Origin of the sequence: Bartonella sp. AP40SXNS (assembly GCF_042195825.1) — a bacterium.
Taxonomy (GTDB): Bacteria; Pseudomonadota; Alphaproteobacteria; order Rhizobiales; family Rhizobiaceae; genus Bartonella.
This window is the reverse complement of record NZ_JBHIPB010000004.1, coordinates 115,344-162,030: the sequence shown is the minus strand read 5'-3', so window position 1 is coordinate 162,030 and position 46,687 is coordinate 115,344. Positions and strand designations below refer to the sequence as shown.

The following is a 46,687-nucleotide window of genomic DNA, read 5'->3' as shown; positions in this document are numbered from 1 at the left end:
ACAGCAGGTTATGCTAACCATGATGCGGAGCAAGCGCGTAGTGAGGTGGAAAAGGTAAAAAGCACAGCGAATGAAGCAGCCAATAACGCTAAGACTATAGCAAGATTAGCAGAAATGGCGGGTGAAGAAGCCAAGAAAATAGCAGAGAAAGCCGATGACCGAGCGTATGAAGCCAAGAATGAAGTAGAAAAAGCCAAAGAAGTAGCCGATAGAGCGAAAAGGACAGCAGAAGAAGCCAAAACAACCGCCGATACAATGAAGAAAGAGCTTGGAGGTATCAAGAGTTCCCTAGCAACGGCAACAACAGCCCATACAGTAGCTTCACAGGCAAAAGCGCTAGCGGAAGAGGTAAACAATTTACTAAAACAGTCCAATTTAACGGTTCTTTCAATTTCCACACCGTTTCTTATTGCAACAGGGAAAAAACAGCTCACATTGAAGAAAGGAACGCGTATAACCTTGGCAAGAAAAACAAACGGCAAAAGCAAACAGAGCATGCTTTAAAGACAGCAACAACCCGTTTTGAGGTAGAAAATGAAGTTAATCGAAAAAGTGATGTTGATGTGCGCTCTGAACTTTCTCCTTGGGGGGCGCAACAAATAGGTCTATTTTTTGTGGTGGCTGGTTGCCCATTTATTTGGATAATAAGGATGTTGAGGTCATCAGTTCCAACCTTGCAAGAGATATTTTGAAGCATAACAAGCAGAGGCACATTTATGTGGTTGGAAAGATGGTCAAGAAACGAAGCAGCAAAGATAAAGATCTTATCCTTCACGAGATGATAGAGACCTATCAAGGCTTAAAGATGATGTCACGCATCATGAAGTGGTTATTACTGATTATATTTGTGTTTATTCTCGATATTGCACGCCTTATAGATGCGCTAGATAATATCTTCTCACATTTAAAACAGTGTTTTTTAAAGAATTGAAGAACAGAATACTTGACTGTCTTGCTTTGATCGATGATGTAACAAATCTTTTTTAATAATATCCATAAAAGTTCTATTTCTTGCTTTTATATTCCCAATAACAGCACTTGGAGATATAACTTGTACAAATGCATTCCCCCTAGAAAGACTTTCCTAATAACATTTTCCTTCTTGAGAAAAAACTTCTATGAAATGATTTGTATCAAGCAATGTATATGCAAAATCATCATCTATTTCAGCTATTAAATATAAATATATCTCATTAACACCATATGCTTTAAGGAATCTGGCATAATTACTTAATTCTGCAACGCCTGAATTTTTGTAATCTGCCGTGGGCTTTTTTAATTCTATTAAGACAACACGTTTTTTTCTTCAGAGTCGAAATAGATAGCTATATCAGATCGGCTACATAATTCTGTTTTTTTCTTTCAGAATTAATAGATAACGAATCAACATTTGAAAGAAGTTCTTGTATTGTTTTCTCACTTTGTAAATGGTTATAACTCATAAATTTATCAGCTGTTTTTCCTTGGTGAATAAATAAATTATGAATGTCTTTTTCTAAAGTTTTTGGTGTTAATAATTTAGAGAATTGATTCAAAATATCATCTCGGAACTGAATGTATTGTGTTAATTCTAAACTAGCAATTTTTTTGAGAAGAGTGCTCTTTTTTTTCTTTAATTTCCGGAAATTGGCTGTTAATATTTTATTTAAAGTGTTTTTTAACGTTTGATTAATATCATCCCAAGTTAGTTGGGTTTCTAAGTCAGGATCTATTTTATTAATTTCAAACTCATTCCTTTCGTCGTTAACATACTTATCCAAAATAGGCGATTCTAATAAAAATATCATCATCACATTGTTTATTGGATTGATATTTATAAACTTTGAAAAAGGCATAACAGTACGATTATTAGCACAATAATAAGCCTCTACTTTAGTTTTAGAATTTGTGTTCTCTTCAAAATAATAAGAAAGGCTGAAGGGAATATTTGAAAGACCGATTTTGAGAGTTTTATTTTCTAAGTAAGGTAAATCTTGCGTATTGATTGTTCTTTTCTCTAAGCTTTCTACATTATGTACATAAAAGTTAATTTGGATATTTTCATCTTTCTTTTAAAAAAGTAAAGGAAGAAGATGATAGTAAATTTCATTATGAACTAGGTTTATATCTAACACATTTTGTTTATAAGATCCTTCAAAAGATAAATGTGTATTCCACCATTTATCTTTTTCGCCATTTTCTTTTTTAAAAAAATCTTGTGTAAACTGTGGAGTGAAATTCAGTGAAATTTGAGCGTGATGTTCATCTTTGCTAAAAATAATGATTTTAACTTCTTCAAATATTTTCAAGTAAGTAATACGTCTAACCCCTTTACATCCTTCTTGAATTTTATAATCACTTTTATAAGTAGAGAAAGATTTGATATTCTCTTTTGTAAATCCATCTCCATTATCAAAAACACTTATAGAAAAAATTGGTTGATTCTCCCACAAATCTGCATTGCCATAAAGTTGGAATAAAATATCAATTTTTGTTGCATGAGCTTGTATAGAGTTAACGATAGATTCCTTAAGAACTGTAACGATATTCGTTTATGAAGAAAGATCGCGGATTATAGCATTAAGATTGACAAGCATAAGTACACCAATATATTTTATTTATATATCTCGTTGTAATATTTAAATTTTATAATGATATTAAACACACTATTCCTGATGAAAAGTTAATAATTTCTCGCCATAAGAGATATTGTATATGCTTGATAACGGTTTTTGTATAGAGATATTGGACAAGATCTCCACACACTAAAAATAAAGACTAACCAAAATTTGAAAAACTTTATTAGAATCAGAATAAAATACTTATTCTTTCTAAAGGATTTTTTAAATGTTACCCCCTTTGGTAAAACTTTATGCAAACTTCGTATTGATCACTCAGAACGCCTCTTAGATATGGCTAAGAAATTAGATATATCTGTATCATTTTTATCCTCTGTAGAAATTGGCAAAAAATCTGTTCCTGTAGGACTGGAGGAAAAGATAATTGAACTCTATGCTTTAGATCAAGAGAAGACTTTACTCTTAAGAAAAGAAGCTTATGTTTGACGCAAAAGTTTTACAATCAAGACTTCTGATCCGTTGAGGCGTGAAGCTGTTGGTGAGTTTGTTAGAAATTTAGAGAATTTTTCACAACAAAACTTAGCAGAATTAAAAGATGTTCTTGAGAAAGTTTGCAAAAAAAGAGGCGTTCTATAGAGATAGGTTGAAAAATCCTATTCCCCTAACTTTATTTAGGCATCCCTTATCTTTAAAAAAATATATGAAGAATCAAAAACTTAATAGGAATATAAAACAGAATGGTGGGCGATGAGAGACTCGAACTCCCGACATCCTCGGTGTAAACGAGGCGCTCTACCAGCTGAGCTAATCGCCCAATGCAATGATCAGCAATTGAATGGAGACTATTTAAGGAAGAATTTTTCTAAACGCAAGAATAAAGATGAGATTTGATAATTTTTTTTAAAAATGCATAATCCTTCTTGACATAAACGCATGAACCCCTTACACGACCGCTTGTACCAAATTAATATTGGTTCGAAAAAAATGCGCGGGTGTAGCTCAGTTGGTTAGAGTGCTGGCCTGTCACGCCGGAGGTCGCGGGTTCGAGCCCCGTCACTCGCGCCATTTCATGATTCCTTATGAAGTTTCCTTTATTAAAATATCCATATGCTATGAGTAATGTGGTGGAGTATTTGATTGGGGAATAAATATATTTTTTCTTTCTTTTTATATGGTTTATAAGATATAGGGCTTGCGTCTTTCTTTGCTCTGCGTTACCTATGCCGATAAGAAAAGTATCGCTCTGTATGCCTTTGAAGCAGTATGAATAGAGTTAATAGAGCGATTGTTAAATTTGTCTGTTTGGTCTCGCAATATTGAATCATTGTGTTAAACTCAGGCATTTCGTTATGATGGAAGAGGGTTATGGCTTATTTATTGAGCTCTTATTTACCGGTCTTGATCTTTATTATTGTTTCGGCAGTTATTGCTGGAGCTTTATTGATTATGCCTTACATTGTAGCATATCGTTCCCCCGATCCTGAAAAGTTATCGGCTTATGAATGTGGGTTTAATTCATTTAGTGATGCTCGCATGAAGTTTGATATTCGTTTCTATTTGGTATCAATTTTATTTATTATTTTTGATCTTGAAGTTGCTTTTCTTTTTCCTTGGGCTGTTTCATTCGAATCAATAGGTATGTTTGGCTTTTGGTCGATGATTGTGTTTTTAGCGATTTTGACTATTGGATTTATATATGAATGGAAAAAAGGAGCTCTTGAATGGAATTAAGATCTAATAATTCAACGATTGAGGCTCCAAAACCAAAAGGAATCATTGATCCAAATACTGGTGGGCTAATAGGATCTGACGATAAGTTTTTTCGTGATATCAATGCTGAATTATCAGATAAGGGGTTTTTAGTTACCTCGGCAGATGCTTTGATTACTTGGGCACGTACCGGTTCTTTAATGTGGATGAGTTTTGGTTTGGCTTGTTGTGCTATCGAAATGATGCAATGCTCAATGCCTCATTATGATAATGAGCGTTTTGGATATGCACCACGAGCTTCACCCCGCCAGTCAGATGTGATGGTGGTGGCAGGTACTCTAACAAATAAGATGGCTCCTGCTTTAAGAAAAGTGTATGATCAGATGCCAGAGCCGCGTTATGTGATTTCTATGGGATCATGTGCAAATGGTGGGGGATATTATCATTATTCCTATTCAGTGGTGCGTGGCTGTGATCGTATTGTGCCTGTCGATATTTATGTTCCAGGGTGTCCACCGACAGCAGAGGCATTATTATACGGCATATTATTGTTACAGAAAAAAATCCGTCGTACCGGATCCATAGAGCGATAGAGAGTTTTCTTGTCATGATGAATGAATCATTGGTTGAACTTGCGGCTTATTTGGAAAATAAGCTAGGAAATAAGCTTGAAGAGACTGTTCTTGCTTTTGGTGAATTGACTATTGTGGCACGTCTTGATGCAATTATCGATGTCTTAATGTTTGTTCGTGATGATTCTCGCTGTCAATTTATTAATCTCACAGACATTAGTGGTGTGGATTATCCTTCTCGCGATAAGCGCTTTGATGTTTCTTACCAATTATTATCCCCTCGTGAGAATTTACGCTTACGTGTAAAAGTTCGTACGGATGAAAATACTCCCGTTGCTTCAGCTTGTATGGTTTATCCTGGTGCAGAGTGGTATGAACGTGAAACGTATGATATGTATGGGATTTTATTTTCAGGACATCCGGATTTAAGACGGATTTTAACAGATTATGGTTTTGAAGGATATCCTTTACGTAAAGACTTTCCTGTGACAGGATTTGTTGAATGCCGTTATGATAATGAAGCAAAGAGGGTGATTTATGAGCCTGTTGTTTTGCGCCAAGAGATGCGTAATTTTGATTTTCTTTCTCCTTGGGAAGGAGGACAATATATTTTACCATGTGATGAAAAAGCAGACGGTAAAAAATGATATTGGTTTTGATAAGGCGTTCTATTAGAATAGCATATTTTTAAAATAATTAATGTTTTTAATATGATAGATTTTTTTAATATTTGATATGAAGTTTTTAAAAAAAGCAAGGGGTTGATTGTGGCTGAGGTCAATGTTCGAAACTTTAATATCAATTTTGGTCCGCAGCATCCTGCCGCGCATGGGGTTTTGCGCATGGTTCTGGAGCTGGACGGTGAAGTTGTTGAGCGTGTAGATCCACATATTGGGTTGTTGCATCGCGGTACTGAAAAATTAATGGAAACAAAGACTTATCTCCAAGCGGGTCCTTATCTAGATCGTTTGGATTATGTTGCTCCTATGAATCAGGAACATGCTTTTGTTCTTGCTATTGAAAAGTTATTAGATATAAAAGTTCCTAAAAGAGGGCAATTAATACGTGTTTTGTTTTCTGAAATTGGGCGTATTCTTAATCATTTGCTTAATGTAACGACACAGGCAATGGATGTTGGTGCTTTAACACCACCACTTTGGGGATTTGAGCAACGTGAAAGATTGATGATTTTTTATGAGCGTGCCTGTGGTGCTCGTCTTCATGCAAATTATTTTCGCCCCGGTGGCGTGCATCAAGATTTACCAGAATCTTTAGTTGAGGATATTGGTGATTTTATTGATCCATTTCTTGTTTCTCTCGGAAAACTTGATGCGCTTGTGACCCCAAATCGAATTTTTAAGCAGCGTAATGTGGATATTGGCATTGTAAGTATTGATGAAGCTTGGGCACGCGGTTTTTCTGGGGTTATGATTCGTGGAGCTGGTGTTCCATGGGATTTGCGTAAAAGTCAGCCTTATGAATGTTACGATGAAATGGAATTCGATATTCCTATAGGTAAAAATAGTGATTGTTATGATCGCTATCTTATTCGTATGGAAGAAATGCGTCAATCAGCGAAAATTATGCGTCAATGCGTAGAACGGTTACTGGGGACTGAAAAGAATGGACCAGTTTCGAGTTTGGATCGCAAAATTGTACCACCAAAGCGGAGCGAAATGAAAAGCTCAATGGAGGCACTGATTCATCACTTTAAACTTTATACGGAAGGGTTTCACACGCCCCCTGGAGAAGTGTATGTTGCTGTAGAGGCTCCAAAGGGTGAGTTTGGTGTTTATCTTGTTTCTGATGGAACCAATAAGCCTTATCGTGTCAAGTTGCGTGCTCCTGGATTTGCTCATCTCCAAGCTATGGATTTTTTAACTCGAGGCCATATGTTGGCGGATGCTACAGCTATTTTGGGTTCGATTGATATTGTTTTTGGGGAGGTTGATCGCTAATGTCCGTACGCCGTCTTGCAGATGATATCTATCAGCCCGCAGAGTTTTCTTTTACAAAAGAAAATCAAATATGGGTAAAAAATACTATAGAAAAGTATCCTGTCGGGCGTGAGCAATCAGCTGTCATTCCATTATTAATGCGTGCACAAGAGCAAGATGGTTGGGTGACACGTGCTGCAATTGAACATATCGCTCAAATTCTTTCTATGGCATATATCCGTGTCTTAGAAGTTGCTACTTTTTATACTCAGTTTCAGCTTAAGCCTGTTGGAACAAAAGCGCATATTCAAGTTTGTGGAACAACGCCTTGTATGTTACGTGGTTCTGATGAATTGATTAAAGTTTGTCAGAAAAAAATTCATCACGAACCTTTTACAACCAATCAGGATGGAACATTGTCATGGGAAGAGGTGGAGTGTCTTGGTGCTTGTGTTAATGCTCCCATGGTTATGATTTTTAAAGATACTTACGAAGATCTTACAGCGGAACGCCTTGAAGAGATTATCGATGCATTTGAGGCGGGAAAGGGTCCTGAGATAGCTGTTGGTCCGCAAAATAGTCGTAAATCATCGGAGCCAATTAGTGGTTTAACATCTCTTCTTGATGATGAAGAAAAAAGTAAATCTCTCAAGGGATCAAAGAAAAAGGATAATAAGGGAATGGAATCTTAGTAAAAATTTTTTTGAAAAGATATTCCATTATGTCACTCATTTATAACAACATTTGATTAAAAGTAGAAAGTTTCAAGATTTTTTTTAAATTGCATTTGAGGAAAAGCTAAAAATGCTACGGGCAATAGAAAAAAAGGTGGGGTATGCTAGCTGATAAAGATCGTATCTTCACCAATATTTATGGTTTAAAAGACAAATCATTAAAGGCTGCGATGTCGCGTGGACATTGGAATGGTCTGAAAGGGATTATTGACAAAGGTCGTGACTGGATTATTGATGAGGTGAAGGCGTCGGGTTTACGCGGTCGTGGTGGTGCTGGTTTTCCTACCGGAATGAAATGGTCTTTTATGCCAAAGCAGAGTGATGGGCGTCCTCATTATTTGGTTGTCAATGCTGATGAATCAGAGCCTGGGACATGTAAAGACCGGGATATTTTACGGCATGATCCCCATACTTTGATTGAAGGATGTGCAATCGCTACTTTTGCTATGGGAGCCAATGTTGCTTTTATTTATATTCGTGGTGAATATATTCGTGAGCGTGAAGCGCTACAGGCTGCCGTTGATGAATGTTATGATGCAGGTTTGCTTGGCAAAAAAACAAAATATGGGCATGCTTGCGATATTATCATTCATCATGGAGCCGGTGCTTATATTTGTGGTGAAGAAACGGCCCTTCTTGAAAGTCTTGAGGGAAAAAAGGGACAACCTCGGCTTAAACCACCATTTCCTGCTAATATGGGGATTTATGGCTGTCCAACAACAGTCAACAATGTAGAGTCCATTGCCGTTGTTCCAACAATTTTGCGGCGAGGAGCTTCCTGGTTTTCATCAATTGGGCGGGCGAATAATGTTGGCACGAAATTATTTATGGTTTCAGGGCATGTTAACGCCCCTTGTACATTTGAAGACGCTCTTGGTGTTTCATTCCGTGAATTAATTGAAAAACATACGGGTGGTATTCGTGGTGGATGGAATAATCTTTTAGCAGTTATTCCAGGGGGGGCTTCTTGTCCAGTCGTCCGTGGTGAGGATATGATCGATGCGATCATGGATTTTGATGGGATGCGAGATGTCGGGTCTTCTTTTGGCACAGGGGGAATGATTGTTATGGATAAATCAACCGATATTATCAAAGCAATTTGGCGTATAGCTGTTTTTTTTAAGCACGAGAGTTGTGGTCAGTGTACACCGTGTCGTGAGGGGACGGGTTGGATGATGCGTCTTTTAGGACGTATGGTTGAGGGAAGAGCGCAAAAACGCGAGATTGATCTTTTATTTGAGGTTTCTCAACAAGTTGAAGGGCATACTATCTGTGCTCTTGGCGATGCTGCAGCGTGGCCTGTACAAGGGCTGATTCGTAATTTCCGTCCAGAAATTGAACGTAGAATTGATGAATATACGCGAAATGTCGTCCAAAGAAAAAATATTGCTTTGGAAGTCGTGGGATAGAAAATTTTTTAAAGAGCAACCGAATGCAAATTTTAAGTGGATTATCCGCAGGTTGGATGGGTGATGATAAATATCAAAGTTGATGGCAAAGAGATTGAAGTTCCTGATTACTACACGCTGCTTCAGGCTGCCGAGGCAGCTGGGGCAGAAATACCACGTTTTTGTTTTCATGAATCTTTGTCAATTGCTGGAAATTGTCGCATGTGTTTGGTTGAGGTTAAGGGTGGTCCTCCAAAACCTCAGGCTTCTTGTGCTATGGGGGTTCGTGATTTACGGTTAGGACCTAACGGTGAAGCGCCTGAGATTTTTACCAATACGGAGATGGTAAAAAAAGCACGTGAAGGTGTTATGGAATTCCTTCTCATTAATCATCCTTTGGATTGTCCAGTGTGTGATCAAGGGGGAGAGTGTGATCTTCAAGATCAAGCAATGCTTTATGGACGAGATTGTTCTCGTTATACAGAAAATAAACGTGCTGTAGAAGATAAATATATTGGACCTCTTGTCAAAACTGTTATGACACGGTGTATTCATTGTACACGATGTGTTCGTTTTACAACGGAAGTTGCAGGTATTTCTGAGCTTGGTTTGATCGGTCGTGGTGAAGATGCTGAAATTACGACGTATCTTGAAAAAGCTATGACATCTGAATTACAGGGAAATGTTATTGATCTTTGTCCAGTGGGGGCTTTAACCTCAAAACCTTATGCATTTCATGCCCGTCCGTGGGAATTGGTCAAAACGGAATCGATTGATGTGATGGATGCGCTTGGTAGTGCTATCCGTATTGATAGCCGCGGTCGTGAAGTTATGCGGATTATGCCGCGCACGAATGAAGATGTAAATGAGGAATGGATCTCTGATAAAACGCGTTTTATTTGGGATGGATTACGGACTCAGCGGCTTGATAGGCCATATGTACGCAAAGATGGAAAGCTTCAACCTGTCAGTTGGACAGAAGCTTTTGCAAAAATTAAAATGGTGATCTCTAAAATTTTTCCAGAAAAAATTGGAGCCATTGCTGGAGATCTTGCTTCTGTTGAAGAAATGTACGCCCTTAAGGCATTATTGAGTTCGTTGGGCTCAACGCTCTTTGATTGTCGCCAAAGAGGGGTTGCTTTATCGCCTGAGTTTGGGCGTTCGAGTTATATTTTTAATCCTACAATTGCAGGTATTGAACAGGCTGATGCTCTGCTTATTGTGGGATCTAATCCACGTCATGAAGCGGCTGTTTTAAATGCACGCATTTTAAAGCGCCAACGAATAGGAAATTTTCCTATTGCATTAATTGGAGAGAAAGTTGATTTACGTTATCCTTATTCTTACCTTGGATCTGGAAGTGATACATTAACGACACTTATTCGGGGAGAGGATGCTTTTTTAAATGTCTTAAGAGAAGCAAAGAGGCCCCTTATTCTTATTGGAGAGGGAGCAATTTCAGGAAATGAAGGTTTACCTGTTTTAAAAAATCTTGCTAAATTAGCGGATGATATAGGTGCTCTTAGTGAGACATGGAATGGATTTGGAGTTCTTCATAATGCAGCATCAACTGTTGGAGGGTTGGATATAGGCTTTACTTCTAAGCTTGGGGTTGCCAATATTCTAAAAACCTGTGAAATTTTATTTCTACTTGGTGCTGATGAAGTAGAATTAGCTGATACAAAAGCTTTTATAGTTTATATTGGTAGCCATGGTGACAATGGTGCGCATGCTGCTGATGTTATTTTGCCTGCATCTGCTTATACTGAAAAATCAGGGCTTTATGTAAATACAGAAGGGCGTGTTCAAATGACAAATCGGGCTGGTTTTGCTCCAGGTGAAGCAAAAGAAGATTGGGCTATTTTACGTGCTTTATCGGATGTTTTAGGACAAAGGCTTCCTTTTGATTCTCTTTCTCAATTAAGACAATGTTTGTTTAATGATTATCCACATCTTTGTGCCGTTGATGATATAGTGCCTTCTGATATAAGTAATCTTAAGGTGCTTGGTTCAAAAATGGTTTCTCTAGAGAGTCAAACATTTACTTCTATGATTAAAGACTTTTATTTGACAAATCCGATAGCACGTGCTTCTGCCGTTATGGCTGAATGTTCATCTCTTGCAAAAAACCGTGTTACGCAAACTGTAGAGTAAAGGCAAAGGAAAAGGAATAATGATGTATGATTTCTTTATGACTTGGCTGTTGCCATTACTTATTATCGTTGGAAAAACACTGCTTCTTTTAGTCGTTCTTTTGATCTTAGTTGCTTATCTTCTTTACGCAGATAGAAAAATTTGGGCAGCGGTACAATTGCGTCGTGGACCAAACGTTGTTGGCCCATGGGGTTTGTTACAGTCTTTTGCAGATTTAATTAAATTTGTTGTTAAGGAGCCTATTATCCCTGCAGGTGCAAATAAGGGTGTTTTTCTTTTAGCTCCTTTTGTTTCAGCGACACTTGCTTTATCAACTTGGGCTGTTATTCCTGTCAATGAGGGCTGGGAGGTTGCAAAGATTAATGTTGGCTTGCTTTATATTTTAGCCATTTCATCTCTTGAAGTTTATGGTGTTATTATGGGGGGATGGGCATCAAATTCAAAATATCCTTTCTTAGGAGCTCTTCGTTCGGCGGCACAAATGGTTTCTTATGAAGTTTCCATTGGTTTTGTGCTTGTGAGTGTCATTTTAATAAGTGGTTCGTTAGATCTCACAACAATTGTTTTTAAACAAACGCACGGGCTTGGTACAACTCTTGGTCTTCCTTTTAACAGTTTTCTCGATTGGAATTGGTTGGTCCTTTTTCCAATGTTTATTATATTTTTTATTTCTGCGCTTGCAGAGACAAACCGTCCTCCGTTCGATTTGGTGGAAGCAGAATCTGAACTTGTTGCTGGTCATATGGTTGAATATTCTTCAACGCCTTACATGCTCTTCTTTCTAGGTGAATATGTTGCGATTGTTTTAATGTGCGCATTAACAACCATTCTATTTCTGGGCGGTTGGCTGCCTCCTTTAGATGTTTGGTGGCTTAATTGGGTTCCTGGTATCATTTGGTTTGTTTTAAAAGTCTGTTTTGTATTTTTTTGGTTTGCTATGGTTAAAGCTTTTGTTCCACGTTATCGCTATGATCAGCTCATGCGGCTTGGTTGGAAGGTTTTTCTTCCTCTCTCACTAGCAATGGTTGTGATAACTGCTTCTTTTTTAAAATTTACGGATTTCGTTTAAGAGGAGATTTTACGATGTCAGGTTTCATTCAGGCGGCAAAGTCACTTCTTCTATTGGAATTCGTGAGTGCTTTTTTCTTAGCTATGCGTCAATTTTTTTCACCAAAGCCCACAATTAATTATCCTTATGAAAAAGGTTTTGTATCTGGCCGTTTCCGTGGTGAGCATGCATTGCGTCGCTATCCAAATGGTGAAGAACGGTGTATTGCTTGTAAATTATGTGAAGCAATTTGCCCTGCACAAGCGATTACAATTGAAGCAGGTCCGCGACGTAATGATGGTACACGGAGAACTGTCCGTTATGATATCGATATGGTTAAGTGTATCTACTGCGGTTTTTGTCAAGAAGCGTGTCCGGTAGAAGCTATTGTTGAGGGACCAAATTTTGAATTTGCAACAGAAACACGTGAAGAACTCTATTATGATAAAGAAAAACTTTTAATGAATGGAGATCGTTGGGAGCGAGAAATTGCTCGAAATATATTGATGGATGCACCTTATCGTTAAGTGTATCATTAAATGAGGTGTCGGATAGTTTTCCGATAAATTGTAATCTGGTATGAAGTTTATACCAATTGTTTGAATAATTAAGGAGAAGCCTATGCTAACAGATCTAGCGGCGGCATTTTTCTATTTGTTTGCTTTTATTATGCTAACAAGTGCAGTTATTGTTATTACAGCACGCAATCCAGTGCATTCTGTTTTGTTTTTAATCCTCGCATTTTTTAATGCTGCGGCTTTATTTTTACTTGCAGGAGCAGAGTTTTTAGGACTTATTCTGCTTGTTGTTTATGTTGGAGCTGTCGCTGTTTTATTTTTATTTGTCGTTATGATGCTTGATGTCGATTTTGCTGAGTTAAAGAGTGGAACTCTTCGGTATGCTCCTATTGGAGCTCTTATTGGCGTTATTATCGCTGTAGAATTGATTGTTGTTTTTGTAAGTAGCTATTTTTCTCCAGTCTTGAGAGCGCATGTTACGCAACCAATGCCTGATTTAGCGCAGCGAACAAATACACAGGCATTAGGAGATATTCTCTATACGGATTATGTTTTCTATTTTCAAATTGCTGGAATAATTTTATTGGTTGCAATGATTGGTGCTATTGTTTTAACACTTCGTCATAAATTAGGAGTAAAGAGGCAATCTATTGCAGAGCAAGTTTCTAGAACGGTAGAAAGTGCCATTGAAATCAAGCAAGTTGAATCAGGAAAAGGTATTTAAGGGGGGCTATATAGATGTATATTGATATTACGCATTATCTCACAGTTTCTGCTTTGATGTTTACAATTGGTATTGCTGGAATTTTTCTCAACAGAAAAAATGTGATTATTATCTTGATGTCTATTGAGCTTATATTACTCTCAGTTAATCTTAATTTTGTTGCATTTTCAGCGTTTCTTCATGATCTCGTTGGGCAGATATTTGCTCTATTTGTCTTAACCGTAGCAGCTGCTGAAGCTGCCATTGGTTTAGCAATTCTTGTCGTTTTTTTCCGTAATCGTGGTTCCATTGCGGTTGAAGATGTTAATGTAATGAAAGGCTAACCAGTGATGTATTATACGATTGTCTTTCTTCCGCTTTTGGGTTTTCTCATTGCTGCACTAGGTGGGAAAACGATAGGAGATCGTGCGAGTGAATTAATAACATGTAGCTTTATGGTGATTGTTGCCATATTGTCGTGGGTGGCTTTTTTTAGTATTGCACTTGGTCATACTCCAGTGATTGATGTATTGGTACTACATTGGATGACTGTTGGTGACTTAAGCTTTAACTGGGCTTTACATATTGATACATTAACAGCGGTCATGCTTATTGTTGTAAACAGTGTTTCGGCATTAGTGCATATTTATTCAATTGGTTATATGCATCATGACCCCTCAAGGTCACGTTTTTTTTCTTATCTTTCTTTGTTTACATTTATGATGCTTATGTTAGTGACCTCCAATAATTTGATCCAAATGTTTTTTGGATGGGAAGGTGTAGGACTTGCTTCTTATCTGTTAATTGGTTTTTGGTTTCAACGCGATTCTGCTAATAAGGCTGCAATGAAAGCTTTTGTCGTCAATCGTGTTGGAGACTTTGGTTTTCTTTTAGGAATATTTAGTATTTTTGTTTTATTTCAATCGGTTGATTTTAGCTCTATTTTTGCAAAAGCTGCAAACAATAGCTTTATACAAAATATGACATTTTTAGGTTGGCAGTTTGATGGACAGATGGCAATTACCATTACATGTCTTTTATTATTTATTGGTGCGATGGGAAAATCCGCACAATTTCTTTTACATACTTGGCTTCCTGATGCAATGGAAGGGCCAACCCCTGTATCAGCACTTATTCATGCAGCGACAATGGTAACGGCTGGTGTTTTTATGGTTGCGCGTATGTCGCCAATTTTTGAACTTTCTTCAACTGCTTTGACAGTGATTATTATTATTGGAGCAACAACGGCATTTTTTGCAGCAACTGTGGGGTTAGTGCAGAATGATATTAAGCGTGTTATTGCTTATTCTACATGTTCTCAACTTGGTTATATGTTTGTTGCATTAGGTGTTGGAGCTTATGGAGCTGCTGTCTTTCATCTTTTTACGCATGCTTTTTTTAAAGCCTTATTGTTTCTTGGGGCGGGCTCTGTCATTCATGCTGTATCTGATGAACAAGATATGCGAAAAATGGGCGGGTTACGCAAACATATAAAGGTCACCTATTGGATGATGATGGTCGGGACCATTGCATTGACCGGTGTTGGCGTTCCTGGAACACTTTTCGGGACTGCGGGTTTTTTCTCAAAAGATGCGATTATAGAGTCTGCTTTTGCATCCCATAATATTGCTTCAGAGTATGCTTTTTATCTTCTTGTTTTTGCAGCCTTATTAACAAGCTTTTATTCATGGCGGCTTATCTTTATGACGTTCCATGGAAAACCACGAGCAACTGTTGATGTTATGCATCATGTACATGAATCGCCCCCAGTGATGTTGATCCCTCTCTTTATTTTATCTATTGGAGCAATATTTGCTGGTGTTATTTTCCAACCTTATTTTTTTGGTGATTTATACGATACTTTTTGGAAGGGAGCATTGTTTACAAGCAGCCACAATCATATCCTTCATGATGCCCACCATGTTTTTAATTGGGTAAAATGGTCGCCTTTTATAGCAATGATTCTTGGGTTTATGTTGGCTTATTTATTTTATATTGCGGCTCCCTCTCTTCCCAAGAAAATGGCGCGTATTATGCCAGGAGTGTATCACTTTCTTTACCAAAAGTGGTATTTCGATCAATTATATAACTTTTTATTTGTTCGTCCTACCTTTAGAATTGGTTCTTTTCTTTGGAAAGTGGGAGACGGTAAGATTATTGATGGTCTAGGTCCCAATGGTATTGCAGCGCGTGTTGTTGATATTACAAATAGAGTTGTTCGAATGCAAACAGGCTATCTTTACCACTATGCATTTGCAATGCTTATCGGCGTTGCATTGCTCATTACATGGATGATGATCGGGGGCGTAAACTAATGACCGATTGGCCTATTCTTTCTACGGTTACATTTTTGCCGCTTGTTGGTGTTCTTCTGATTTTGTTTATCAAAGATGATAGTGAAGTAGCACGCCATAATATACGTAATGTTGCATTTTTTACGACTCTATTTGTTTTTATTATTTCTTTAATTATTTGGATAGGATTTGATTCTAGCAACCAAAATTTTCAAATGGTTGAAAAATCCAGTTGGTTAGGGGGTGGTATTAGCTATCATATGGGGGTCGATGGTATTTCTATTCTTTTTGTTGTTCTCTCGGCTTTTCTTTTGCCTTTCTGTATTTTAGCAAGTTGGGAGAATGTTAAAGAGAGATTAAAAGCCTATATGATTGCGTTTCTTCTTCTAGAAGTTGCGATTATTGGTGTTTTTTGTGCTCTTGATGCAATGCTATTCTATGTTTTTTTTGAAGGCAGCCTCATTCCAATGTTTATCATTATAGGTGTATGGGGAGGAGCACGTCGTGTTTATGCAAGTATAAAGTTTTTCTTATATACTTTACTTGGTTCAGTGCTTATGTTGGTTGCTCTTATGGTTATGTATTGGGAGGCTGGGACACTTGATATACCAACTTTACTCAATTATCAGTTTCCTGTTCATATGCAAATATGGTTGTGGCTTGCATTTTTTGCTTCTTTCGCAGTTAAAATGCCAATGTGGCCAGTTCATACATGGCTCCCTGATGCTCACGTAGAAGCACCGACGGCAGGTTCTGTTATTTTAGCTGGTGTCTTACTTAAATTAGGTGGGTATGGTTTTCTTCGTTTTTCTTTACCAATGTTTCCTATCGCTTCAGCAGATTTTGCGCCTTTTGTTTTCACATTATCGCTTATCGCTATTATTTATACATCACTGGTTGCACTTGTTCAAAGTGACATCAAAAAACTTATTGCATATTCCTCAATAGCGCATATGGGATATGTAACGATGGGTATTTTTGCTGCGAATGAACAGGGGATACAAGGGGCTATTTATCAGATGCTATCCCATGGAATTGTTTCAGCAGCATTGTTTCTTTGTGTTGGTGTTATCTATGATCGCTTGCATACACGTGAAATTTCAGCGTTTGGTGGTTTAGTGAATAATATGCCTAAATATGCTGTTGTTTTCTTAATTTTCACCATGGCAAATGTTGGTTTGCCTGGAAGCTCAGGGTTTTTGGGTGAATTTTTAACCTTAATAGGTGTTTTTCAAGTAAATAAATTGGTTGTTGTTTTAGCAACAACAGGTGTTATCTTATCGGCAGCCTATGCTCTTTATCTTTATCGGCGTGTGATTTTTGGTTCCTTGGATAAAGAGAATTTAAAAGTATTAATAGATCTTTCTTTAAGAGAAAAATTCCTCCTTTATCCAATGGTTATTCTTACAATATTCTTTGGTATCTATCCAACGCCTATTCTTAAGGCAACGGCGTTTTCCGTAGAAACCCTCATCAATAAACTGCACTAGATAAGGGAAGAATGCACATGCAAACTGAAATAATAGCGCAATTAGTCTTAATTCTTCCAGAGCTTTTAATTGCATTAGGAGCTGTCGTGCTGCTTATGATTGGTGTTTATTCCAATACACGTGCTTCTTTAACAGTGACAGGTTTAGCCATAGCACTTCTTGTGGCAACCATTGTTATTCTTATAGTTTTTCCGGAAAATGGCTCATTTCAAACCAATGCGCTCGTTATCGATTCCTTTAGTCGTTATATGAAAATTTTAATGCTTATTGGTGCACTCTTTTCTCTTATCATGTCTGTTGGTTTTGCCAATGCACAAAAGTTTAATATATTTGAGTTTCCAGTGCTTGTTCTTTTAGCAACCCTTGGAATGATGTTTATGATTTCAGCGGGTAATATGCTGTCGCTTTATATGGGGTTAGAATTGCAATCTTTAGCTTTATATGTTTTAGCAGCGATTAATCGTAATAATGTGAAATCTTCTGAAGCCGGTATAAAATACTTTGTTTTAGGAGCATTATCTTCAGGGTTGCTTCTTTATGGTATTTCTTTGCTTTATGGTTTTACCGGTCAAATTGGTTTTCACGAAATTGCTCTTGCTTTAAAAGGCAAGAATGTACAATTAGGGGTTATTTTTGGAATTGTCTTTATTTTAGCTGGTTTGGCTTTCAAAATTTCTGCTGTTCCGTTTCATATGTGGACACCTGATGTTTATGAAGGAGCGCCCACACCGATTACAGCATTTTTTGCTGGTGCCCCTAAAGTCGCTGCAATGGCTTTAATCATCCGTATTATTGTGGTGACCTTTATTCCCCTAGGACGTGTTGATAACGTGATGCCTGCATGGCAACAAATTTTGGTGTTCATGGCAATTGCATCAATGATACTGGGTGCTTTTGCTGCAATCGGTCAGAATAATATTAAGCGCTTAATGGCTTATTCGTCGATCAGTCATATGGGTTATGCACTTGTTGGTTTATCTGCTGGAGATATGCTTGGGATAAAAAGCGTTATCCTTTATATGACTATTTATCTTGGAATGACGCTTGGTTCATTTGCCTTTATTCTTGGAATGCGCTCTCAGAATGGAAATGTTGAAAATATTTATGATCTTTCAGGGTTAGCAAAGACGAATCCGTTTATGGCTGTTGTGATGACAATACAGCTTTTTTCTTTAGCAAGCATACCTCCTATGGCTGGTTTTTTTGGAAAGTGGTATACATTTTCTGCTGCTGTCCACGCTGGACTTACGCCACTTGCTGTCGTTGGGATGATAGCGTCTGTAGTTGGGGCTTTTTACTATTTGCGAGTCATTAAAATTATGTGGTTTGATGATGCAAAAGCGCATTTTGTTGCTTTATCGAAAGAGCTTCAATTTTGTCTTGGTCTTTCTGTATTCTTTATTTTATTTTACGCGCTTTTTGGAGTTTGGTTCGCTGAGCTAGCAGAAAAAGCAGCAACAGCATTGTTTTAACGAATATGGTTTATACTTTATCAGATTTTGCACAAAAACAGGGATACACTGTTGAAGCGTACGATAGTATTGATTCAACAAATCTCATTGCGCAACGAAAAGCGCAAACTGGTCATCAAGGTAATCTTTGGATTGTTGCACAAGAACAATTACAGGGAAGAGCGAGAAGAGGGAGAACTTGGTCTAGTCCTAAAGGGAACCTTTATTCTAGTCTTTTGTTAATTGAGGATATTGTGCATCAAACTGCTGCTCAACTTGGTTTTGTTGCTGGAGTAAGTGTAGCAGAGGCAATAAAACAATTTATAAAAGATGAAAAGCAAACAAACAATATTGTGAGCTTAAAATGGCCAAACGATATTTTGCTCAGAGGAGAAAAAAGCTCTGGAGTTTTGCTTGAGATTTTAAAATTGTCATCACAACAATATGCCTTGGTTATTGGTATTGGAATAAATGTGAAATATAATTATGAAAACGCACTCTATCCCACTTCAAGTTTAAAGAATATTGGTTTGCATATTGAAGCAGAACAATTATTTACGGTTTTGACGGAGTATTTTTCTAAAAACTATCTCCTTTGGAAACAATCAGGAGGACGCAATATAATTCGCGAAAAGTGGCTTTTATACTCTGCTCATCTTGGGCAGCATGTCAAAATAATCAATGATGAAAAAGTCATCGAGGGTATTTTTGATGGTCTTGATAGTGATTTTAACTGCATCATAAAACAAAATAATGGTCAAACAGCCATTATAACAGCTGGGGATGTTCATTTTGGTTCAGCTGCTTCTGCTCATGCAAATCGTATTAATTGATAAAGTTTTATTTCATCATCAGATTATCTTAATGATTTAGGAGATGTTTATGGTTGCGGCCAACGAGAATGAATTTGTTTTTTTACCTTTAGGAGGAGTAGGTGAAATAGGGATGAATCTCGCTGCTTATGGATTTGGTCCTGAAAATTTTCGTGAATGGTTGCTTGTTGATATGGGAGTTAGTTTTGCTGGACCTGAATTACCGGGAGCAGATCTTGTTTTGCCTGATATTCGTTTTCTAGAAAGTGAAAAACACAATATTCATGGTCTTGTTTTAACACATGCTCATGAAGATCATTATGGGGCCGTTCTTGATTTATGGCCAAAGTTACAGGTTCCAATTTACTGTACGCCTTTTACGGCAGGATTATTGGAAAGTAAAAGGCAAGCAGATTTTGAATCTCAAAAAAATTCACTCAATATTTTTCAAGCTGGTGATTGTTTTCAGGTAGGTTCCTTTGCTGTAGAGGCTATAGCCGTTAACCATTCAATACCAGAAGCTGTCTCTTTAGCAATTACAACCTCTTTGGGGACTGTGATTCATACTGGTGATTGGAAAATCGATCATACCCCTTCACTCGGGGCTGTAACCGATGAAAAAAGATTTCGTGCTTTAGGCAAAAAAGGTGTTTTAGCATTACTTTGTGATTCCACAAATGCGTGTCGGGATGGTATATCTCCATCAGAGCAGCAGGTTCAAACCAGTCTTTCTGAAATTATTTTGAAAGCTAAAGGGCGCGTTGCGATAGCAACTTTTGCTTCTAATATTGGTCGGATACGTTCTATTGCTCTTGCCGCTGAAGCTTCTGGGCGTAAGGTACTTGTCATTGGGCGTTCCCTTAAGCGAAGTATTATGGTTGCACAAGAGCTTGGTTATATGAATGGTTTAGCGCCATTTGTAACAGAAGATGATTATGGTTACATCCCGCGAAAAGATCTTGTTTTAATCGTCACAGGAAGCCAAGGTGAGCCGTGTGCTGCTTTGGCTAAACTTTCACGTGATGGAATGAGGAATATTGCACTCTCCGCTGGTGATACCGTTATTTATTCATCACGAAGTATTCCAGGAAACGAAAAATCTATTCTTGAGGTACAAAATCGTTTCATTGATTTGGGTATTGAAATTATTACGAATGAAGATGCTCTTGTTCATGTTTCAGGTCATCCCCGTCGTTCAGAACTTTTACAGATGTATGATTGGATAAAGCCACAGATACTTGTTCCTGTACATGGGGAAGCAATGCATCTTAAGACTCACGCAACTTTAGCCCGTCAAGCAGGTATTCAAACTGTTATGGATATCAGAAATGGCTATATGTTACGTCTCGCACCAAAGCCTGTAAAAGTTGTTGATCAAGTTCCTGTTGGACGTATCTATAAGGATGGTTGCCTAATTGGGGATGAAGATGAATTAGGGATTCGTGAACGCCGCAAACTCAGTTATGCTGGTCATGTTACTATTTCTCTCCATATAAATAATAAGTATGAATTATTGGGGGATATCGGTCTATCAACATTCGGGTTACCTGAAAATAATGGAAAAGGGGAGAGTTTGAAAGATATTCTTTTAGATATTGTAGAAAATACAGTTTATAACATCCCACGGCTAAAACGGAACAATAATGAACTTATTCGAGAGGCAACACGACGTGCAGTAAGAGCAGCTGTTCATGAGATTTGGCAAAAAAAACCTATCTGTACAGTTTTTTTACATCGGTCAAAATAAAGAATTTTCCTATTACGTTATTTAAAGAGAAAAGCATTTTTATTTTATTGCTAAATAAGAAAAATAGAGAATAGAGCACAATAAATTTTGAAACAATAAGATCGTTATATTTGCAAGTATTCAGAATGCGGCTATAGATGAATGGAGGGTGTGTTAAATTGTTTCAATATGGTAGATCTGATTAGGAGTTAATTATTTCAATGCGTCTTTCTCAATATTTCCTTCCCCTGTTAAAAGAGAATCCTAAAGAAGCAGAAATTGTTTCTCATCGTTTTATGTTGCGTGCTGGGATGATTCGACAGCAAACATCAGGAATTTATTCTTGGCTTCCTTTGGGAAAAAAAGTGCTTGATAAAGTTTGTAAAATTATTCGTGAGGAGCAAGAACGCGCTGGTGCAATAGAAGTATTGATGCCTACAATTCAATCTGCTGATCTTTGGCGTGAAAGCGGTCGCTATGATGATTATGGTTTGGAAATGCTCCGCATTAAAGATCGTCAAAAACGTGATTTACTTTATGGTCCAACCAATGAAGAGATGGTAACAGATATTTTTCGCTCTTATGTTCGTTCTTATAAAGATCTTCCGCTTAATTTGTATCATATTCAATGGAAATTTCGTGATGAAATTCGTCCACGTTTTGGTGTGATGCGGGCACGAGAATTTTTAATGAAAGATGCTTATTCTTTTGATCTTGATTATGAAGGTTCTAAAACATCTTATAACCGTATGTTTGTTGCTTATTTACGCACTTTTTTTCGTCTTGGTTTAAAAGCAATTCCCATGCGTGCTGACACAGGTCCCATTGGGGGGGAGCTCAGTCATGAATTTATCATTTTGGCTGAAACGGGAGAGAGCGCTATCTTCTGTGATAGACAATTTCTTGAACTTACCGTTCCCCATAGTTCAATCGATTTCAGTGATAAAGCTGTTTTAGATGATATCGTTAAACAGTGGACATCTTTTTATGCAGCGACAGAAGAAATGCATGAAGAAGAGGAATGGGCTAAAATTTCTGAGAATAATCGTCTTTCAGCGCGTGGTATTGAGGTTGGGCATATTTTCCACTTTGGTACTAAATATTCCGCTCCAATGGGAGCAAAAGTTATGGGACAAGATGGAAAAGAGCATGTGGTCTCTATGGGATCTTATGGTATTGGGCCTTCGCGTCTTGTTGCGGCCGCTATTGAGGCTTCTCATGATGAAAATGGTATTATTTGGCCAAAGTCGATGGCACCGTTCGATTTTGGGATTATCAATATGAAGCCTGATGATGAAAAATGCACACAGGCATGTGAGTTTCTCTATCAGGGATTAAAGAAGGTTGGTTTTGATCCGTTATTAGATGATAGAAATGAACGTCCTGGATCAAAATTTGCAACAATGGATTTGATTGGTTTGCCAACGCAAATCATTGTTGGTCCTAACAGCATTGCACAAAATGAAGTTGAAATTAAAGATCGCAAAACAGGTGTAAAAAAATCTCTAAAGGTTGAAGATGTACTCAGCCAACTTTCTATAATTTAATAGGAAATATTATGAAGAGGCTGAAAAACAAATGCTTTTCATCTTATGAGTGGATGATCGCTTTTCGTTATATGATTCCGAATAAAAAACATGTCGTTGCCTCTGTTATTTCAATTATTTCTCTTATTGGGATTATGTTGGGCGTATTTGCTCTGGTTGTTGTTATGGCGGTGATGAATGGCTTTCGTACAGAACTTCTCAATCGTATTCTTGGTATGAATGGACATCTTATTGTTCAAACAGTTGATTCTGGTTTTTCTGATTATAAGACTCTTATTTCTTCTTTAGAAACTACAAACGGTGTGAAGTTTGCTTTACCTGTTATTGAAGGTCAAGCGCTTGTTCAAGGTGAAGTTCAAGGTGGCTCTGGCGCGTTAGTTCGTGGTATGCGCAAACAAGATCTAGAAAAGCTTAAAACAGTCTCTCAAAACATTAAATTAGGATCGATTTCTCGGTTTGATCAACAAGAAGGTGTTGCAATTGGAAGTGGCTTAGCAGAAAAATTAGGACTGACAGTTGGAAGAGATATTCGTATTATTACTCCAGATGGTGATGAGACTCCTTTTGGCGTTACTCCGCGCGTGAAAGCTTATAAAGTCGTTGCTATTTTTGAAGTTGGTATGTCTGAATATGATTCAATATTTATCTTTATGCCTCTTCATGAAGCACAAATGTTTTTTAATTTAGGAGATAAGGTTCAGTCTTTAGAGTTATTTCTAAATAATCCTGATGCAGTTGATCAAATAAAACCCGTTGTAGAAAAAGCAGTTGATCAACAGGTTTATTTAATTGATTGGCGTACACGCAATCAGGCTTTTTTTTCAGCTTTACAAATTGAACGAAATGTTATGTTTTTTATTCTTTCTCTGATCGTTCTTGTTGCTGCTTTAAATATTATTTCAGGGCTGATTATGCTTGTAAAAGATAAAAGTCATGATATTGCAATTTTACGCACGATGGGGGCGCAACAGAGTGCGATTTTGCGTATATTTATCATTACAGGAATGATGATTGGTTTTATTGGAACGATATTGGGGTTAGTTTTAGGTGTTATCGCGACCGCGAATATTAATCATATCCAAGACTTTATCTCTTGGTTATTTAATGTCGACGTTTTTAATCCTCAACTTTATTTTTTAACAAAATTGCCGGCACAAATTGAGTGGAAACAGACCGTCTTGGTTGCTGTGATGGCTTTATTCTTGTCATTTCTTGCTGCTCTCATTCCGGCATGGCGTGCTGCTAAGCTAGATCCCGTACAAGCTTTGAGGTATGAATAATGACAGCTATTTTAGAGCTTGTAGAGATTGAAAGACGCTTTTTCGAGGGGCATAAGCCGCTCATTGTTTTAGATAAAGCGAATTTTATTCTTAATCGTGGAGAGCTTGTCGCACTTGTTGCACCATCTGGTGCTGGAAAATCAACACTTCTTCATATTGCTGGATTATTAGAAAAACCAACCGCTGGTGATGTGATGTTACGGGGTGTTTCTTGTGCAAAGCGTTCTGATAGTGAGCGAACAGCTATAAGACGAAATGATATTGGTTTTGTTTATCAATTTCATCATTTACTTCCAGAGTTTACGGCGTTAGAAAATGTCATGATACCGCAAATGATAGCAGGATTAAAAAAATCCATAGCAGAAGATCGTGCGCGTAAATTATTAACGTATCTGCGTATTTCTCATCGTGCTAACCATCGTCCCTCAGAGTTATCGGGAGGAGAACAACAACGTGTTGCTATTGCACGTGCAGTAGCAAATGGCCCTTCGGTTCTTTTGGCTGATGAACCTACAGGAAATCTTGATCCAGTAACTTCAGCTTATGTTTTTCAAGCTTTATCTATCCTTGTTCGTCAGTCTGGTCTTTCTGCTCTTATTGCAACACATAATTACGCTTTGGCTAAGCAAATGCATCGTCGAATTACACTTAAAGAACAAAAAATTATAGAACTTCCTTAAAGCAATGTATAAAATTTATACGAATAATTGAATAGTTTATATTACTTTATTCAAGGAGATTTTTTATGACAGTTTTTGCCGTTGACAAAAATCAATTAGATGCTCGTCGTCGTCGATTGATTTTTCGTGCATGGCATCGCGGTATTCGTGAAATGGATCTCATTTTTGGACATTATGTTGATGCTCATATCATTGAGATGAATGATAAAACGCTCTCTGAGCTTGAGTATATTATGTCTTTTGATGATCGTGATTTACTCACATGGATTACTGGAGAAATTTTGCCCCCCTCTGAAGTTGATAGTCCACTTTTCCGTGATATTGCCAATTATCGTACTTGCTTAAGTTATTAATCCCGATGCCTATATTTAAAAAAATTGTTATTCCCAAAAATAATTCTGTTCGTATGATTTTAGATGGCGTTACTGATGGATTTGAAGCCTTTGCGCTTGCTAAATTAAGTTCAGAAATTGCACAAGGTAAACCGCTCATCTATGTTATCCGTGACGGAACAAAAATTGCGCATTTACAACAAGTTTTAAATTTTATTGAACCCAATTTACCCGTACTTCAATTTCCTGCATGGGATTGTTTGCCTTATGATCGTGTGTCACCAGGAATTGCTGTTATGGCACGTCGACTATCAACATTGGCACACATAGCAAATTTACGGAAAGATCCACATCCTGCAATTATATTAACAACAGCAAATGCAATTATGCAAAAGTTGCCTCCTCGTGAAATGATAAAAGCTCAGCTTATTCACGCATGTGTTGGCCAACGCAATAACATGGGAAATCTTATTCAATTCCTAGAAACCAATGGTTTTGAACGCGTTACAGTTGTCCGTGATGTTGGTGAGTTTGCTGTAAGAGGAGGAATACTTGATATCTTTTCTCCGATGGATGTTGAACCTTTACGCCTTGATTTTTTTGGAGATACCCTAGAAAGTATCCGCGTATTTGATCCAGAAAGTCAAAGGACAACAGGCCAAAAAACTGAACTTTTATTACAGGCAATGAGTGAGGTTGTTCTTACACCAGAACGTATCAGTCGTTTTAAAAGCAATTATACCCGTACATTTGGTGTATCACAAAAAAATAACATGCTTTATGAAGCAATTTCTCAAGGACGGCGTTTTGCCGGTATGGAACATTGGCTTCCATTTTTTTATGAAAACCTTGATAGCTTTTTTGATCATTGTGGCAACTTACCGATAGTTTTTGAGCATCTTATAGAAGAAGTCTTCATTGAGCGCTATCGCCTTATTGAAGACTATTATAATGCGCGTAAAGAGCGCGAAAATGATAAAGAAATTTCTACTTCTTATCATCCAATAGACCCTAGTCTTCTTTATTTAACGCTAGAGCGTGTTTTGGAATGTGTGCAACAATCTTCACAGCGTATTGATTTTTCACCTTTTAATATTCCACAAAGTTTGGAACAAACAGTTATTCACACCAATGTTAAACAGGGATATGATTTTGTAAAAGAGCGTAATGCGCAAGAAAAAAATGTTTTTTCAAATGTTATTGATCATATCGCCTCTTTACGCACTGCTGGCAAAAAAGTACTTTTAGCGTGTTGGAGTGAAGGGTCTCTCAATCGTTTGATACAAGTTCTTGATGAGCATGGATTGAAAAAAATAGATGTTGTAAAATCCTTGCAAACTGTCAAAGCAACACCACGAGATCATATATTAGCAGCTGTTATCATGATAGAACATGGTTTTGAGGCTGAAGATTTAGCTATTATAGCAGAGCAGGATATCCTAGGTGATCGCTTCATCAGATCACCAAAGCGGCGTAAGAATAATACAAATTTTATTTCTGAAATTTCTGCTTTAAATTCTGGTGATATTGTTGTGCATATCGACCATGGTATTGGCCAATTTGTTGGTCTTAAAACCATCACAACCACTGGAATTTTACGAGATTGCCTTGAAATTAAATATGCTGGAGGTGATTTACTTTTTTTACCTGTTGAAAATATTGAGCTTCTCTCACGTTATGGCTCAGAAGGAACAGAGGTAACTTTAGATAAATTAGGGGGTGTTGCTTGGCAAGCACGTAAAGCGCGGCTTAAAAAACATTTATTGGAAATGGCAGGGCAATTAATCCGTATAGCTGCAGAGCGTATGACTCGTGCTGCGCCTGCTTTACTTCCACCAATTGGACCATTTGATGAGTTTGTTGCTTGCTTTCCCTATGAAGAAACGGAAGATCAAATGAATGCAATTGATGCTGTTCTGGATGATCTAGCCTCAGGCAAGCCGATGGATCGCTTGATATGCGGTGATGTTGGTTTTGGAAAAACTGAAGTAGCCATTCGAAGTGCTTTTGTTGCAGCATTAAATGGATATCAGGTTGCGGTTGTTGTACCAACAACTTTGCTTTCACGTCAACATTACAAAACATTTATTTCGCGTTTTCAAGGATTACCAGTTAAAATTGGACATGCTTCGAGGCTTGTAAAAGCGAAAGAACTTGCACGAGTAAAAAAAGGTGTTTCAGATGGTACAATCGATATTGTCATTGGAACCCATGCATTATTAAGTGGTGCAGTTAATTTTTTACGGTTAGGCCTTCTTATCATTGATGAAGAACAGCATTTTGGTGTCAAACACAAAGAGCGTTTAAAAGAGCTTAAAAGTGATATTCATGTTCTCACACTTTCAGCAACTCCCATACCACGCACTTTAGGGTTAGCTTTATCGGGTGTACGTGAACTTTCATTGATAACAACCCCCCCCATTGATAGAATGGCGGTTCGTACTTTTATTTCACCATTTGATGCACTTGTTATACGAGAGACCCTGCTTCGAGAATATTATCGTGGTGGACAAAGTTTCTATGTTTGTCCTCGTATTTCTGATCTGGCTTTTGTAGAAGAATATCTCAAAACACATGTGCCAGAACTGAAATTCGTTGTGGCTCATGGACAAATGCCGGCTGGACAACTTGATGATATCATGAATGCATTTTATGATGGGCAATATGATGTGCTACTCTCAACAACCATTATTGAATCGGGGCTTGATATTCCAACAGCCAATACTCTAATTGTGCATCGTGCTGAGATGTTTGGCCTTTCTGCCCTTTATCAGTTACGTGGTAGGGTAGGGCGTTCAAAACAACGTGCTTATGCTCTCTTTACATTTCCTGCTGGTAAAGTCTTAACAGCTGCTGCCGATCGCCGTCTTAAAGTTTTACAATCTCTTGACACCTTAGGGGCCGGTTTTCAATTGGCAAGCCATGACATGGATATCCGCGGTTCAGGCAATTTTTTAGGTGAAGAGCAATCGGGGCATATCAAAGAAGTTGGATTTGAACTCTATCAAAAAATGCTTGAAGAAGCTATTGCTGAATTAAAAGATGGAGAGCTAAATGAAGATAAGCAATGGTCTCCTCAAATTTCTCTTGGTACAACAGTGATGATACCAGAAAGTTTCGTGCCTGACTTATCATTACGTATGGGACTTTATCGTCGTTTAACAGAACTTGATGATTTAGAACAAATTGATGAATTTGCAGCGGAGTTAATTGATCGCTTTGGTCCTTTACCCATTGAGGTTCAACACCTTCTTAAAGTCTTTTATATCAAAACATTGTGTCGAAAAGCGCATGTAGAGAAATTAGATACAGGACCAAAGGGGATTGTTATACAGTTTCGTAATAACTATTTCGCAAATAGTGTTGCTCTTGTTCAGTGGGTTGGAAAACAAGGTTCGATGGCAAAAATTCGTCCAGATCAAAGTATCGCTCTTATTCGTGATTGGTCCACAGCGGATGAAAGGCTTGTTGGAGCAGCGAATATTATGACACAGCTTGTCGAAATGGCAGAACAACATTCTGTTTAAAAAATATCTTTATTATTTCAGAGCTATTACTTATTTTTATAAAATTCTTATATAAAAACAATTATTTATTGATTTTATATAAGAATAAAATTTATTGATTTTATATAAGAATAAAATTTAAGTTTATAATAAAGAACCATTTATATATTTATTTGGTTTTTATTATACACGTATTGATATAATTAAGAAAATAGATTAGATTGTTTAACTCCAATAAATAGCACTTATCATATAATAAGCTAATAAGCTTCTGTAAATTTTTTAGAAAGAAAAAATTTGGTAAAGATAACATGCTTTCTTCATTACAAAAGTGTCTAACTATCGTTTTTTTATTACTCACTTTGATATATGGCGTAAAAAACGCTCACGCTGAGTTATCTTCTGATGAACAATACCAACATTTAAAAAACAAAAGAAAGAATATTAAAGAGAGCATACAATTTATTGAAGAAAGTATGTCTCATTTGAACATTTGGGAAAAAAATATTTCTAAAGCAGAGTACTATGAGCGTTTGCAGGAACGGAATAAGCTATACAAAAAACTGAAAACTCTGAAGAATGAATATTATAATCTTGGTTCGAAATTACAGGATCTAGCTGAAAAAAAACAAAAAATTATCTTTAGAATACATATAGCGAGAGAGTACGAAGTAGGGGAGTATGAAGAAAAGTTGATTAAAACAAAAGATTATTTAAAAAAAACTCAAATATTTAATGAATGGGGAATGAATGAGAAAAGTGGAGGTGATGATGAGATAATGAAAAATTATCTCATGTTTATTATTGCTTGCAACACGTTAGCGGATATATTGCAGAGTGATATAGGTGCTATTTTGCGCAAAGATTTTGATTGGAAAGATAAAGATTTTAGTTGGGCTAAAGGCGCAAATAATTCAATAAGTCCTAGTTTAGTCAGGGATATTAAAGAATTACTAACAGATGGCTCTTATAGTTATGAAAAACAAATATTTGACGATATAAAAAATAGTCTTACAAAAGATAATTTGTTTGTTAAAAATGCACCTGAGCTTTGTAGAACCATTAAAGAAGTACATAATATAATGCTGCCAAACAAGAAAAAGAATATTATAGATCGTATGCGTTCTCATGTTAAAGAATTATTCAATTAAAAAGTATTGTTTGATTTATGTTGAATTATATTCAAAATAGAAAAATACTTAATTTTTCTTAACAGTATAATTTAGAAAATTCATAAAAAATAATGCCATAAGAATATCCAATTAAAAATTTTCTCATATAAATACAGATAAATTAAGATTATATAATAAATAATATTTAAAATATGTTAGTAAAATATATTTTATTTTTTTGTTTTTAATATTAATTTATAATAAAGTAATTTTATGTATATAAGATATTATATATTGTTATTATCATATAATATTTATTATATATATTAAATAATAAACTCATATATCTTTTTTATGTTTTCTTTTTATGCATAATTTTTTGTGTTTGTAGTTTTTTATTTTTATCTGATTAATTATTTTAATGACGATACATCTCATATCATAAATCTTGTTTCATTGATACGATAAGAGAAATATTTATAGCTCTAAGTTGTGTTATATACAGAAACAAAATGATATTTTGAATTCATTTTTTTAAAAACTTAAATCATTAACGATTTATATCTTTGATGTTGTGAAAGATGAAAAGAATTTACAATTTAGCAGCTTCTTTTATTTGAGAAATAACTTAAAATAAATTGATAAAAGCTATATTTTTATTCACGTTGTAAAGCTGAGAGATGATATTTGTACAGAGGTACAATAATGGGTGTTTAATATATGAGCATAAATTTATTATGGCTTTGGGCACGTAAAATAATTCATAGGGGGTATTTTTATTCTTTTGTTTAGTAGTTTTATCTATAAAACTAATTCCGCTTATGATGTACAAGTGGAGAAATTTTATTGATTCAATAATAAGAGAGATTCGCGCTATTAGGATCTTTCGCACAATATAGAAAAAAGATAAATTATTATTATAAATTAATATGTTATTATATTTTAAGGAAGTTTATTATAAATAAAATATTTTCAGCAGTCATAGATTTTTTCTCTAAGAAAATGTGTTGTTTAATTAAGAAAAAGCGCTTCTTTAGTAGCGTATTTTTAAACTAAACTGTTTAGTTAAACGCTATAGAATATAAAATTTTTTATTACAAAAACGTATCACCATTGTTTTGTAAACAAGGGCAGAAATTTTAGACAATCAGTGGTTTAATTCATCAAATGTTTCAATAATATCATAGATGATTTTGTTTTTGTGTATCATACAAGGCACATAAGGAAAACAGTAAAATTTATCTGATATTTTGGAGCTTCATGCATTGCAACACCTGTTTCTAAGGTTCTATGAGCTTAACACGAAGAGTAATAAATGTAAAAAGTTTAATTAGTAAGTTTTTTAGAGTAGTATTAGAGTTTATTTTAATTAATATTGCAATATTGATTCGTTTGTGTAATCTTAGTTTAAATGCACAGAGGTGTTTTATGGATAGATTGCATCAAATACCAATGTGATGAAGAGGGGAAATGATATGAGTGTATAAAATTAGAATGGCTCGTCGTATTTTTTCTCTAAATTTGACTTTTTTTTTTATATTGAAGTAAAAATAGTAAAATTAATTGTTATTTCATTATAAGTTAATAAATTAAGTTGGAATTATATTTAATATTTTTTTGAAGTTACTTAAAAGCGCGTTGAAAGGATTAACTTAATCATGTCGCATAAAAATGTTTATTCTGCTGTTTCAGTATTAGTTGGAGCCGCTGCCCTTTTTCTTATAGCTGGTATTTCTGCAAATGCGCAAACTTTATCACAAGGTTGGTACAAAGTTTGCAGTAAGCAGCATGATGTTGATATTTGTAATACAATGAATACTGTATTATCGAATACGGGACAACCTTTAACGGCTTTTAATCTTGTTGAAATAAAAGGGAAGCAAAATGAAAAACGTATAGGCATTCAAGTGCCGACAGGTCGTTTTTTGCCAGAAGGTGTTCATATTAAAATTGGTGATGATTTCTCTAAAAAAATCCCTTATGTGATTTGTAATGGACCAAGTTGTATTGCCAATGATGTTTTAGATGATAAGCTTATAGCAGCTATGAAAAGTGGTACAAAAATGGTTGTAACCACAGTTAATTTCCGTGGTTCAGCTAATCCTATTGAATTTTCTCTGAATGGATTTACAGCAGCCTATACCGGTCCTGGTATGGAAGAAAAAGATTTTCAACAAGAACAAATAAAGCTGCAGCAAGCTATTCAATCAAAACAAAAAGAAATTGAAGAGCGTATGCGTGCTGAGCAAGAAAAAGCAAAACAAAAGTAATAAAACCACACCATAAAATTTGGTCAAAACGTTTTCTATAATTGTTTATTTGAACCGCCACAGTTTTCTGTGGCGGTTTTTTAAAATCCTTAATTTTTCGAAAGAATTCTGCGTTTCCACCAACCAATACGTTCAGTTTTGGAAGAATCATTAGGCGTTGATGAAATAACAACGGGTTGATTAATTGTTTCTTCAATTTGGGAAGGAGAGGTTTCGATAATTTCCTCCATCTCGATTACAGTTTCTTGCTCTAATATTTTTTGTACTTGCGTTGTCTCTTTAGAAGATGATTTTTTACGTGTTCCACGTGTTGATTTTTTACTCTTTTCAAGAGCTTTATCTTCTACCTCATGAATAGATTTGTCTGCTTTTTTTGTTTTAGTTTTACGCACCGAACTGGTTGTAGGTTTTTCTTCAAGAGATTTTTGTTCTGCAATATTTTGATCATTCTCTAAAGAAAGTTGATTTTCTATTACTTTTGAAGAACGTGTTTTACGTTTTTTAGGTTTAATACTTGTATCATTTTTTTCAGATTCACTCTGTTGTTGTATACCTAGAGCTTGTGTATTATTTTTTGTTTCTTCAAGTTCAAAAGATTTAGCAGATGAAACACGACGTTTGCGATGCGCTGCTTTAATTTCTGCTAAAGCTTGCTTAGCAAAATCTCCCACTGGTTCTGCATAAGGAACGCGAATCTGATGAAAACTATTATCTTGATTGCGTCGACCACCACGACGTCCTCGACGACGTCCTCGATGATAAGAATCATCATTCAAGGTATCTTCTTTTTTATGAACGTTGGAGAGAGAATGATCAGTAATTTCACCGTGACGATTTTTGCGCCGACGCTTTTGGTTTGTTTCAATGGGAGATGGATTTTCAATAGATTCACTCTTTATGAAAACAGAATCTTCAATTTCTTGCTTATTATCACCTTCCAATGAAGATTGAGAAATTCTCTCTGCTATTGAGCCTTTAGAAATAACAAGATGTTGTGTTCCAATACTATCATCTGCTTCAATACTAATATTAAGTTTAAAGCGAGCTTCTAAATTAACAAGAATATTGCGTTTATGATTTAATACATAAAGCGCAGTTGCTACGGGAGTGCGCACGATAATATTATGTTGCGAATTATGAAGAAGATATTCTTCAATTGAGCGCATGACATGTAACGCAATTGATGATTCAGAACGTATAGTTCCTGTTCCTGCGCAATGTGGGCATGGCTGTGTCGTACTTTCTAAAACCGATATGCGAATACGTTGACGACTCATTTCTAAAAGGCCGAAGTGTGAAATATGACCAACTTGAATACGAGCACGATCGTTTTTTAAACAATCTTTTAATTTTTTTTCGACAAGCTTCACATTACGTTCTTCAAGCATATCGATAAAATCAATCACAATTAAACCAGCAAGGTCACGCAAGCGTAATTGACGCGCGACTTCTTCAGCAGCTTCAAGGTTAGTTTGTAAGGCTGTCTTTTCGACAGAGAATTCTTTTGTAGAGCGGCCAGAATTTACGTCAATAGCAACAAGTGCTTCTGTTTGATTAATAACAAGATAACCACCAGATTTTAAAGAAACTTGTGGTTGCAACATTTTATCAAGTTGAATTTCAATATTATTTCTTGCAAAAATGGGCGTAGGATCACGGTAAGGTTGCACAACTTTTGCATGACTTGGCATGAGCATACGCATAAAGTCTTTCGCTTCACGATATCCTTGGTCTCCAGATACAAGAATTTCACTAATGTTCTTATTGTAAAGATCTCGTATAGAACGCTTGATGAGATTGCTTTCTTCATGGACAAGGCATGGCGCCGTTGACTCGAGTGTCAAAGTGCGAATAGTATCCCATAACCGCATAAGATATTCATAATCACGTTTAATTTCAGCTTTTGTTCTATTGGCACCAGCGGTTCGTAAGATAACTCCCATACCTTTTGGAACGGCTAATTCTTTTACGATTTCTTTAAGACGCTTACGGTCTTGTACGTTCGTAATTTTTCGTGAAATACCACCACCACGTGCTGTGTTGGGCATTAGAACAGAGTAACGACCAGCTAGAGATAGATATGTTGTAAGGGCAGCACCTTTATTACCACGCTCTTCTTTGATAACTTGTACCAACAAAATTTGACGTCGTTTAATGACTTCTTGAATTTTATACTGGCGTCCTTGTTTTCTTTGATAAATCGGGAGCTCTTCACGGATGTCCTCAGCACCGACCATTTCAATCTCATCATAAGAGATATTGGCATTTAATGCTTCTTCTGTATTATCAATTATTGTCGCTTCAGATGTGATATCATTTTCAATATCGGCTGCTATAACATTGTTTTTTTCACTTTTTTTTGTTCTTCTGGAGCGTTTTTTATTTTTAGTTGCTTCTTCCGTAAAGGTATCTATAGAATTTTCTCCTACAGCTTCTTTTTCTTCTTCTTCAAGAAGAGCAAGGCGATCAGCAATAGGAATTTGATAATAATCAGGATGAATTTCAGAAAATGTTAAAAAACCATGTCGGTTTCCACCATATTCAACAAAAGCTGCTTGGAGAGACGGTTCTACACGCGTAATACGTGCGAGATAAATATTCCCCTTGAGCTGTTTTCTATGTTCTGATTCAAAATCAAGTTCTTCAATTTTGTTGCCGTGAACAACAACAACACGTGTTTCCTCCGGATGGGAGGCATCTATAAGCATTTTGTTTGACATAAGTTAATATCCTGAAGGCGACATGCACAATTTTATTCAAACGAATGCTATAACTATTCGTAAACATAAAAGGCTGTCTGCCATAAAAGGGAGGTACCAGAAAAACAGGACGGAACACCACGTGCAAAGGCATGACTGCATTTACACCATTTCTCATCATTATTTCCATCTGTTTTTTATGACTCATATTTCTTAAAAGTCTCCGGTAAAATAATCTTTAAAACAGTTCGGATATCCGAACCAACGAATCTTAAGTAATGCAATCCTAATGTTACAACATAGAAATTTTTCATCCATAAAAAAGTCTCAACGCATAATAGACAAAAAACCCCTAAAGACAACTTAATATGAGTTGTAGATAATTTAGATGACTATTATCAGCTAGGAAGCATAAATATTCTTTTATGTTGATATCATGCGTTTGGCAAGTAACAATGTAAATTTGGCAAGTAACAATGTAAATCATGTATAATTATAATATCTTTATGACCTTAATTCCATTTTGAGGTGTTTATTTAGCTTTTATTGAAAAATGGAGATAAATTGGTGTATCGTTTTATGTAACCAAGATAAATTATTACAAAGGTAATGTAGAGTATTTTGCTTATGATAAAAGTTTTTTTTACCAAAAAGCTGAAAACAGCTTATGGGGATGTTATTGTGCTCGTCACATACTTTTTATTATCTTTTTTGCTACTCCAAACTAGTGTTCAAGCCGCAGATCCTCTGAGACTTATTAATTTTCGAACCATTGGTGATAGTGTTCATACGCGTATTATTGCGGTTTTTAATTCAAAACCAAATGTTCGTTTACAGATTTTGGACAGGCCCGCACGTTTGGTTATCAATTTACCTACAATTGACTTTTCGATGCAAAATACGCCTTTAAAGAAACGGAATACATTATCCGTTATGCTTTCAGATGTGCGTTATGCTTTCTCTGACATACAGACTTCACGCATTATTTTGACAAGTAAAACGGCTTTTGTGGTTGAAAAAAATGTCGTAAAAAAATTAAATAATGGTTTATGGCAGTTGCTGATTGATATTCGTAAAAGTACACAAGAAAAATTTGATGAGATATTAAAAAAACAGCAAAGAAGCAATTTTGATACAAAAACACAGTTAATGCCAGCATATAATTTCCGTGTTGTTCTTGATCCTGGTCATGGTGGTATTGATGGTGGTGCACGGGGTGTTACTGGAATTTTAGAAAAAGATGTGACTTTAGACTTTGCGCGTGCATTGCGAGACGAATTACAAAAGGATTCTCATATTACCGTTGCTTTAACACGAGATTCCAATATTTTTTTAAGACTAAGTGAAAGAGTTAAAAAAGCGCAAGAGTTTGATGCTGATCTTTTTATATCTATTCACGCGGATACGATTGATCTACATTCTCTTCGCGGTGCCACAGTGTATACCATATCAGACAAAGCCTCTGATGCCATTGCAAAATCTTTAGCTGAAAATGAAAATAAAGTTGATTTGCTTGATGGTTTGCCTGCAGATGAAACGCTCGAAGTTACAGATATTTTGATGGATCTTACACGACGTGAAACACATACATTTTCGGTTAATTTTGCAAATAGTGTTATTTCAAGTTTATCAAAGAATCATATTAACTTGATTAATAACCCACATCGGTACGCTAATTTTCAAGTTTTAAGAGCTTCAGATATACCCTCAGTCTTGATAGAGATAGGTTATTTATCCAATAAAGAGGACGAAAAGTTATTAAATGATCCTCATTGGAGAAAACAAATGGCAGCCTCTATTGCTCATTCTATTCGTCAATTTGCTGATTATAGGCAGAAAATGATACAGCCTCTTTAAATTTGTGAGAAAATAGAGTATCAATAGGGGCTTCTAGTGTACCCTAGTATAAATAAAAGATAGAAAACAATTTCTCTTGATCTCAATCTTGTGGTGTTATCCACTTGGTGTGTTTGAAGTATAACGTATTTTTTCTTTGATTAATTCTTAAGAAAGCGATAGCCGTTTTTATGATGATTTTTTTAAGATATCTTCTTCGTTTTTTTGTTGCTATTGGACTTTGTGGTGCAATAATGTGGGGTGTTATGACCAGTGGTCAAGCAAATGCGCTTCCTGATTATGAAGTTCTTTCACTTTATGAGCCGCCAGTAATGACCCGCGTCCATGCTTCTGATGGTCGTCTTATGGCAGAGTTTGCAACAAAACACCGTCTTTATTTGCCGATTCAATCAATACCAAAGCTTGTTATAGATGCTTTTGTTTCGGCTGAAGACAAGAATTTTTATCATCATTTTGGTTTAGATCCCGAAGGGCTTTCTCGCGCTTTGATCAATAATATTCGTAATATTGGTTCTGGAAGACGTCCAGAGGGTGCATCAACTATAACGCAACAAGTCGCTAAAAACTTCCTTTTAAGTTCAGAAACAACGTTAGAACGTAAATTTAAGGAAGCTATTTTAGCAATGCGTATTGAGAAAACTTATTCAAAAGATCATATTCTCGAGCTTTACCTCAATGAAATTTATCTGGGTCGTGGCACTTATGGTATAGCAGCAGCTTCTTTGACTTATTTTAATAAATCCGTTAATGATCTGACGTTAGAACAATGTGCTTATTTGGCTGCTCTTCCAAAAGGACCAGCAAATTATGATCCATTTAAGAATACACAACGTGCTATTGAACGGCGTAATTGGGTTATAGACCGTATGATTGCAAATGGATATGTAACGCGTGAACAAGGTGAAAAAGCGAAAGCTAAACCTTTAGGAGCGACAATACGTGGGAGTGATAGCTATGTTTTTGCGGCTGATTATTTTACTGAAGAAGTGCGGCGTCGTTTAATACATCGCTATGGGGCTAAAACACTTTATGAAGGTGGGCTTTCCATTCGTACAACGCTTGATCCGCATTTACAACTTATTGCACGACGTGCTTTGCACAATGGATTAATTAGATTTGATCATGCGCAAGGATGGCGTGGAGCTTATGCGCATATTGATGAGAAAGGTGATTGGGGGACAGAACTTGCAAATATCACAGGGCTAAGTGATGTTCCTGAATGGCGTTTAGCTGTTGTTCTTTCTACTAATCCCAACAAAGTAGAGATTGGTTTACAGCCACAGCACGAAGCTTCAGGTATATTATCCCCAAAACGGGAAATTGCTGTTTTATCTGAAGCTGATTCAAAATGGGCTCTCCATGTTGTAAAAGAAAATGGTTATCGAAAAACTGTTCAGAACTTATCTCATGTTCTGCAAGTTGGGGATGTCATTTTTGTTGAAAAACTATCCAATACAAACAACACTTATCGTTTACAACAAATTCCAAAGGTTGAAGGTGCAATTGTTGCTATGGAACCTCATACAGGGCGTGTTCTTGCTATGGTGGGAGGATTTTCTTTTGCCGAATCTGAATTCAATCGTGCAACCCAAGCTTACCGCCAACCGGGGTCTGCTTTTAAGCCTTTTGTTTATGCAGCAGCTCTTGATAACGGATATACACCAGCATCCGTTGTTTTAGATGGCCCCATAGAAGTTCGTCAATATAATGGTGAAGTTTGGCAACCCAAAAATTATGGTGGTACCTTTGCAGGACCTTCAACGTTGCGTTACGGTATTGAGCATTCTCGTAATCTTATGACAATACGGCTTGCCAATGATATGGGAATGCCTCTTGTCGCTGAATATGCAGAACGTTTTGGGGTTGTAGATAAATTGCAGCCTTATCTTCCCATGGCTTTAGGGGCTGGTGAAACAACAGTATTACGGATGGTTACAGCTTATTCCGTTATTGCCAATGGCGGACGCTCTATTAAACCTTCTCTGATAGACAGAATTCAAGATCGTTATGGGAAGACAATTTATCGTCATGATGATCGTATTTGCGAAAATTGTAATACGAATTCATGGAATAATCAAAGTGAGCCCACATTGATTGATGAGCGAGATCAAGTTCTTGACCCTATGACGGCTTATCAAATTACATCGATGATGGAAGGGGTTGTTCAGCGTGGTACTGCGGCACGTTTACGTTATCTTAATCGACATATTGCCGCTAAAACAGGAACAACCAATGACTCTAAGGATGTCTGGTTTATGGGATTTACTCCTGACATTGTCGTTGGTATTTTTGTCGGTTATGATCAACCAGCTCCGTTAGGATATAATGGAACAGGAAGTTCATTAGCTGCACCTATTTTTGGTGATTTTATGGTAGATGCTCTTAAAGGGAAGCCAGATGTTCCCTTTAAGATGCCCAAGGGTATGATTTTAATGCCAATTAATCGAAAAACAGGAATGCTTGCCGAAAGAGGAGATCAAGATGTCATTATAGAAGCATTTAAACCAGGGACAGGTCCTGCTGATATCTATCAAGTCATTGGGAGTACGAATTCTTTTCAAGAAGGTGTTCCTGCAGTAACCACTTCTCCACAAGTCAATAAAGCTCTTGAAAGTGGGACGGGTGGGCTGTATTAATCGATAAATTTTTTTGCCATGAGTTATGGTTTTTATCTATTTTTTACAATGTCGGTTCCGTAAATAGAATGATAAAACCCTACCATTTTCTGATAGCTGCTTTTAAATTTGTATAAAATGCTAAGAGACATAACCAGAAAGAGTATTAAAAAATACGGTGTTAAATTATGCGAGCAGAAATAGAAACATTAGTTGATGAAATCCAGAAAGCAATTCAATTGCTAAGGGGGCATCTTTGACTGGGATCAATCACTAAAACGTCTCGAATATCTTAATCAAAAAGCGGAAGATCCATCCTTATGGGATGATGCGCAACGAGCACAGGATATGATGCGTGAGCGTCAACGTCTTGATGATTCAATTAATGGCCTTTTATCATTTACAAAAACTCTTGAAGAATGCATTGAGCTTATCGCGATGGGCGAAGAAGAAAGTGATGTTGAAATTATCGCTGAAGCAGAAAATTCAATACGTAATCTTAAAAGTGAGATAGATAAAAAGCAAATTGATGTGCTTCTTTCAGGAGAGGCGGATCCAAATGATACCTATTTAGAAGTTCATGCTGGGGCAGGGGGAACTGAGAGCCAAGATTGGGCTTCTATGCTCTTACGCATGTATATGCGCTGGGCTGAACAGCATGCAATGAAGGTTGAAGTTTTAGAAATTCATGATGGAGAAGAAGCAGGAATAAAGTCAGCGACTATTCTTGTAAAAGGGCATAATGCTTATGGAATGTTAAAAACAGAATCAGGCGTTCATCGCTTAGTGCGGATTTCCCCGTTTGATTCGAATGCAAAGCGCCATACCTCTTTTGCAAGCATTTGGGTTTATCCGGTTATTGATGATAATATTGAGGTTGATGTTTCAGAGGCAGATGTGCGGATTGATACATATCGTGCATCAGGAGCAGGAGGGCAACATGTTAATACGACAGATTCTGCCGTTCGCATCACACATATAAAAACGGGTATTGTTGTTCAATGTCAAACAGAGCGTTCTCAACATAAAAATCGCGCTACGGCTTGGTCGATGTTGCGTGCACGGCTTTATGAAGAAGAGCTTAAAAAAAGAGAAGAAGAAACCAATGCTGCTGAATCTTCTAAAACAGAAATCGGATGGGGACATCAAATTAGATCTTATGTTCTTCAACCCTATCAGCTTGTCAAAGATTTGCGTACAGGAATTGAAAATACTGATCCACAATCTGTACTTAATGGTAACTTAGATGTATTTATAGAAGCAGCGCTTGCTCGACGCATTTATGGACAAGATAAAGAAATTGAAGATATTAATTAATTATATATCATCCTTCAAGGATGCAAATTTGTTTCTTAAGTTATTCATTTTACTGAGGTTGTGATTTACGGTAGCTCTTGATACTTGAGAGGTTCAAAGAGGTATTCTCTTTTTTCCTTTCTTCAAGTTTTTTCTCACACGCCAATCCTGCTATATAAACGCATGGATTTATAATGATAATTCACTGTTTTGCATATTGAATGAGAATCCCGCATATCGTAAGATTCTTTCATTTCAAACTTGTTTATGTTGAATCAATCAAAATCACTACTTGCACATAACAAACGGGGTGAGTGTATGGATAAAAATTATAGAAGAAAGGATTAAAAATGGCTCTTATGAACTATCTTAAGTACTAGGGGCTATCCTCAAACACCTACGAGCTGGCAAGTGTGTGATGGTGCCGGCTTGTTTCTTCACAAGCGTAAAGATGGGGGTGCTCAATGGACTTTTTATTATTTCATGGGAGACTTATCGTTATATCATTCACGAGGTGTCGACGTGAAATGGACTTGGGAGACAGATGTCTCTTTAAAACAAGCTTGTGAATGTGCACCCTAATGGCGCTTCTGTTTTACGTGAGGGGCGTGATCCTATTAAAGAACGCAATAAACAAAAGCGTGAGACAATAAGCAATCTCCATTATTTAAAAGATATTGCTCTAGAGACTTTTGAAAGTCGTAAAACCGAATTAAAGAATGATGGCAAAGATGGCAAATGGTTTTTATCTTTACGGCTTTAATTCTCCCACAATTAGGCTGTATTTCCGTTTCAGAGATTACACAAACAGAGATACACAATATCTTGCTCTTATTTGGCATACAAAAGCTGGCGCTGCTTACAAAGCTCTCATTCCGTTTCAATCGTTGTCCCAAACATGCTGCTGCACTATGACGGATGCAAGTGAATTGATTTTGATTCATTCAAAATAAGAAGAATCCGAAATGAGAAAAATTTACGATATTCAGGAGGATAATTTAAATGTAGAATAATCAGTTGTTCTTATAAAGCAATATATTATAAAAATTGAAACCATTGGAAAAATTAATACCAATTGGGAAGGAAAACTTTTGCTTTTTAAGATAAATCAAGCATTCTCTTTACAAGTCACCATTACGATGTAAAAGTGTTGCAGCAGCTAAAACATTCTCAGCATGTCCAGATACACTTACTTTGCGCCATTCTTCTGTTATTATTCCATGTGCATCAATTAAAAAAGTGCTCCGTTCAACACCCATATATTTGCGTCCATACATACTTTTCTCCACCCAAACACCATAAGCTTCAAGGGTTCTTTTTTCTTCATCAGAAACCAAGATAACATCAAGTTCATGTTTTACTTTAAATTTATCATGTTTTTTTACATTATCTGGAGAGATTCCAATAACAACAACACCAATTTCATCAAATTTCGTCTTTAATTGTGTAAAGTCAAGCGCTTCGCTTGTGCACCCACTGGTATCATCTTTGGGATAGAAATATAAAACAACAGTTTTTCCTTTAAAGTCAGAAAGACGCACTGTCTCTCCTCCATCGCGTGGTAAATTAAAATCAGGAGCAAGAGTACCTTTCATTGAGTTTATCATTTTTTTATCTTTCTTTTTAAGCGCAAAGATCAATCACTAGCATACAGAGAAGGAATAAAGTTTCAACTCTCTAAAATAGAATTATTTTAAAGACTTTTTCGCCATCATATAAAATTATTCTGTCATAAGAATTAAATTAAAAAATGAGGGAAGAAAGCGTAAGAAAGATCAATATCATGGATATAAATATAGAATGAATGAGACATCAATAGATTATAGCGGTTTGATCAAAATATGTTTTTTCTTTCCGAAAGAAAGTTTAATGATTCCTTCTGCTGTCACATCTTTTTCAATAATAAGGTGTGTTTCATCCTTTATTATTTGATCATTAACACGTACGCCCCCACCTTGAACGTGTCGGCGTGCCTCACTATTAGATTTAGCAAGTCCTGCTTGTACTAAAAGAGTGAGCAATCCAACACCTTTTTTTAATTTTGAGGAATTAATTTCAACAGTTGGAAGATTTTCTCCCAGAGTTTTTTCTTCAAACGTTTTGCGAGCCGTTTCTGCAGCTTCATCGGCAAGAGCGCGTCCATGCAACATTGCTGTAACTTCTGTTGCAAGAATTTTTTTTGCTTCGTTAATTTCAGTTCCTTGTAATAGAGAAAGTTTAAGAATCTCATCCATCGGTAATGGAGTATAGAGCTTTAGAAATCGTGTTACATCAGCATCTTCTGTATTGCGCCAGTATTGCCAAAATTGATAAGGTGAAAGCTTATCCGCATTCAGCCATACAGCCCCATTCAATGATTTACCCATTTTGGCACCGGAAGAGGTTGTCAGCAATGGTGATGTTAACGCATATAATTGCGGTGTTCCTAAACGATGCCCTAATTCAATTCCGTTAATAATGTTGCCCCACTGATCAGAGCCGCCCATTTGCATACGCAACCCATAACGTTTATAAAGTTCAACAAAGTCATAAGCTTGCAGAATCATATAATTAAACTCTAAGAATGACAAAGAGTGCTCACGCTCAAGTCTGAGTCTGACAGAATCAAATGACAACATACGGTTGACAGAAAAATGCTTTCCTACATCACGCAAAAATTCTAAGTAGTTTAAATTGCATAACCATTCAGCATTATTCACAATACAAGCATCGGTTTCTCGGTCACCGAATGTCAAATAGTTAGCAAATACCTTTTTAATACCATCAATATTTGCAGCAATATCATCTTGTGTCAGAAGGCGTCGTGCTTCGTCTTTGAAGGAAGGATCACCAATCAATCCGGTCCCTCCACCCATTAAAGCAATGGGGCGATGACCCGTTTTTTGTAACCAATAAAGCATCATAATCTGAAGAAGACTTCCAGCATGTAAACTCGATGCTGTTGGATCAAATCCAGTATAAGCGCTTACAGTTTCTTTTGAAAAAAGATCATCTAAGCCTTTTTCATCTGAAATTTGGTGGATAAAACCACGTTCGCTCATAATATGTAAAAAATCAGATTTAAAGGCAAACACAGATTTAATTTCCTAATTTAAGAGTGCATTTATTGTATATAACAGGCGATTATATAATAAGTTATTAATGTGTTATCTATCATAACTGACGCACACCTCACAAGAGAAAGAGACATATTGGTAGTATAAAGATAATAACACAGGTATTATTTCTTTTTTACGCTAAAAAAGAGCCTTCTTAGTAATAGAAAAAAGGTATTCTGTTACTCTCATTTCTATCCTGAAATAAAATTTAGAAAAGTTTTAATATAGACTGAAAAAATACTTTGTTATGATCAGGGACGATTTTTGCTAATTTTTTATAAATCTATCGTATTTTCCTAAGTTAGTGAAAGTATTTCAGAAGGAGGAGCGAGAAGTTCATTGGAGATATGGTTATCCAAATAGTGGGCACATCGCTCAATAAGTTCTTCATGACATCCACTGAAAAAGTGATTAGCCTCTTCCAATATTTCTTGTGTGATGATGATACCTTTTTGTGTTTTTAATTTATCGACAAGTATTTGAACATCTTTTGGAGGGGCAACTTTATCGATACCGCCATGAATGATAAGTCCAGAAGATGGACAAGGTGCAAGAAATGAAAAGTCATAAACATTAGGCTGAGGAGCAACTGAGATAAATCCCTCAATTTCCGGTCGGCGCATTAAAAGCTGCATACCAATCCATGCTCCAAATGAGTATCCTGCTACCCAACAATTTTTAGAGTCTGGATGTTGTGTTTGCACCCAATCCAGAGCAGCAGCAGCATCTGAAAGTTCTCCTATTCCATAATCAAATTCACCCTGACTACGACCAATACCACGAAAGTTAAAACGTAAAGTTGTAAAGCCACGTTGTTGGAACATATAAAAGAGGTCATAGACAATTTTATGATTCATAGTTCCACCAAATTGGGGATGAGGATGCAAAATGATCGCAATGGGTGCATTTTTTTGTTGTGAAGGTTGATAACGCCCTTCGAGCCGACCCGCAGGACCGTTAAAAATAATTTCTGGCATAAAATGCTCCTTAATGCAATAAAAGGCTCTCTTTGACCCTGGTCGACTTTTACCATAGAATCTCTTAAATAATTATTAGATATTCTTTTTTTAGTGCACTTTTCAAGAAAATTGCGCTATTTTTTTAATCAATTCATAAGATTAATGATTGCGATGTAAAATGGTTATAAAACGCCGATATTTTGATCATAACGCAACAACACCACTCAAAAAAGTGGCACGGATGGCGCTACTAGAATCTTTAGAGATATTTGGTAATCCATCATCGGTTCATAAGGAAGGGCGTGCGGCTAAAACTTTGTTGCAAAAGGCCCGTCGGCAAATCGCTGAAAATCTTAAAACAGATCCAGATCATGTGATATTTACCTCTGGTGCGAGTGAAGCTGCAATGACTTTGTTAACACCCTTTTACAATATTGGGAAAGCAAAAGTTAAATTTTCTCATCTTTACCTTGGAGCGACTGAACATCCCTCTGTTGCAGAGGGAGGACGTTTTTCTAAAGAGTTGATAAGCGTCATTGCTGTTGATCAAGATGGGCTCATTCAACAAGATAAATTAACATCACTCTTAGCGGCTCACGATAAAACAAAAGGTTTACCTCTTGTTGCTATTCAAGCTGCAAATAGTGAAACTGGTGTTGTTCAACCATTAAAAGAAATAGCTGCTGTTATTCGCGATTTAGGAGGCACTCTTGTTGTTGATTTGACACAATATGTAGATAAAAATTTTGTTGATATTCATCAGCTAGGGGGAGACTTTTTTATACTGTCTGCCCATAAAGTTGGTGGTCCTAAAGGAATCGGTGCTTTTGTTTCATGTGGTAATCTTCTCATGCCACACCCTCTTATTATTGGGGGAGGACAAGAAAAAGGTCTCCGTGGAGGAACAGAAGCATTGCCCCTTATTGCTGCTTTTGGGGCAGCAATGGCTGATTGTTTCACACAGGAAGAAATAAAACAGTTAATATATTTACGCAATAAATTAGAAGATGGACTACAAAAAGTAAGTAAAAATGTTGAAATTTTTGGCAAAAGAGTTCAACGTTTGCCAAATACAACTTACTTTACCGTGAAAAATATAAAAGCTGAAACGATGCAAATTGCTTTTGATTTAGAAGGGTTTTCTGTATCAGCTGGCTCTGCCTGTTCTTCGGGAAAAGTAAAACAAAGCAAAGTGTTGGAGGCAATGGGGTATCATGTTCCAAATGGTGCCATTCGCATTTCGCTAGGGCGTGGTACAACTTCTGAAGATATTGATGATTTTCTGTCGTTTTTTTCTCAAATTATAAGCAGGAAAAAAGGAGAAGATTTATCATCAGAAAGTTATAAAAATTAGAATTATTTTAAAAATAAAATAAGTTTGATTGAAATTTTTGCACTTTACCTATAGCCTAGGAGATAACTTGCTTACTTTAATCTTGTAAAAAACAAGACTTTAGTTACCGGTTTTTGACGCCAAAAAATGGAGAAAATTTATGCCGGCAGTACAAGAAACGATACGCCAAGTACGTGAAATAGATGTTGACCAATATAAATATGGTTTTGAAACCAATATTGAAACCGATAAAGCTCCAAAAGGCTTAAATGAGGATATTATCAAATTTATTTCCGTTAAAAAAAATGAGCCTGAATGGATGCTAACATGGCGCTTAAAAGCTTACCGCCGTTGGCTGACAATGCAAGAGCCTCATTGGGCGCGTCTTGAATATCCTAAAATTGATTTTCAGGAGCTTTATTATTATGCTGCTCCAAAAAATCATACAGGACCAAAATCTTTGGATGAAGTGGATCCTGAGTTATTAGCAACGTACGAAAAACTTGGCATTCCTCTTAAAGAACAAGAGATTTTGGCAGGAGTAAGAAAACAGTCTGATCCCTCCACTTTTGATGACAGTATGTCTGTATCGGGGCAGGTGGCTGTTGATGCAGTCTTTGATTCTGTTTCTGTTGTAACAACATTCAAAAAAGAGCTGGCACGTGCTGGTGTGATTTTTTGTTCTATTTCAGAGGCGATTATTGAACATTCTGAGCTTATTAAAGAATATTTAGGAACAGTTGTACCTATAAGTGATAATTATTATGCGGCTTTAAATGCAGCTGTCTTTACAGATGGTTCATTTGTTTATATTCCCAAAGGGGTTCGTTGTCCTATGGAGCTTTCAACTTATTTTAGGATTAATGAACGCAACACTGGCCAATTTGAACGAACATTGATTATCGCCGCTGAAGATTCCTATGTTTCTTATCTTGAAGGGTGTACAGCACCCCAACGTGATGAAAACCAACTTCATGCTGCTGTTGTTGAGCTTATTGCGCTTGAAAA

Annotated in this window: 35 protein-coding genes, 2 tRNA genes and 3 pseudogenes (1 of these 40 running past the window's edge); 33 read left to right on the top strand and 7 right to left on the bottom strand. The window is 36.4% G+C overall.

What is annotated here, in order from left to right; translation table 11 throughout:
- Together ACFILZ_RS04760 and ACFILZ_RS04755 are read left to right on the top strand one after the other, a co-directional pair.
- Positions 1 to 504, top strand: a pseudogene (locus tag ACFILZ_RS04760) (hypothetical protein); the annotation flags it as partial.
- A gap of 214 nt (positions 505 to 718) precedes the next feature.
- Positions 719 to 931, top strand: coding sequence for a hypothetical protein (locus ACFILZ_RS04755; protein WP_375610342.1), 213 nt, complete (start codon positions 719 to 721; stop codon positions 929 to 931).
- Positions 932 to 1,325: 394 nt separating this feature from the next.
- Here the strand turns inward: ACFILZ_RS04755 and ACFILZ_RS04750 are convergent, their stop codons facing one another.
- Together ACFILZ_RS04750 and ACFILZ_RS04745 are read right to left on the bottom strand one after the other, a co-directional pair.
- A complete protein-coding gene (locus ACFILZ_RS04750; protein ID WP_375610343.1) occupies positions 1,326 to 1,835 on the bottom strand; it encodes a hypothetical protein in 510 nt (169 codons plus the stop codon).
- A 216-nt stretch (positions 1,836 to 2,051) separates the two neighbouring features.
- A complete protein-coding gene (locus ACFILZ_RS04745; RefSeq protein WP_375610412.1) occupies positions 2,052 to 2,525 on the bottom strand; it encodes an ATP-binding protein in 474 nt (157 codons plus the stop codon).
- 267 nt (positions 2,526 to 2,792) lie between these two features.
- Here ACFILZ_RS04745 and ACFILZ_RS04740 point away from each other — a divergent pair.
- Positions 2,793 to 3,194, top strand: a pseudogene (locus ACFILZ_RS04740) (XRE family transcriptional regulator).
- Between the two features lie 102 nt (positions 3,195 to 3,296).
- Here ACFILZ_RS04740 and ACFILZ_RS04735 read toward each other — a convergent pair.
- Positions 3,297 to 3,372: transfer RNA gene (locus ACFILZ_RS04735), tRNA-Val, on the bottom strand.
- 174 nt (positions 3,373 to 3,546) lie between these two features.
- On the opposite strand from ACFILZ_RS04735, the gene ACFILZ_RS04730 reads away from it, so the two are divergent.
- From ACFILZ_RS04730 to ACFILZ_RS04615, 24 genes are all read left to right on the top strand, one after another.
- A tRNA-Asp gene (locus ACFILZ_RS04730) sits at positions 3,547 to 3,623 on the top strand.
- A gap of 300 nt (positions 3,624 to 3,923) precedes the next feature.
- On the top strand, positions 3,924 to 4,289 hold the full coding sequence (locus ACFILZ_RS04725) for an NADH-quinone oxidoreductase subunit A (RefSeq protein ID WP_375606830.1): 366 nt from the start codon (positions 3,924 to 3,926) through the stop codon (positions 4,287 to 4,289).
- Positions 4,280 to 4,861, top strand: coding sequence for a NuoB/complex I 20 kDa subunit family protein (locus tag ACFILZ_RS04720; protein WP_375606831.1), 582 nt, complete (start codon positions 4,280 to 4,282; stop codon positions 4,859 to 4,861). The genes ACFILZ_RS04725 and ACFILZ_RS04720 overlap by 10 nt, the downstream gene beginning before the upstream one ends.
- A gap of 17 nt (positions 4,862 to 4,878) precedes the next feature.
- A complete protein-coding gene (locus ACFILZ_RS04715) occupies positions 4,879 to 5,487 on the top strand; it encodes an NADH-quinone oxidoreductase subunit C (protein WP_375610413.1) in 609 nt (202 codons plus the stop codon).
- Between the two features lie 120 nt (positions 5,488 to 5,607).
- Positions 5,608 to 6,798 (top strand): NADH-quinone oxidoreductase subunit D, encoded by a 1,191-nt coding sequence (locus ACFILZ_RS04710; RefSeq protein WP_375610344.1) that lies wholly within the window; start codon positions 5,608 to 5,610, stop codon positions 6,796 to 6,798.
- Positions 6,798 to 7,469: an NADH-quinone oxidoreductase subunit NuoE gene (nuoE, locus tag ACFILZ_RS04705; protein ID WP_375606833.1), complete on the top strand. Its 672-nt coding sequence runs from the start codon at positions 6,798 to 6,800 to the stop codon at positions 7,467 to 7,469. The genes ACFILZ_RS04710 and nuoE overlap by 1 nt, the downstream gene beginning before the upstream one ends.
- Positions 7,470 to 7,612: 143 nt before the next feature.
- The gene (gene nuoF / locus ACFILZ_RS04700) at positions 7,613 to 8,920 is read left to right on the top strand and encodes an NADH-quinone oxidoreductase subunit NuoF (protein ID WP_375606834.1); all 1,308 of its coding nucleotides are present in this window, start codon (positions 7,613 to 7,615) and stop codon (positions 8,918 to 8,920) included.
- A 63-nt stretch (positions 8,921 to 8,983) separates the two neighbouring features.
- Positions 8,984 to 11,053: an NADH-quinone oxidoreductase subunit NuoG gene (gene nuoG / locus ACFILZ_RS04695; RefSeq protein WP_375606835.1), complete on the top strand. Its 2,070-nt coding sequence runs from the start codon at positions 8,984 to 8,986 to the stop codon at positions 11,051 to 11,053.
- A 22-nt stretch (positions 11,054 to 11,075) separates the two neighbouring features.
- Positions 11,076 to 12,122 carry an NADH-quinone oxidoreductase subunit NuoH gene (nuoH, locus tag ACFILZ_RS04690; protein WP_375606922.1) on the top strand — a complete coding sequence of 349 codons (1,047 nt, stop codon included), beginning with the start codon at positions 11,076 to 11,078 and terminating at the stop codon, positions 12,120 to 12,122.
- 14 nt (positions 12,123 to 12,136) lie between these two features.
- Complete coding sequence (nuoI, locus tag ACFILZ_RS04685) at positions 12,137 to 12,628, top strand: NADH-quinone oxidoreductase subunit NuoI (protein ID WP_375606836.1); 492 nt, start codon at positions 12,137 to 12,139, stop codon at positions 12,626 to 12,628.
- Positions 12,629 to 12,722: 94 nt separating this feature from the next.
- Positions 12,723 to 13,343 carry an NADH-quinone oxidoreductase subunit J gene (locus ACFILZ_RS04680; RefSeq protein ID WP_375608285.1) on the top strand — a complete coding sequence of 207 codons (621 nt, stop codon included), beginning with the start codon at positions 12,723 to 12,725 and terminating at the stop codon, positions 13,341 to 13,343.
- A gap of 14 nt (positions 13,344 to 13,357) precedes the next feature.
- Positions 13,358 to 13,666 carry an NADH-quinone oxidoreductase subunit NuoK gene (gene nuoK / locus ACFILZ_RS04675; RefSeq protein WP_015856359.1) on the top strand — a complete coding sequence of 103 codons (309 nt, stop codon included), beginning with the start codon at positions 13,358 to 13,360 and terminating at the stop codon, positions 13,664 to 13,666.
- Positions 13,667 to 13,672: 6 nt separating this feature from the next.
- On the top strand, positions 13,673 to 15,637 hold the full coding sequence (gene nuoL / locus ACFILZ_RS04670; RefSeq protein WP_375610345.1) for an NADH-quinone oxidoreductase subunit L: 1,965 nt from the start codon (positions 13,673 to 13,675) through the stop codon (positions 15,635 to 15,637).
- Positions 15,637 to 17,106 carry an NADH-quinone oxidoreductase subunit M gene (locus ACFILZ_RS04665; protein ID WP_375606838.1) on the top strand — a complete coding sequence of 490 codons (1,470 nt, stop codon included), beginning with the start codon at positions 15,637 to 15,639 and terminating at the stop codon, positions 17,104 to 17,106. Before nuoL ends, ACFILZ_RS04665 begins: the two co-directional genes overlap by 1 nt.
- A 17-nt stretch (positions 17,107 to 17,123) precedes the next feature.
- Positions 17,124 to 18,578 carry an NADH-quinone oxidoreductase subunit NuoN gene (gene nuoN / locus ACFILZ_RS04660; protein WP_375610346.1) on the top strand — a complete coding sequence of 485 codons (1,455 nt, stop codon included), beginning with the start codon at positions 17,124 to 17,126 and terminating at the stop codon, positions 18,576 to 18,578.
- Between the two features lie 5 nt (positions 18,579 to 18,583).
- Positions 18,584 to 19,390 carry a biotin--[acetyl-CoA-carboxylase] ligase gene (locus ACFILZ_RS04655; RefSeq protein ID WP_375610347.1) on the top strand — a complete coding sequence of 269 codons (807 nt, stop codon included), beginning with the start codon at positions 18,584 to 18,586 and terminating at the stop codon, positions 19,388 to 19,390.
- 49 nt (positions 19,391 to 19,439) lie between these two features.
- Positions 19,440 to 21,116, top strand: a complete 1,677-nt coding sequence (locus tag ACFILZ_RS04650; protein WP_375610348.1) for a ribonuclease J — start codon at positions 19,440 to 19,442, stop codon at positions 21,114 to 21,116.
- A gap of 200 nt (positions 21,117 to 21,316) precedes the next feature.
- Positions 21,317 to 22,642 (top strand): proline--tRNA ligase, encoded by a 1,326-nt coding sequence (gene proS / locus ACFILZ_RS04645; protein WP_375606842.1) that lies wholly within the window; start codon positions 21,317 to 21,319, stop codon positions 22,640 to 22,642.
- Between the two features lie 11 nt (positions 22,643 to 22,653).
- Positions 22,654 to 23,922 carry a lipoprotein-releasing ABC transporter permease subunit gene (locus ACFILZ_RS04640; RefSeq protein ID WP_375610349.1) on the top strand — a complete coding sequence of 423 codons (1,269 nt, stop codon included), beginning with the start codon at positions 22,654 to 22,656 and terminating at the stop codon, positions 23,920 to 23,922.
- Positions 23,922 to 24,602 (top strand): ABC transporter ATP-binding protein, encoded by a 681-nt coding sequence (locus ACFILZ_RS04635; RefSeq protein ID WP_375606844.1) that lies wholly within the window; start codon positions 23,922 to 23,924, stop codon positions 24,600 to 24,602. The genes ACFILZ_RS04640 and ACFILZ_RS04635 overlap by 1 nt, the downstream gene beginning before the upstream one ends.
- A 65-nt stretch (positions 24,603 to 24,667) precedes the next feature.
- Entirely contained in the window at positions 24,668 to 24,955 is a 288-nt protein-coding gene (locus ACFILZ_RS04630) for a succinate dehydrogenase assembly factor 2 (RefSeq protein WP_375606845.1), read from the top strand.
- Between the two features lie 5 nt (positions 24,956 to 24,960).
- Entirely contained in the window at positions 24,961 to 28,461 is a 3,501-nt protein-coding gene (gene mfd, locus ACFILZ_RS04625; RefSeq protein ID WP_375610350.1) for a transcription-repair coupling factor, read from the top strand.
- Between the two features lie 290 nt (positions 28,462 to 28,751).
- A complete protein-coding gene (locus ACFILZ_RS04620) occupies positions 28,752 to 29,591 on the top strand; it encodes a hypothetical protein (RefSeq protein ID WP_375610351.1) in 840 nt (279 codons plus the stop codon).
- Positions 29,592 to 31,210: 1,619 nt separating this feature from the next.
- Positions 31,211 to 31,822: an invasion associated locus B family protein gene (locus ACFILZ_RS04615; RefSeq protein ID WP_375610352.1), complete on the top strand. Its 612-nt coding sequence runs from the start codon at positions 31,211 to 31,213 to the stop codon at positions 31,820 to 31,822.
- Between the two features lie 89 nt (positions 31,823 to 31,911).
- Here the strand turns inward: ACFILZ_RS04615 and ACFILZ_RS04610 are convergent, their stop codons facing one another.
- Entirely contained in the window at positions 31,912 to 34,542 is a 2,631-nt protein-coding gene (locus ACFILZ_RS04610) for an Rne/Rng family ribonuclease (RefSeq protein ID WP_375606849.1), read from the bottom strand.
- Between the two features lie 606 nt (positions 34,543 to 35,148).
- On the opposite strand from ACFILZ_RS04610, the gene ACFILZ_RS04605 reads away from it, so the two are divergent.
- The 4 genes and pseudogenes from ACFILZ_RS04605 to ACFILZ_RS04590 form a co-directional block, all read left to right on the top strand.
- Positions 35,149 to 36,378, top strand: a complete 1,230-nt coding sequence (locus ACFILZ_RS04605) for an N-acetylmuramoyl-L-alanine amidase (RefSeq protein WP_375606850.1) — start codon at positions 35,149 to 35,151, stop codon at positions 36,376 to 36,378.
- 170 nt (positions 36,379 to 36,548) lie between these two features.
- Positions 36,549 to 39,014: a penicillin-binding protein 1A gene (locus ACFILZ_RS04600; protein WP_375610353.1), complete on the top strand. Its 2,466-nt coding sequence runs from the start codon at positions 36,549 to 36,551 to the stop codon at positions 39,012 to 39,014.
- A 167-nt stretch (positions 39,015 to 39,181) separates the two neighbouring features.
- A protein-coding gene (prfB, locus tag ACFILZ_RS04595) for a peptide chain release factor 2 (RefSeq protein WP_375606852.1) occupies positions 39,182 to 40,310 on the top strand; the annotation gives its coding sequence in 2 pieces (ribosomal slippage) (positions 39,182 to 39,250 and positions 39,252 to 40,310; 1,128 coding nt in all).
- Between the two features lie 462 nt (positions 40,311 to 40,772).
- Positions 40,773 to 41,201 (top strand): annotated as a pseudogene (locus ACFILZ_RS04590) (integrase); the annotation flags it as partial.
- 209 nt (positions 41,202 to 41,410) lie between these two features.
- Here the strand turns inward: ACFILZ_RS04590 and ACFILZ_RS04585 are convergent.
- The 3 genes from ACFILZ_RS04585 to ACFILZ_RS04575 form a co-directional block, all read right to left on the bottom strand.
- A complete protein-coding gene (locus tag ACFILZ_RS04585) occupies positions 41,411 to 41,896 on the bottom strand; it encodes a peroxiredoxin (protein WP_375610354.1) in 486 nt (161 codons plus the stop codon).
- Between the two features lie 213 nt (positions 41,897 to 42,109).
- A complete protein-coding gene (gene tyrS, locus ACFILZ_RS04580) occupies positions 42,110 to 43,363 on the bottom strand; it encodes a tyrosine--tRNA ligase (RefSeq protein WP_375610355.1) in 1,254 nt (417 codons plus the stop codon).
- Positions 43,364 to 43,683: 320 nt separating this feature from the next.
- Complete coding sequence (locus ACFILZ_RS04575) at positions 43,684 to 44,364, bottom strand: alpha/beta hydrolase (RefSeq protein WP_375610356.1); 681 nt, start codon at positions 44,362 to 44,364, stop codon at positions 43,684 to 43,686.
- Positions 44,365 to 44,524: 160 nt separating this feature from the next.
- On the opposite strand from ACFILZ_RS04575, the gene ACFILZ_RS04570 reads away from it, so the two are divergent.
- A complete protein-coding gene (locus ACFILZ_RS04570; protein ID WP_375610357.1) occupies positions 44,525 to 45,700 on the top strand; it encodes a cysteine desulfurase family protein in 1,176 nt (391 codons plus the stop codon).
- A gap of 139 nt (positions 45,701 to 45,839) precedes the next feature.
- Positions 45,840 to 46,687, top strand: partial view of a Fe-S cluster assembly protein SufB gene (sufB, locus tag ACFILZ_RS04565; protein ID WP_375606857.1) — the 5' portion only. 664 nt of this gene lie beyond the right edge of the window; 848 of the gene's 1,512 nt are visible here — the first part of the coding sequence; the start codon lies at positions 45,840 to 45,842; its stop codon lies off the right edge, out of view.

What these genes read in the sequence shown, in the direction of transcription:
- ACFILZ_RS04750 (WP_375610343.1), bottom strand. Translation starts at nt 1,835, where the DNA reads ATGCCTTTTTCAAAGTTTATAAATATCAATCCAATAAACAATGTGATG.
- ACFILZ_RS04725 (WP_375606830.1), top strand. Translation starts at nt 3,924, where the DNA reads ATGGCTTATTTATTGAGCTCTTATTTACCGGTCTTGATCTTTATTATT.
- ACFILZ_RS04720 (WP_375606831.1), top strand. Translation starts at nt 4,280, where the DNA reads ATGGAATTAAGATCTAATAATTCAACGATTGAGGCTCCAAAACCAAAA.
- ACFILZ_RS04715 (WP_375610413.1), top strand. Translation starts at nt 4,879, where the DNA reads ATGAATGAATCATTGGTTGAACTTGCGGCTTATTTGGAAAATAAGCTA.
- nuoE (WP_375606833.1), top strand. Translation starts at nt 6,798, where the DNA reads ATGTCCGTACGCCGTCTTGCAGATGATATCTATCAGCCCGCAGAGTTT.
- nuoF (WP_375606834.1), top strand. Translation starts at nt 7,613, where the DNA reads ATGCTAGCTGATAAAGATCGTATCTTCACCAATATTTATGGTTTAAAA.
- nuoG (WP_375606835.1), top strand. Translation starts at nt 8,984, where the DNA reads ATGATAAATATCAAAGTTGATGGCAAAGAGATTGAAGTTCCTGATTAC.
- nuoH (WP_375606922.1), top strand. Translation starts at nt 11,076, where the DNA reads ATGTATGATTTCTTTATGACTTGGCTGTTGCCATTACTTATTATCGTT.
- nuoI (WP_375606836.1), top strand. Translation starts at nt 12,137, where the DNA reads ATGTCAGGTTTCATTCAGGCGGCAAAGTCACTTCTTCTATTGGAATTC.
- ACFILZ_RS04680 (WP_375608285.1), top strand. Translation starts at nt 12,723, where the DNA reads ATGCTAACAGATCTAGCGGCGGCATTTTTCTATTTGTTTGCTTTTATT.
- nuoK (WP_015856359.1), top strand. Translation starts at nt 13,358, where the DNA reads ATGTATATTGATATTACGCATTATCTCACAGTTTCTGCTTTGATGTTT.
- nuoL (WP_375610345.1), top strand. Translation starts at nt 13,673, where the DNA reads ATGTATTATACGATTGTCTTTCTTCCGCTTTTGGGTTTTCTCATTGCT.
- ACFILZ_RS04665 (WP_375606838.1), top strand. Translation starts at nt 15,637, where the DNA reads ATGACCGATTGGCCTATTCTTTCTACGGTTACATTTTTGCCGCTTGTT.
- nuoN (WP_375610346.1), top strand. Translation starts at nt 17,124, where the DNA reads ATGCAAACTGAAATAATAGCGCAATTAGTCTTAATTCTTCCAGAGCTT.
- ACFILZ_RS04655 (WP_375610347.1), top strand. Translation starts at nt 18,584, where the DNA reads ATGGTTTATACTTTATCAGATTTTGCACAAAAACAGGGATACACTGTT.
- ACFILZ_RS04650 (WP_375610348.1), top strand. Translation starts at nt 19,440, where the DNA reads ATGGTTGCGGCCAACGAGAATGAATTTGTTTTTTTACCTTTAGGAGGA.
- proS (WP_375606842.1), top strand. Translation starts at nt 21,317, where the DNA reads ATGCGTCTTTCTCAATATTTCCTTCCCCTGTTAAAAGAGAATCCTAAA.
- ACFILZ_RS04640 (WP_375610349.1), top strand. Translation starts at nt 22,654, where the DNA reads ATGAAGAGGCTGAAAAACAAATGCTTTTCATCTTATGAGTGGATGATC.
- ACFILZ_RS04635 (WP_375606844.1), top strand. Translation starts at nt 23,922, where the DNA reads ATGACAGCTATTTTAGAGCTTGTAGAGATTGAAAGACGCTTTTTCGAG.
- ACFILZ_RS04630 (WP_375606845.1), top strand. Translation starts at nt 24,668, where the DNA reads ATGACAGTTTTTGCCGTTGACAAAAATCAATTAGATGCTCGTCGTCGT.
- mfd (WP_375610350.1), top strand. Translation starts at nt 24,961, where the DNA reads ATGCCTATATTTAAAAAAATTGTTATTCCCAAAAATAATTCTGTTCGT.
- ACFILZ_RS04620 (WP_375610351.1), top strand. Translation starts at nt 28,752, where the DNA reads ATGCTTTCTTCATTACAAAAGTGTCTAACTATCGTTTTTTTATTACTC.
- ACFILZ_RS04615 (WP_375610352.1), top strand. Translation starts at nt 31,211, where the DNA reads ATGTCGCATAAAAATGTTTATTCTGCTGTTTCAGTATTAGTTGGAGCC.
- ACFILZ_RS04610 (WP_375606849.1), bottom strand. Translation starts at nt 34,542, where the DNA reads ATGTCAAACAAAATGCTTATAGATGCCTCCCATCCGGAGGAAACACGT.
- ACFILZ_RS04605 (WP_375606850.1), top strand. Translation starts at nt 35,149, where the DNA reads ATGATAAAAGTTTTTTTTACCAAAAAGCTGAAAACAGCTTATGGGGAT.
- ACFILZ_RS04600 (WP_375610353.1), top strand. Translation starts at nt 36,549, where the DNA reads ATGATGATTTTTTTAAGATATCTTCTTCGTTTTTTTGTTGCTATTGGA.
- ACFILZ_RS04585 (WP_375610354.1), bottom strand. Translation starts at nt 41,896, where the DNA reads ATGATAAACTCAATGAAAGGTACTCTTGCTCCTGATTTTAATTTACCA.
- ACFILZ_RS04575 (WP_375610356.1), bottom strand. Translation starts at nt 44,364, where the DNA reads ATGCCAGAAATTATTTTTAACGGTCCTGCGGGTCGGCTCGAAGGGCGT.
- ACFILZ_RS04570 (WP_375610357.1), top strand. Translation starts at nt 44,525, where the DNA reads ATGGTTATAAAACGCCGATATTTTGATCATAACGCAACAACACCACTC.